The organism is Gammaproteobacteria bacterium (assembly GCA_035546635.1).
Lineage (GTDB): Bacteria > Pseudomonadota > Gammaproteobacteria > JAURND01 > JAURND01 > DASZWJ01.
The window spans coordinates 230,686-274,903 of record DASZWJ010000034.1 but is presented as its reverse complement, the minus strand read 5'-3'; the positions used below and the strand labels follow the sequence as shown (position 1 = coordinate 274,903).

Below are 44,218 nucleotides of genomic sequence, written 5' to 3'. Positions count from 1 at the left end.
GATCAAGAAATGCTCTAAATTGACGCCTTTTTTCATAAATTCACCCCTTTTCCTTAAGTTAGGTGAATTATGAGGCAACGTTGGGGTTTTTACCTTTAAATTGGGGGTCCTTCGGTTAGGTTATTTCTGAGGCAATTCGATGTGCTAGGTAATTTTGGGTTTTAATATTATTTTAATAATTAACCCATAAAATTCAGATATAGGACTATATACTCGAAAAGTATATCTTTAACTGTTCAGACAAAACTAGGTGTCTCTCATGAGCGATGAGAAAATTGCAGACAAAAAGAAAAAAAGCTTATCTTACATAAGAGTAATGGAAGAGTTGCAAAACGAGCACCTATCTCAAGATTTTGATTTGAATATGGATAATCCTCTTGAACCGTTTATGAATCTGCAAAAGTATTTATTTTCCTCGGAAACTCCTCCAGATAATTCAATAGCAAAAAATTTTATAACTGGGGATATTCTGACTCCTCATTTTCCAACCCCTGAGGATGATAACGCAGAGCAAATGGATCTGAATGCATTACAGCAATTTCTAGCTGAGGATGAGGAGGAAATTAATGAGGTTAACAAAAAGTTTAATCAAGAAAATTCTGATCTTTCTCCAGAAATGGAGCTAGAAATGATCGATAAGCAATTAGCCACATTTGGATCTAATTCACCTATATCTAACTATTTCCCAAACTTTAACGATACAGAACAAGAAATAATAACTTCCGAAGACCAAGCGGATTCGGAATTTTTTATTGATAAAGATCCTACAGCCAATCAATAACTTTTATTGATAACCTTCCGTTCCTGAAGGAATGGTATTTTGCATATAACTATTCACCACTGGACTGAAACGGTCATATTTTCCCACCGCCCATCTTACAGCCTACCCCCTTTTTAAAAGGGAGGGAGTTTCAATTTGACTTTAGCGTAGCCACTCCTTAAAGTCCACGCAACACCCAATCCCAAGGACGACCCTCATGCAAAGAGAATCACTCCATTTTGATATTGTCATCGTGGGCGCAGGTCCCGCAGGTCTTGCCTGCGCCATTCGTCTTTCGCAACTGGCAAAAACCACCGGCCGCGAACTCTCTATTGGTATATTAGAAAAAGGTGCTACAGTCGGTGCGCATATCCTCTCCGGCGCAGTACTCGATCCTATAGCTTTGAATGAATTATTACCAGAATGGCAACAGCTTGACGCTCCCTTATATACTCCCGCAACTGACGATCATTTTTTATTATTAACCGCCAAAAATAGCTGGCGGCTCCCTACGCCACCCTTGATGAAAAATCATGGTAATTATGTCATTAGTCTGGATAAACTGTGCCGTTGGTTAGGCGCACAAGCTGAAAACCTCGGGGTACAAATATTCCCCGGCTTTCCGGCAACTGAAATACTTTATACTGATACTGGCGCCGTCTGCGGTGTTCGCACCGGTGATAAAGGCATAGACAACGCGGGTCAACCCACTGACCTCTATCAACCTGGAATTGATTTATATGCCAAACAAACCGTTTTCGCCGAAGGTTGCCGCGGCTCACTCACGAAAACTTTGCTGCAACGCTTTAATCTTACCAAAAATGTCCAAGCGCAAACCTATGGCATAGGCGTCAAAGAGTTATGGGAAGTCGCTCCCAATCACCATCAACCGGGCAAAGTCATGCATACCATCGGTTGGCCGTTGGATACAAAAACTTACGGTGGTTCATTCCTGTATCATCTAGAAAATCATCTGGTAGCCGTGGGTTTTGTCGTGGGACTTGATTATAGCAATCCCTTTTTAGATCCTTATGAAGAATTGCAACGCTTTAAAACGCATCCCGCCATACGTGATACCTTTGAAAACGCTAAAAGAATCGCCTACGGCGCACGTGCGCTCAATGAAGGCGGCTGGCAATCCATTCCCAAGCTCAGTTTTCCAGGTGGATTATTAATCGGTGATAGCGCAGGATTTCTCAATGTCCCACGCATTAAAGGTATACATACCAGCATGAAATCGGGCATGATCGCTGCAGAAGCCATTTTTACCCATATAGATGACCCGCCAAACGGCGAGCTTTCAGAATATCCAACCCAACTAAAGCAATCGTGGATTGCCAGGGAATTATATGCCGCACGCAATATTCGCCCGGCTTTTCGCTGGGGCTTGTGGCCAGGCTTAGCTTATGCTGCCCTCGACACCTATGTGTTGCATGGTAAAGCACCCTGGACTCTGCAGCATCCTAAGCCAGATTACTTATGCTTAAAACCAGCCACAGTCTGCACCCCTATTCAATATCCTAAGCATGATGGTGTATTGACCTTTGACAAGTTAACTTCGGTTTTTTTATCCAATACACTGCATAATGAAAACCAGCCTTGCCACCTGCAACTTAAAGACCCAGAATTAGCCATTGCCGTCAATTTTAAAATCTATGCCTCACCCGAATCACGCTATTGTCCCGCTGCCGTTTATGAAATCCTAGATGTGGATACTAAACCACGCTTACAAATTAATTTTGCTAATTGCATACACTGCAAAACCTGTGATATTAAAGACCCTCGGCAAAATATTAACTGGGTACCACCCGAAGGCGGGGATGGGCCTAACTATACAGAAATGTGAAGAATAGCTACTTGAGGCTAACTACTTTGAGTTTCTTCCCTCCCTCTTGTGGGGAAAGGTGCCATTTAAAAGCCTTGACTTATTTCCTTCTCCCTTGCGGGAGAAGGAAATAAGTCAAGGCTGTTAGAGAAAAGAAAACATATAACCTTATAGGAGAGCCCTATGATCCAACTACAAACCAACCACGGCATTATCACCATCGAACTGGATTTCGAAAACACGCCCAAAACAGCAGAAAATTTTCAAAAGCATGCAAAAAGCGGCTACTACGACAACACCATTTTCCACCGCGTCATTGATGGCTTCATGATCCAAGGCGGCGGTTTTGATACCCGCATGCAAGAAAAAGCCAAACAACCTACTATAGAAAACGAAGCTGACCGCAGCACACCCAATAAGCGCGGCAGCATAGCTATGGCTCGCACCTCTGACCCCCATTCCGCCAGCACCCAATTTTTTATCAACGTCAAAGACAACGATTTTTTAAACTTCAGCGGCAAATCCATCAACGGCTGGGGCTATTGTGTATTTGGAACTGTCACCTCCGGCATGGACGTAGTTGATAAAATAAAAAAAGTCGCTACCACCAACCGCGCTGGTCATCAAGATGTGCCGGTAGAAAATGTCATCATAGAAAAAGTCACGGTCACAGAATAAGCAAGTTAATGGTGAATATATGAATATCAATAACCTCATTGCTACTGAATTAAATATAAAAATAGAACAAGTCGCCAAAGCCATTGAACTCTTAGACGGCGGCGATACCGTCCCGTTTATTTCCCGCTATCGTAAAGAAGTCACCGGCGGTTTAACGGACACCGACCTTCGCACTTTGGAAGAACGCTTGAGCTATTTGCGCGAATTACAAGATAGAAGGCAAACCATTTTAAAAAGCATCAGCGAGCAAGGTAAATTAACGCCTGAACTTGAAGCCAGTATTTTACAAGCAGACAACAAAGCAACCCTCGAAGATCTCTACCTACCTTATAAACCCAAACGCCGCACCAAAGCCCAAATAGCCAAAGAAGCGGGACTCGAACCCTTGGCCTTGCAATTACTTGCAGAACCCAGTCAAATTCCTGAACAACTGGCAGGGCAATTTATCAATACAGAAAAAAATATCAACAACGCTACCGAAGCTTTAGAAGGCGCAAGACACATTTTACTAGAATTATTTTCCGAAAATTCCGATCTCCTTGGCTACTTGCGCGACTACCTCTGGCAACATGGCGTCATCAAAAGCGAAGTCATTAAAGAAAAAGAAACCAGCGGTCATAAATTTGCAGACTATTTTAATTACCAAGAACCAATTAAAAAGATTCCCTCACACCGCGCCTTAGCATTATTACGCGGTCAAAATGAAGGTGTGTTACGCATCGCTTTAACTTTAAATGCATCCGAAGAATCGCATTGCCAACAAAAGATTCAGCAACAATTTGTTATCACCAATCAACAACGCCCAGCCGACGCCTGGTTAATTGACACTGCAGCTTTAGCCTGGCGAGCAAAAATATTTTTAAAACTAGAAGTCGAACTCATCGTCAAATTGCGTGAATTAGCTGAAGAAGAAGCTATCAAAGTCTTTGCTAATAATTTGAAAAATTTGTTGATGACTTCACCGGCTGGATCACGTGTCACATTAGGTTTGGACCCCGGTTTACGCACGGGAGTTAAGGTGGTAGTGATAGATGGCACTGGTAAGCTGCTACACCATACCAATATTTTTCCGCATGCGCCACGCAATGATTGGGACGGCTCTATCGATAGCTTAGCGAAACTCTGCAAGCAATTTAAAGTGGAATTAATCAGCATCGGTAACGGCACTGCTTCACGCGAAACCGATAAACTGGTATTAGAACTCAAAAAACGTCACCCCGAATTAAAGCTGACCAGTATTGTGATTTCTGAAGCCGGTGCTTCAGTTTACTCAGCATCAGAACTTGCCGCGCAAGAATTCCCCTCCTTGGATGTGACTTATCGCGGCGCAGTTTCTATTGCACGACGATTACAAGATCCGCTGGCTGAATTAGTCAAGATTGATCCTAAAGCCATCGGTGTCGGCCAATACCAGCATGATGTTAATCAGGTGAAGCTCTCACGCACCTTACATGCCGTGATGGAAGATTGTGTCAACGGCGTGGGTGTTGATGTGAATACCGCATCTGTGCCCCTGTTATCTTGTGTGGCCGGTCTCAATGAAAGCGTTGCAAAAAACATTGTGCTTTACCGCGATGAAAACGGCCGCTTTAATACTCGCCAACAATTGAAAAAAGTGCCGCGCCTAGGTGAAAAAGCCTTCGAACAAGCGGCTGGATTTTTACGGATTACCAATGGTGATAATCCGCTGGATGCTTCTGCCGTTCATCCTGAAGCCTATTCACTCGTAGAACGCATCTTGGCGCAACAACAAAAAACCTGTAAAGAAATCATGGGTAACCGTGAACTGTTAAAAGCCATTAATGCTAAAGATTTTATTGATGCGCAATTTGGACTACCCACTATCACTGATATTCTACAGGAGCTGGAAAAACCCGGCCGTGATCCGCGACCGGAGTTTAAAATGGCCACTTTTAAAGAAGGTGTGGAAACTCTGACAGATTTAACTGTGGGCATGGTTTTGGAAGGTGTGGTCACCAATGTGGCCAATTTTGGTGCATTTGTAGACATCGGCGTACATCAAGATGGTTTAGTGCATATTTCCATGTTGGCAGATCGCTTTGTTAAAGATCCGCACGATGTGGTGAAAGTTGGCCAGATTGTAACAGTCAAAGTGCTGGAGGTAGATTTAGCACGTAAACGCATTCAATTAAGCATGCGTCTTTCGGAATCTCCTGCCACTTCACAGCCTGCAATTTCTCCGCCTAAAAAAACTTCGACCAATAAAATACCCTCGCGAAAGAAATTGCGCAAACCTGAAAAAGCAGCGGTTAAAGAAACGACTCTCGGTAATGTACTATTGGCTGCACTTGCGAAGCAGAAGGAAAAATAGTCTGCAAACCAGGGGAGTTATTACATAAATATCTATGCCTCCTTCTTCTCTTGTGTGCATATCCTAGCCTTGTGGGAGAGGAGGGGATACAGTGTAAATAGATGAGATAGTGATAGCGATATAGTGCTTGTAACTATTCAGCACATTGCCGCAAGTAGCACAAAACGGCCAGATTTTTCCAAGGTCGCCCCTAAAAATTTAGGAAAAAGCGCAGCATACACAAAGTATGTGAGCATTTTTCCTAAATTTTTAGGGGTGAGATTGGGAAAATATGGCCGTTTCAATCCTGTGGTGAATAGTTACCAGCGCTTAACCTTAAACCAAGGACGATAAGGATATACCATGTCTTCAATAACAAGCAGTTGGAAAGCCCTATCTCTACAACCCCTACGCTGGTTTGGATTAAACGGTATTGCTTCAAATTTCGGCAGTGGTTTGAATTACATCACCATGACCTGGATTCTGCTTAGCGTCAATAATTCAGTCAGTTCGCTTGCACTGCTAATGATGTGTTTTTGGGGGCCTACAGTTTTTCTTGGACCCATCTGCGGCGTTATTGCCGACCGCTATTCACGCAAGGGACTATTGGTGATGAGTAATGCCACACGCGGCGTCTTATTGGTGCTCGTGGCATTAATCATAACACAGCATGTTTTGCCCTGGGAAATCTATGCTACCGCCATCTTATTAAGCATATTTGGTAATTTTTACGGTCCTACAGCATTTGCTTATATTCGCGAAATAGTCCCCGTAAGACAAATGCTGCATGCGAATGCCATTGTGGCTATCTCTTACGAACTCGGCAATATTGCCGGTATGGGCTGTGCTGGATTTTTAATAGCAGCCTTTTCTTCCAGAATCGTTTTGGCTATCAGTGGTCTGTTATTTTTACTGGCTACCTGGTGTTTGATACTGATAAAGCCATTAAGTCTATATACTGAAGAAGCCCCAGATATTGTAAAACCGCGCCAACGTCGCGGTTTCTGGTTTGGCTTGCGTGGAGGATTACGCTACCTGTCGCGCAGAAAATCTCTACGCGTGCTTTATTATGCGCAATTACTCATCATGATAAATTTTTTTACTGCGCCTATCTTATTGGCGCCCTATGCTAAAAATATTTTACATGCCACAGCCAGTGAATTTGGTTTGATAGAAATCTGTTTATCTGTCGGTGTCATATTGGGCGGACTCACTGCACCCCTACTCACTGAGCTATGGAATTTCAAAATCCTAGTATTTACCCAATTAACTGCGCTGACAATTTTATTTGTTTTATTTGGATTTACTTCAACACTTTGGGCAGCTAATGTCATTTATTTTTTGATGGGCGTGACATTGGCAGCATGGACTTTACTAATCACCAAAGCGCAATTGCATACGCATATTAATTTTCAAGCGCGGGTGCAATCAGTATTTAACAGTGCGGCTGCTGTCCTGATTTTACTGGTATACATCTTGTTAGATATTACTGGGGACTTGCTACCATTAAGTTGGTTATATGGATTGGAGGCGATGTTTACTGCAATTGCTGTGCTGTTGCTGTGGCGACATAAAGAGATTTTGTGAGATTTGGTTCAGCTTCAGGGTAGCAGCTATGTCAGGAAGCTCGCCATATCCTATCCGCCTGATGTAATAAATCCGCTACACAACAAGTCAGTTTTTTAGCTGCCGGAATATGCAGGAATTCATTCGGTCCGTGCGCATTGGAGTGGGGGCCTAACACACCCGTAATCACAAATTGTGCTTTAGGAAATTTTTCCCCCAACATATGCATAAACGGAATCGATCCACCCTCACCCCAAAACAGCGCAGGTTTACCAAAATATTGGTGTGAAGCGGTATCGATTGCATCAGCCAACCAAGGTGCTACGGCTGGCGCGTTCCATCCTGGAGACGCTTTAGTAAAATCAAAAACCACTTTAGCCCCATGCGGGGGATCAGCTTCTAAAACTTTCTTCAATGCTAAACCGGCCTGCTTGGGATCAGTGGTAGGTGGCACGCGCATGGAAAGCATCAAAGCTGTTTTAGGACGCAATACATTTCCGGCGTTTTTTAAATCTGGGATGCCATCCACACCAGTAATCGACAACGCGGAACGCCAGGTACGGTTCAATATCAGCTGATGGCTAGCAATTGCGGAGGCTTTTGCACCTTCGATCCACGGATAATCGGTGTGTACTTTTTCTCCCAAAACGGCTGCAACTTGTTTAGCTTCTTCTATACGTTGTAGTGGAATATCGGCTTTAAATTCAGATAATAAAATTTCACCGGTATTTTCATCCTCAATGCGACTTAATAATTGTCGGATCAAACGGAAACTCGATGGCACTACCCCACTTGCTGCACCGGAATGTACGCCTTCGGTTAATATTTCTACGGTGAGGGTACCTGCGACAATGCCACGGAGTGAAGTCGTTGACCAAAACTGCTCATAATTTCCCATACCGGAGTCAAGTCCGATGATTAAGTCTGGCGTACCCACTTGCTCAGCAATATGCTCCATATAATAAGGCAAATCGACACTGCCACTTTCTTCAGAAGCTTCAATTACGATGACGCAACGTGGATGAGTCAGACCTTGTTCTTGTAAGGCTTTAATCGCTGCGATACTGGCAAATACGGCATAACCGTCATCTGCGCCACCACGTCCATACAGCCGACTCTCTTGGATAACCGGTGTCCACGGCCCTAAACCCTCATGCCAACCTGACATTTCCGGCTGTTTGTCCAGGTGCCCATAAAGCAGCACAGTTTGTGGTAAGTCAGAGGGGACTTCTAACACTAAGAGTGGCGTGCGTCCAGGTAAGCGATGCACAGTCAGCTGTAACCCACGAATATTCTGTTGCCGACACCAATCCACCACCAGCCGCATAGCTTTATCTATAAAACCGTTTTTTTCCCATTCTGCATCAAATAACGGCGATTTACAGGGAATTTCTATATATTTAAATAAACCCGGTATGATGGCATTGTCCCAGGTTTGATTAACCAGAGTTTCGATTTGTAGACTCATTTTTATCTTTCCAACAGACGGTTTAATAATGCACCTGCACGACCACCGCCTCCAATGCGTTCTTCAATGCGCGTTTTTATACCTGATTTCAACAGCTCTCGAGCGACTGCTTCAATATCTGGGGTAATAATCGGTTTACTGAAAGTTCCCGTAATCAAAAGCGGCAATGCCGTATTTCCTAAAACTGGATTACCGGGCTGCTCAGCACTTAAATGATAATTCAAAGTCTGTGACACCAGATTAGCCGTGCCATTGCCAGTGATTTTTAATTGCGCAGACTGCATCAGCAGATTTTGATTATTAAATACGCCATTTTGGAATACGCCACTACCACTAAATTGTTGAAAATTGGTTCTTCCTGTACTTGGCTGGGCAGGTCCTGGCTGTTTCTTAATCAGGGCAGCCGCACGGTTCAACTCATAAGGCAAATCCACACCCAACAAGGCACCATTTTGGATGTTAAATTCTGTCGTACCATTCAAACTGCGCAATATTTCCTGCTGGCTGCTACCCATCATGGTCAGGTGTGCGATGATATTTGCGCTTCCTGTTAAGCGTTCTGACTTCATGAGCTGACTTACCTGCACATTGGAGAGTTTTTCATCCACATTCATACGCGGAACGCTGCCACGCAAATCTGCAGTTAATTTGCTGATGGTCGTGCCTTGATACACATTAGCAGTTAATGGATTGATTTCTACTATGCCATTTTTTACTGATATCTGTCCGGCAATTTGAGTTAGCTGGGTTTTGGATACTGTTAACGCATCAATTTTCACAGTACCGCTGATATTGGCTTGTCTTAAAGCCTCAAAGCTTCCCGGATCAGCAGAAGAGGTTTTGTTAACGCTATTACTTGATCGCGTACTGATTGCCGCTGTAGTCGCCGTTACTGGAGCTGATTTGACAGGCATATAGCGATCTAGATTTACTTGATTAACGTACAAAGCAAAATTCAGGGCTTTACCAGCAAAGCTGCTAATATTCACTGAGCCTTGCAAAGTGGAATCATCGAGATGTCCTAATATTGAGCTTAATTTAAGTGCTGAAGTGTCCCCGACAAAGTTGGTGGAAAGGGCGGCTTTCTGCAATGCCTCTGGGTCCTCTGTATTGATGGTCTTGCCAAAAGCTTTTAAAAAATCTTTGAGGTTAAATTGTGCTATATCAATGCGGCCATTAAACTCTGGCTTAGTCAAAATACTGGCAGCTTCCAGATTAGTCTTGGCTGTCAGATTAGCCGCTGATAATAGCGCGTTGGCAATAGATAGTGTCTGTTGCTGCAAATTGACCACAACACTCTCAGCCTCCAGCTGCACCTTAGGCACTGATTTATCTAATAATTGCGCAGAAAAACGCAGTTTACCTAACCGATAAAGATTTTGCGGCGCCAGTGTAGCATCGGTATCTAAAGCAAATTGTGCGGCGATTTGCGGTTTATTGCCCCTGAATTCAAAATTAAGACTTAAGGGGAATGGTTTATTGATCCCAATGTTCTTACTGGATAAATTTAGCTTCGATAATTCTAACGACTGGCCATTTTTTTGATTTACCCAGGTAATATCTGCATTTTTAACTTCAATGCCTTCAACACTGAATTTGGGGGGTGTACTTGGTTCTGCGTTGGTATGCGGCGTTTCTGTCCGTGCTTTCGCCATTGTGGCTATATGGGTATCACTGTGGTGGCTGGAAGCCAACGCTTTTAGATCCTGCCAATTGGTCTGACCCTGTTTGTTTTCAGCCAGATTAAGTTGTAAATCTTTTAGTACTAAATTGCCAATTTCTACCTTGCCAGATAATAGCGACAGCAATTTAACGCTGACATCTGCCTCACCTACAGTAATGAAATTTTCTTCTGGTGTAAAACCGGGGGCATTACTCATACGCACATCATGAATACGAAGACCCAGCCAAGGGAAAAATGACCGTTCAATATCTCCATTAATTACCAATTCCCGACCAGTTTTATCGTGCACGACACTGCTGATTTGCTCTTTAAATTTATTCGGGTCTAAAAATAGTACTAGACAAACACCCGCAATAATGAATAATAAAATTAGGACTACTATGATTGAAATTAGGGTTTTAAGTAGTTTTTTCATAAGTTTCACCCTTGAATATTTGTTTTATCATGTCTGTTAGCTCGTAGGCTATGTGGAGCGGGTGATGGGAATCGAACCCACGCTATCAGCTTGGGAAGCTGAAGTTCTACCATTGAACTACACCCGCTAACACGCGACAAATGGCAACGCGCGATGTTGATACGTATATTGTGACTGCCTGAGGCATCTTTTTTTTTAGGATTGTAATCCTACCTAATTCACCCTTGAGATACCAGCCTTATGACAAATACTCCCATACGCCCCCCGATTAAAAGCTTCGGACGTCAACAAGGGCGCTTGACGGAAGGGCAGCGCAAAGCTCTGGAATCATTATGGGAACAGCATGTATTACCTAATGACTTGGGATTGCTGGATTGGCGTGTGATATTTGGCCGACCCGCCGACACAATACTAGAAATCGGTTTTGGTATGGGACATTCCTTAATTACCACTGCCCAAAACCACCCAGAAATAAATTTTTTGGGGATAGAAGTTTACCGTCCTGGCATCGGCACCCTACTCACCCAACTGCATAATTTGCATTTAACCAATGTGCGCGTGCTGTGTGCTGACGCAAAAGTGGCTCTGGCTGATTGTGTTCATGATGCTTCTTTAGCAGGAATTCATATTTTTTTCCCAGATCCATGGCCTAAAAAACGTCATCATAAACGCCGCCTGATTCAGCCTGACTTTATTGAGCTATTGACCCATAAGCTTAAAAGTGGTGGCTATTTGCACTTGGCAACCGACTGGGAGGATTATGCACAGCATATGTTAGCCGTACTTTCAGCTGCTAATCATTTGATTAATGCAGAAGATAACGGACAACTTGCTATAAGCCATCCTGAACGGCCTGCTACTAAATATGAACAACGTGGAATACGCTTGGGACATGAGGTATGGGATTTTAAATTTTATAAGCAGAACTAGTCGTTGGCGCAAAAACAAAAAAATAGTGCTTTTTTACCTCTCCCCTTGTGGGAGAGGTAGAAAAGCATGTTTTTGAATTTCACGCCAGCGACTAACTAAGCACCTTGTTTCTTAGCGATAAAACGCTGAATAATCAGCTTTAATAAATCAGCCGCTAATTGTGTTTTAGGCCGCAAGGAAAATTCCTCCTCACCGTGAGACCACAACACTAGCAATGCATTTTGATCTGCATGAAATCCAGCATGACTGCTAGAAACATCATTCGCTGCAATCATATCTAAATTTTTCTGCGCTAACTTTTGCAAGGCATTACTGCGTAAATTCTCTGTTTCCGCAGCAAATCCTACGGTAAATGGTGGATTGGGTCGTTGGGCTACTTGGGCTAAAATATCAGGATTAGGCACTAAATTTAGCTGGATTCCCGCTGGATTCTTCTTAATTTTTTGCGTATTAACCTCTGCACAGCGGTAGTCAGCCACTGCAGCAGATGCAATAAAAATTTCACATGTATCGATATGTTGGATGACCACATCCTGCATTTGCTGTGCAGTTTCTACGCATATTCTCTTTACACCTATGGGACATGGCAGATTAACAGGACCACTGATTAAGAGCACTTCTGCCCCCCTAGCCGCTGCAGCAGCTGCTAAAGCATAACCCATTTTCCCAGAGCTGTAATTGCTGATATAACGCACGGCATCAATCGGTTCTTGAGTAGGGCCGGCAGTAATCATGACTTGCACCCCATTGAGATCGGCACAAGAAAACTGCTCACTTAAAAGTGCAGTAATTTCAGCAGGTTCCAGCATTCTTCCTACCCCTTCCTCTCCACAAGCCTGTGACCCAGCGGCGGGTCCTAACAGGCGCACGCCGCGTTCAAGCAGTAAGTTTTTATTAGCCCACGTAGCCGGATTACTCCACATCTGCTGATTCATGGCCGGTGCTATAACAATTGGGGCATTGGCTGCAAGACATAAGGTAGTCAACATATCACCGGCAAAACCATGCGCCAATTTGGCCATAAAATCAGCCGTAGCCGGAGCGACTAAAATAATATCCGCCCAACGCGCCTCAGCAATGTGATCCATAGCAAATGCCGAGGATTGTTGATCCCAATCTGACAATACCTGGTGGCCCGAAAGCGCCTGAAAAGTCAATGGTGTAATAAATTCTTTAGCAGCAGGTGTCATCACTACCCGCACTTCTGCTCCCTGTTCGCGTAGGCGGCGGATTATCTCAGCGCTTTTATACGCAGCAATACCGCCCGTCACACCGAGCAAAATATGTTTTTTATTTAATGTTGGCATATTTATCTCAAAAAATAAGTAAGTTACCAATGATTTAATGTGTATTTAATTTCCTTAAGTATAAGACAGTATAGCAAAAATAGGCTTCCCAACGTATTTTGTATTTACTAGCCCCAACATTAATGTTAGGCTTCGCAGCCTTGAATTTCCCGTCAAACCCAATATCACAAGCTAAACATCTCATAGAAAAATATCTCATGCTAATAAAATACCAAAAAATAATGCATTTCTTTTTAATTATTCTGTGCTTGAGCAGTTTATTCCTCAGTACAAATGCACAAGCCTGGGAGCACGAAATCGCCTTTGGTTTTGGTGATTCAGGTGAACCCGAACAAGATTATACAAATACTCTATTTGTATTGAGCGGCAAATTTCTCAAATACCACGTAGACAAAACTTTAATCGCGACACTCGATGGCACCCTCGGTTTTTGGACTGCGCATACCGATGAACATAAACATGTGGTCAATATTGCCGTTTCACCCGCATTTCGCGCTTATTTTGCTGATCCCGACTATCATCGCGTAAGACCGTATCTGGGAATATCGGTAGGTCCAACTTATATTTCAGACAAACAGTTAGGTAACCGGTTACAGAACACGCATTTCGCATTGCAGTCTACCTTGGAAGCTGGTACGGAAATTGGCAATTCCAAACACAGCGTCGATTTAAACGTGCACTTAACCCATATCTGTAACGCAGGTCTTGCCGATCCTAACCAAAGTTACAATTTACTTTATGTCTTTTCTATAGGTTATCAATTCTAATGAAGCCCATGCTAAAAAAATTATTAATGGTATCTACAGCTACTTTAATCGCAACCTCTAACGCACAAGCCACCAATGGTATTTTCATCGGCTTGGAATCCGGCGTTAGCACTTTTTCTAATCTACCCTCAGCAGAGTCTGTAGGTGCTAACAGCCTTGATACTAATTTAACACCTGCCTTACGTATTGGGGTGGGTTATAACCACGATCTAACTTCCTATCTTGGCCTGGGCATGAACATTGCCGTGGGTCAATATGGTGAAGCGGTCTATCACTTTGACGACGGTGGATCAGATACAGTCAAAGCCCAAACTGTGGAATTTTTTGCCCAAATCACCGCTCATATCAAAAAGTTTGATGTGATTGCAAAAGTTGGCGGAGTACGTCAAAAAACCGAAGTAACCGGCACAAACGCGCCTTCCGAAGACCACTACAATAATCCAGCTGCCGGCATTGAACTGGCTTATAATTTTTCACCACGTTTTGCTATTACCGGTACTTATCAGCATGTAAAAGGCCGCAATCCCGAAAGCATTCAGGATATTCCTGATAAATCGGTGCCTATTAATGAGTATTTGTTAGGTCTGCGTTATACTTTTGCTTCTTCGTAACTATATACTTGAAGCGCTTGCCCGCGAAAGGAAACTATCATGTCTAGTGCATCTCATTCCCGCCGCATTACTCTATCCCATTTGCAGAAAATGAAGCAACGTGGTGAAAAAATTACCTGTCTCACAGTTTATGATGCCACATTCGCTAGATTGCTGGCAGATGCCGGAATAGAATTGTTACTCGTAGGTGATTCCTCAGGCATGGTGGTAGCAGGTCATTCAACTACTGTGCCAGTCACGGTTAAAGACATGTGCTACCACACGCATAATGTCTGCCGCGCCCAACCCATCTCGCTCATCCTATCTGATTTGCCCTTTCTCTCTTACACCCAGACCGAACAAGCTTTACGTAATACTGCCCGATTAATGCAAGCTGGAGCTGAAATGATTAAAATTGAAGGGGGAATGTGGCTGGTACCCATTGTTGAACAACTCAGCGAAAAAGGCGTGCCCGTGTGCGTACACCTGGGACTGACGCCACAATCAGTACATATTTTTGGTGGTTATAAGGTTCAAGGTCGTGATCCAGCTAAAGCAACACAAATGTTAGCGACGGCACTCGCATTGGAAAAAGCCGGTGCACAATTATTGGTTTTAGAATGCATCCCTTATAACCTCGCCCAGGAAATCACTCAAGCTGTCAGCATACCAACCATTGGCATAGGTGCAGGACCTTATTGCGATGGTCAAGTATTGGTTACGCAAGATATGCTAGGACTCACGGCAGGCAAGCCGCTGGTTTTTGTAAAGAATTTTTTAGACGGACAAACCGCTGGCGTTCTAGGCGCAGTGAAAGAATATATCCGCCAAGTCAAAGCCAGTGAGTTTCCAACTTTAGAACAAAGTTTTGCCTAATGAATGATTTAATCCTCACTCAGATCGCGTCTTTACGTGAACGAATCAAGCATTGGCAGATCCGCAATGAAAGTACGGCATTCGTACCAACTATGGGCAATTTGCACGCGGGTCACTTAGCCTTGGTAACAACGGCCAAACAGCGAGCACAACACGTCGTAGTCAGTATTTTTGTTAATCCACTACAATTTGGCCCCAATGAAGATTTTGCGACTTATCCAAGAACCCAAGAAGCCGATATTGAAAAATTAACTGCTTTAAATGTCGACGCCATTTTTATCCCTGAAACTTCTGAGTTATTTCCTCAAGGGCAATCTTTGACAGCGGTGAGTGTTTCTCAATTATCTGATTCACTTTGTGGAAAAACCCGACCTGGGCATTTTACCGGTGTCGCAACCATCGTTGCGAAATTATTTAATATCGTCCAACCTCAAGTTGCAGTTTTTGGTGAGAAAGATTATCAGCAGCTCACTATTATTCGAAAAATGGTAGCAGACCTTAATTTTCCCATAGAAATAATAGGACAACCTACGCTGCGAGAAGCGGATGGATTGGCACTGAGTTCGCGCAATCAATATTTATCGGTCGAGGAACGTATGATTGCCCCCAAACTTTATGCTATTTTGTGCTGGATGCAGCAAGAAATTAAAAACGGCAATTCTGCATTTGCTGAACTGTGTGCCTATGCAAAAGCTCAATTGACACAATATAATTTTAAAGTTGACTATATAGACATCCGCACTGAAACAACATTAGAAATTCCCACTGCAATAGATACTAATTTAATTATTTTAGCCGCAGCTTTTTTAGGCAAAACCCGTTTGATAGACAATATCAGCGCAGCAATTCCCGCCAAAAAGAGCGAAGCAGAAACCGCCCGCTGATATATCCGCGATTTTATAAACGTGTAATTTTTAGCCCCCAAGATAACCCAAAGTCAGCTTCAATGGTGCCTAAAGAAAAAAAGACTATGTTATAATTAAGGACAGTGTTTTACCTTAGATCGCGAGGTTGTATGTTACAAAATTTCCTAAAAGCCAAATTACATCACGCACGCGTAACCCACGTAGAACTAGAATATGAAGGTTCCTGCGCTATAGATCAGGAATTAATGTGGGAAGTTGGCATTTTAGCCAATGAGCAAATTCATATGTATAACCTCAATAATGGCGAACGCTGGGTCACTTACGCCATCCCTGCCCCTACCGGCTCACGCATTATTTCTGTCAACGGCGCTGCTGCCCATAAAGCCAACGTACACGACCGCGTGATTATTTGCAGTTATGCCTGGCTGCAAGAACAAGAAATAGCGAATCATAAACCACGCGTCTTACGGTTGGATAACAAGAATAATCCGCTAAGTAATGCGCAGGAACAGGTGTTTGTGGCTGTTTAAGAGACTCCTCTTTTTTCTTCCCTGCAGGCACAGATGTCAGGGTAAGTAGATGAGGGGTAAGTTTGGGTTGGCTTTACTGTAGTAAATGCTACTGCAAGCTTACCCCTCATCCGGCCTGCGGGCACCTTCTCCCACAAGGGGAGAAGGGAAAAAGTCATGGCTGTAAGAGGGGGAGAGAGTCTGCCCATTTAAACTTTATGCAAAACATGAAACCCAAATATTTAAATATCATCGGCGCTGGGCAAGTCGGTAGTGTGCTAGGTTATTTACTGACCCATAAAACCCAACTCCGACTCAACTGTGTCTTAAACACTTCTCTGGCTAGCGCCACCCAAGCGTGTCATTTTATCGGCCAGGGGAAAGCCATAACCCATTTTAACGAATTAACGCCTGCCAATTACTATATCATCACTGCACCCGATCAAAAAATCCGCTACTGTGCTGAACAACTGGCTATTACCAAAATACTGCGCCCAGGCGATTTGGTGCTGCACTGCAGCGGCGCCCTCTCTTCTGAAGTGCTTGAGGCCACCCAAAAACAAGGCGCCATCACCGCCAGCCTGCATCCGATAAAAAGCTTTGTCGACCCACAATTATCCATACAGACCTTCGCAGGCACATTTTGTGGTCTAGAGGGCACACCTGAAGCCTGCCAAATAATCAGCGACTGGGTTAAACAATTAGATGCTGAAGTACTGCTGATTACACCTGAACAGAAATTAATTTATCACGCAGCATTTGTCATCGGTTGTAATTACTTAACCGCCCTGACTGAAACTGCCTTACGCTGCTTGCGACATACCCAAATAACGGAAGAACAAGGCTTAAAAGCACTACAACCCCTCATGCGCCTCACCCTAGAACAGATATTTATCAAAGGCACCGCAGGCGCCCTAACTGGTCCGATTGCACGCGGCGACTGGGAGGTCGTTGCCAAGCAATCCGCTGCCCTCGTACATCTTGATACTGAAATTGCCTCACTATATCAGTCACTGGGCAAGATCGCTCTAGGACTTGCGCGGACTAGAAACCCAAGTAATGAGCAAAATTTCAGCCAGGTAGAAGAAATTTTAAGCAATTCAACTAATTGAATGATAAGGAATTTAATAAGAAAAACTTCACTTATCCTTGATTTACTCAATGTATTGAGTAAAATTACTCAATACGCTGAGTAATTTTACTCAGTACATTGAGTAAATAGGAGAAGCCCGTTTTTATTCGATCCACACTTAATACCATTTTGGCTCGCCTACTTGAACCAAGACATATGATTCAAGTGCTGGCTGGGCCTAGGCAGGTAGGCAAAACTACCTTAGCATTACAGGCCGCCGAAGCTGCAAAACTCCCTACTCACTATATTTCAGCTGATGACCCAGCCGCTCGGGATTATTTCTGGCTGCAACAACAATGGCAAATTGCACGCCTTAATCTGTCAAAATCGAAATCCGCCATACTGATTTTGGATGAAGTACAAAAAATTCCTGATTGGACTACTACGATTAAACAATTATGGGATGAAGACACTCGGCATAAACGCCAATTACAAGTATTATTACTTGGTTCCGCCCCCCTGCTGATTCAAAAAGGCATCAGTGAAAGTTTAGCTGGCCGCTTTGAAATCATACCTGTACGGCACTGGTCGTATGAAGAGATGCAACAAGCCTTCGGCTGGGGTTATCAGCAGTTTGTGTATTTCGGCGGCTACCCAGGCGCGGCACCTTTGATTGCTGATGAAACCCGCTGGAAGCGTTACATAATCGACTCATTAATAGAAACAACAATTTCTCGCGATATCCTATCATTAGCCCCCATCCACAAACCTGCTTTGCTACGCAATCTATTTTATTTAGGCTGTCATTACTCCAGTCAGATTTTGTCATATCAAAAGATGACCGGGCAGCTACAAGATGCCGGTAATACAACTACTTTGGCACATTATTTGGAGTTACTCGCTGGAGCAGGTCTTTTGACAGGACTTAGCAAATATGCCGGCCAAACCGTCAGACAACGCGGTTCTAGCCCTAAATTTCAAGTGTTAAATACTGCACTGATGTCCGCACAATTAACTGATACTTATGACAGCGCCCGAGAAAACCCTGAAAAATGGGGACGACTCGTGGAATCAGCAATTGGAGCCCACCTAATTAATCGTACCGTAGGAACTGATATTTCTGTTTTTTACTGGCGAGAAAAAAATCAAGAAGTTGACTTTATCTTACAACGCGGAGAACAGTTAATCGCATTGGAGGTAAAAAGCGGACGACAAAAAACAGCATTGTCGGGTATTGCCGCATTTGGTAAGGCTTTCAAACCTGAAAAAACACTATTAATTGGGACACAAGGGATAGAAGTAGAAAGTTTTTTAAAGTTAAATCCGCAAGCATTATTTGACTAGGGTCTGTCGTCAATTAACCTCCCACTGCGTCGTCCCGCGGCTTGTCCGCAGGATCCAGGAAGTATGGCAGATTTTTTTTGGCTTCTTACCAAGTTTTATCCTCTTCTGGATTCCGCGGACAAGCCGCGGGACGACGATGAATAACTTCGTATTAGATGCCTCTATAGCTTTATCATGGTGTTTTGAAGATGAAACAACTCCACAATCAATAGCTTTGCTTGAAAAACTGGAACACGCTACTGCATTTGTACCCACCCTATGGCCACTTGAATTAGGAAATATCTTAGTCAATGCTGAACGTAAAAAGCTCATAAAATTCGCAGAAATTATTGAATTTTTGGTGCTACTACAAAACCTTAATATTCAAATAGACCAGGAAACAGCCAATTATGCTTTCCATGAAACGTTCCAGCTGGCTTACACCACAAAGCTAACAATTACGACAGCACTTATTTAGAATTAGCCATGTGCCTAGGAATTCCTATAGCCACCAAAGATAAAGCATTGCAAGCTGCAGCAAAACATTTGGGCATTAAAGTTTTATAACTTATATTGAACCCAAAGATTCTGATTTAAAACGGATTTCTTATCTTAATACAGTATAGAAGGGCACCTCTAGAAATTAGAGATCTTCGCTCAAGACAAGTCGGATTAGATTTTAAAACCGGAGTTTATACGGGAATAAATGAGGATTTTAAAATCTAATCCAGCGCCGTATTGAGCGAAAAGATCAATTTCTAGAGGTGCCCAGAAGTATTCCTTAAGGATAATTCAAGCTACCGGCCGCTCCAATTCCTGGGGTGCAAAATCATCTACCGCAATAATTTGTCTACGCGCCTCTTCCGCGTCTGTTATCAGCTGGATTTCTTCTGCGCTTAAAATACCTGCTGTCAAGGCCGACTGTAAACGTTCTTTTTTATTCTCACCACTGACCTGGCCATCACGCACCGCGACATGGAGTTTTTTCTCGACTGCTTCCGCTTTAATAACTTTACCTAAAGCTACATCGATCAATCCAACCCAATTATTTGGATCTGGGGAGGCATAAATGCCTTGTGTCAGACGCGCCCGAGTCTGTGATTGCGATAAAATTAAACTCGCCACTTGATGGTTTAAACGGTCATCCGGCAGGCGCAAGCAACGTCCCCACGGAAACACCACCATGCGCATGGCGGAAGCTATAAAACGATTAGGTAGATTTTTCAGCACCCCATCCAAGGCGGTTTGCAACTTAAAAAATACCACTTGGCACGACCATTTTAACAAGGGCAAATCCTCAGCCGGACTGCCTTGATTTTCAAAGTGCTTCAACAGTGCCGAACCTAAATACAGCATACTCAAAATATCACCCAAACGCCCTGAAAGACTCTCTCTGCGCTTAAAACTCCCACCGAGTGTAATCAACACCACATCTGCAACCCAAGCAAAAGCAGCACTATAGCGATTGAGTTTCTGGTAATAACGCTTCAGCTGACCTTTGCCTGAAAAACGACTTAAACGACCTTGCGTAATTGCTAAGAAAAAAGCCCGCGCTTTATTGCTCATCAAAAATCCCAGATGTCCAAATATCGCCTTATCAAATGCAATTAATCCTTGTCGCGCATCAGGATTGTGCGCTGCCTGTAACTCAGTAAATAGATAGGGATGACAACGCATCGCACCCTGACCAAAGATCATCATACAACGCGTTAGAATATTCGCGCCTTCAACGGTAATGGAAATGGGTATTTCAATATACGATTGCGCCAAATAATTACGCGGGCCCATGCAAATACCTTTACCGCCATGCACATCCATGGCGTGATTGGCAACTTTTCGACCTAATTCAGTTGTGTGATATTTGCTGATAGCGGAAGGAACCGTCGGTTTTTCTCCCCTATCAATTGCCGCAACAGCAAAGGTACGGGTAGCCTCCATAATATAGGTATACCCCACTATGGACGCTAACGCATCTTCAACACCTTCAAAACGCCCTACCGCCATATTAAATTGCGTGCGAATACGCGCATAAGCTCCTGTGGTGAAAGTAGAAACTTTAGAGCAACCCGTCGTTAATGAAGGTAAAGTAATGGCACGGCCTACAGATAGACACTCCATCAACATATGCCAACCTTGCCCCGCCATTTTAGCGCCCCCGATGATGGCATCGACAGGCACAAATACCTCACGTCCTTGGGTAGGTCCATTAGGAAATGCCGAACTCACAGGACAATGACGTCTGCCTATGGTAATCCCTGGGGTATTCGTAGATATCAAAGCACAGGTTATACCTAAATCGGTTTTGCCACCTAGTAAATGTTCTGGGTCATAAAGTTTAAAAGCCAATCCCAACAGTGTCGCCACCGGCGCCAGCGTGATATATCGCTTATCCCAGTGCAGCTTAATACCCAATACTTCCTCACCCTGCCATAAACCACGACAGACAATACCGTGATCTGGCATGGAACCTGCATCAGAACCCGCATCAGGGCTGGTCAGTGCAAAACAAGGTATTTCTTCGCCTCGCGCCAAACGTGGCAGATAATAATCTTTTTGCTCCTCGGTACCATAATGCAACAACAGCTCTCCCGGTCCTAGAGAATTCGGCACACCCACAACCGTGGCTGCAGCGATACTACGACCAGAAATTTTAGCGATAATGGCGGAATGCGCCAAAGCAGAAAATTCTTTACCACCATATTTTTTAGGAATAATAAAACTGAAAAAACCTTGTTCTTTGAGAAATTGCCAGACTTCCGGCGGCAGATTAAAGCGATTATGGTTAATATCCCAGTTATCCAACATTTGACATAACTGTTCGACAGGCCCAGCTAAAAAGGCTTGTTCTTCAGCGCTTAATTGTGGGGCAGGGAAAGCTGCAAACTTACGCCAATCTGGCATACCGCTAAACAATTCACCTTCCCAACCGACTGTGCCAATTGCTAAGGCTTCTTTTTCAGTATTGGACAAGGTGGGTTTAGTTTTTTGATAGAAAGAAAATAAGGGTTTTGAAAATAGTATTCTACGTAAAGGCAAAATATTGAGCGGTATGACGATGATTAAATAGACTAACCATAAAATAGTTTTACCTGCCGGACTAAGATGACTAAATCCAGTCACTAAAATCAGATAAATCAATAAAGCGATGCTGGCTACAATGAGCGAGGCACGCTGATAAGCCAAAAGGCTACACACAGCAAGAAATAAAATAATCCAGGCAATGGCTAGCATTAAAAACCCTCATTTTTGCTTTAAGAAAAACTATAACTACATTATGAATCCTTACTACTAAAAATACCATCCAGCTATAACACACTCGACAAAATAACATCTGGAACATTACTGAACACAGCATCCACGCCCCAGGAAAAAAGTTCCCGTGCCTGCTCAGGATTATCCACAGTATACGCCAGCACATAGCGCCCTAAATCTTTTATTTGCGCTACTTTTCTCTTCGTTAAGATGCGCCAATTCGCATGCAAAGCCACACAATCCAGTTGCAATAAACTTTCCTGCCAGTCCCCAAACCAATGATCCAACAACAAGCCCAAGCACAAGGATTTATCCAAAGCGCGAGCCGCAGTCAAGCTGACCACGGAAAAACTGGAAACCAGTAAATTTGGTCGCGCGGTAAGCCAATGCGCTTGCAAGGTCTGCACCACAGCCATTGCCGTTTCCTGATCCTTACCCTCACTCGGCTTTATCTCCACATTAACGCTTAAATTTAATTCAGCAGCCTGTTTTAGAAACTCGGCAAAAGTCGGTATGTTTTCACCAGAAAATGCTCTATCAAACCAACTTCCTGCGTCTAACGCTGCGATATCTTTATAGGCAGTTTTTGCAACTTCACCATGGCCGTCAGTAGTACGTTCCAATGTTTCATCATGAATAATAATAGGGACATTATCCTCAGTCAGCATCACATCGAATTCTATCCAGGGTATATGCAATTCATAAGCTTTTTGTAGCGCGGCCAGCGTATTTTCAGGCGCATAATGACTGGCTCCGCGATGCGCTATTACCCTGGATGATAAATCTAATCGCGGTGACGTCAACCTTTCACATCCTTTTTAGGCGCTACTGCTGCCCTCTGGGAAAAAGGTAATATGCTCATGCTGACTTTTTCAAGTGCGGGTGGAGTCGTTGGAGCGGGGGCTGGGGCTGGTTCATGAGTGGGTGCGGGGGTTGAAGCAGGTGCAGCAACCGGCAATTTTTGATCCTGCACCACTGAAGCAATTACTACGATTGCTGATTCAACTATTTTAGTATTAACCGGCGTCGATGATTCAGGTGCGGCCGGAGAGGACACGCTGGCAAACATTGCTCGCGGCTGCGCCATAGTAGTCATCGCGGGCTGTGGTACGGTTGTCACTCCATTAAAATCAATGGCATTTAAAAAGTAATGCTGATCAGGATAAGCCTGGTTCAATCGCGCAATTTCTTGTTTAACATCATTGTATATTGCTGCACGTGCGCCGGCATGTGACCTAGTTAATTCTGCAAGGCTAGGACTGAAATCTATATCAGCTATAGTATATGTTTCACCTGGCTTGGTAATCGCTTTGGCCTTATCTCTGATTGCCGCTAAAGCAGCACCGGGCAAGCGCGCTTGTGCTTCAATATGCAATGTTTCAAGCCCCGATTTATCCTCTGTTCTGCTAAATTGTGTGATATGCCAATCATTAGAAGGCACAATTTTATTGAGATTTTGCAATACCTTGTTATTTATATCAGCTAAACCGATCTTATCTAAACCAGCATCGATATTAACTGTCACATTCGCTGTGGTCGTAGTTGACCACTGCTCAACTGATGTTTGGTAAGTAATCTTATTCAGCACAAGTCCCCTAGGGATTGGTGATTCCTGTGCAAAAGCGCTAAAGACACTCAATAATGCTGTAGAGCTCAATACTATTTTTTTTACAGACAAGGTCATGTAGTATTTCCTATAAGTAGATGATAATGTTTATATCAGTATTTCAGTTTATACTCGCAACCTGTGATTCTCGTCATTCTTAACAAGCCATCACAGAATAGCGGGAATTATAATTCAAATCTGCTACACCCGATACACTTGTGTTTTCGGGTATAGGTGTATCAAAGGCAATGAACCCAGGAAAATCTATGACAACCGTTGCTCAATTTTCCATTGAATATATACAGTTTCTCAATGCTGAAGGAAAACTAACCCAACCCCTGCCTCCTTTTGCTCAAGACCCCCAAGTTTTGTTGGATATGTACCGACACATGGTTTTTACTCGCATCTTTGATGCCAAAGCCGTCACCTTACAACGTACGGGAAAAATGGGTACTTTCCCTTCCTCACTAGGCCAAGAAGCCATTGCTGCAGGCATAGCTCAGGTGATGCACCAAGAAGATTTATTAGTTCCTTATTACCGCGACCAAGGCATTATGATGGCACGTGGGGTTAAGCCTGCAAAAATTTTCGCCTACTGGGGTGGAGACGAACGTGGCAGCGATTTTGAACCGGCTCATGATTTCCCCATTTCAGTACCCATTGCCACCCAGTTACTCCATGCTTGCGGTGCTGCCTATGCCATCTCTCTACGTAAACAGCCACGCGCAGTACTCACTACCTGTGGCGATGGCGGCACTTCTGAAGGAGATTTTTACGAAGCCATCAATTTTGCTGGAGTTTTCAAAGTTCCCCTCGTGTTCGTCGTAAATAATAACCAATGGGCTATTTCTGTCCCCCGCAACCACCAGACGGGCGCTGTCACTATCGCACAAAAAGCTATAGCCGGGGGTTTTGAAGGAATACAAGTCGATGGTAATGACCCCCTAGCCGTAGGCGATGTTGTCGGCAAGGCATTAGACAAAGCACGCAAAGGTTTAGGACCCACCCTAGTCGAAGCGATCACTTACCGGCTCTGTGACCACACCACGGCGGATGACGCCAAACGCTATGTCAATAAAGCTGACCTTGATAATGCCTGGCAATGCGAACCCATTGCCCGTCTACGCCGCTATTTGGAATCACAGCAGCTTTGGACTGAAAACGATGAAGAAAAATTACAGCAACAATGCGCAGAAGAAATTGCCCTGGCGGTGAATGAATATCTCAATTTGCCACCTCAACCAGCCACAGCAATGCTGGATTATCTATATGCAACGCTGCCGGAAGCTTATCGGGAACAGCGTGAAGAGCTTTCTACTCAGGCAGTGCCGGTGGGGCATTAGTTCTTAGCCTCCTTCTACAGCCTTGGCTTTTTTCCTTCTCCCACAAGGGGAGGAGGAAAAAGCCAAGGCTTAAGAAGAAAACTTTTTACAACCTCAGGAACCACAGCATGGCAGAAATCACTCTAGCAGAAGCAGTCACACAAGCACTAGCCTATGAAATGGCTGCGGATAAAAATGTCGTCGTATTGGGTGAAGACATCGGCGTTAATGGCGGCGTGTTCCGTACCACTGTGGGTTTATTAGAAAAATTCGGTCCAGAACGCGTCATTGATACTCCCCTAGCTGAAAGCATGATTGCCGGTGTTTCCATCGGCATGGCAGTAGAAGGACTACGCCCTGTAGCAGAATTCCAATTTATGGGATTTATTTATCCTGCCATCGACCAGATAACTAACCACGCAGCTCGCATGCGCAACCGCACCCGTGGGCGCTTAAGCTGCCCCATCGTGTTCCGCGCACCCTACGGTGGCGGTATCCGCGCACCTGAACACCATGTAGAAAGTTTAGAAGTACTATTTGCACACGCACCAGGCTTACGCGTGGTAGTACCCTCCTCTCCCGCACGGGCCTATGGCTTATTACTTGCTGCTATTCGCGACCCTGATCCCGTTATTTTTATGGAACCTATGCGCATTTATCGCTTAGTTAAACAAAACGTCCCAGATAATGGACAAGCGCTGCCTCTTGATAAATGCTTTGTATTACGCGAAGGCAGTGATGTAACCCTGGTCAGTTGGGGCGCCTCTTTGCACGAAACATTGCAGGCTGCAGATGAGCTTGAGAAACAAGGTATTTCTGCCGAAGTCATTGACGTCGCCACCTTGAAACCTTTAGACATGCCAACTATTTTGCATTCATTGGAAAAAACCGGACGTTGTGTCATTATTCATGAGGCACCGCGCACCGCGGGCCTAGCTGCTGAAATTGCCGCGCAAATTGCCGAACGTGCTTTGACATCCTTGCTGGCGCCTGTGCAGCGCGTCACCGGTTATGATACAGTAATGCCTTATTTAAAAATGGAAAAACTTTACATTCCTAGCGTACCTAAAATCATAAACGCGGTTCAAAACGTAGTGGAGTATGCATGACAATTTTTAAACTACCCGATCTCGGCGAAGGTTTACCGGATGCTGAAATTCGTGAATGGTATGTATCTGAAGGTGATGAAGTCAAATTAGACCAGCCTTTAGTCTCTATGGAAACTGCCAAAGCCGTAGTCGATGTACCCTCCCCCCATGCCGGAAAAATAGTCAAACTCTATGGCAAACCCGGAGATGTCATACAAACCGGCGCCCCCTTAATTGGCTTTGCGGAAACTCATAATCAGCAATCTACCTCCTCAGATAGCGGCACTGTCGTTGGCGTCATTGAAACCAGCGATAAAGTCTTGCAGGAATCTCCAACCGGAATCGATGTAAAAATCCCATCACGCTCATCGATTAAAGCCATACCCGCCGTCAGAGCGCTAGCAAATAGACTGAATATCGATTTAACCACTGTTATCGGCACCGGAGCGGGTGGAGCGATCACTGCCGAAGATGTAAATCAAGCGGCTTCTGGCACAAAAACTGTTCTAGGAGAACCGCTGCACGGCGTAAGACGTATCATGGCATTACAAATGGCCAAATCTCATGCCGAAGTAGTTCCTGCCACCTTGGTAGAAGACGCCGATATACATAATTGGCCGGAAAAAACCGATGTCAGTCTCCGTCTTATCCAAGCGCTGATTAAAGCCTGCCAAGTAGAACCCAATTTAAACGCACATTTTTATGGTCAATCTGTGAGCCGTGAATTATGTCCAGAAATTAATATTGGCATTGCCGTGGATACACCCACTGGCCTCTATGTGCCAGTGATTAAAAACGCAGAACAACAAACCCCAGAAATGTTACGCACAACCCTTAACTCTTTTAAATCAAAAGCCGCTCAACAATCTTTCACCCCCGAAGATTTGCAAAATCCTACGATAACCCTTTCCAACTTTGGCACCATTGCCGGCCGTTATGCCAGCCCAATAGTCATGCCACCCACAGTCGCCATTATCGCCATTGGCAAAACCCGCCAACAGGTCGTACCCGTCAATGGTGAACTCTCTATTCACAACATACTGCCTATCAGTTTAACTTTCGATCATCGCGCAGTGACGGGTGGAGAGGCCGCTCGGTTTTTGGCAACATTTATAAAGGATTTAGAATAACTTCAGTGTTGCTACTGATTCCTCGTACTCACCCCTTCGGTTACGACAGCGGATACTCATTTTTGGCTTTAAAGCAAGGCGAAAGCAGTGGGGAAGGGTTTATCAGACCGTCGGGTTCATGGATGAACCCGTCGAGCTTACATGGACGTATTCACAGCGTGTCTGATAAGCCCTTCCCCACTGCTTTCGCCGATGGATGGCAACTGCTCAAAAGCTGGAACAAAGAAGCAAAGGTTGTATAGACAAAGAACTAGCAATAGAGGAAAATGCCAAAGGGTCAGGATGACAGCTAAAACCAAGACCGAACCACTACACAGATATTTGACCCAAGGCCAGTAATGAACGAAACCCCAACCTCGCAACCCCAGCAATCCCGCATGAAAAAGCCCATGATTAAAATGTTAATCATCGTCGGCTGCATCTTCGGTTTAATCTTCCTATTCGATATCGTCCGCGACATCTTAATGAAACGGTTTTTTGCCCATTTTGCCCTGCCCACTGTCACCATCTCCACCAGCATCGCCAAAGCTGAAGACTGGACACCGACCATCTCCGCTGTTGGCACCCTAGTAGCCACTAGTGGCGTCGAAGTCAGTCCGCAAGTTGCCGGCATGGTCACCGCCATTAATTTTCAATCAGGGCAAATGGTCAAACAAGGCGATCCGCTAGTGCAACTAGATGACCGCACCGATCAACAAGATCTCAAAAATTTCAATGCACAGTTAACACTGGCGCAGGTTGAGTACCAGCGTCAAGTGAATCTGGCCAAAACCAATTCCACTTCCAAATCCAGCATAGATCAAGCTGCCGCGACCCTACAAGAAGCCCAAGCAGCCGTCGCCAAAACTCAAATTTTAATTGACCAAAAACTTATCAAAGCGCCTTTCAGCGGCAAGTTGGGTATCCGTAATGTCAACATCGGCCAATATGTCTCCCCAGGCACCGGATTGGTCAATCTACAAACCATGGACCCTTTGTTAATACAGTTTTCATTACCTGAACAGAATTTAAAATATTTATACCCAGGCCAACTGATAGACTTTAGCGTGGATACCTACCCTGAACAAAAATTTCGCGGCCAAATCACTGCCACAGAAGCCTCAGTCAATACCCAAACCCGCAATATCCTGGTAGAGGCTACCGTACCTAACAAAGATATGCGCCTCTACCCCGGACTTTTTGCCAATATCGAAGTTTTATTACCTACCAAACAAAACCTAGTCACCGTACCGCAGACCGCCGTTTCCTATAGCTTGTTTGGTGACTCGGTCTTTGTGGTCAAACAGGAAGGCAAAGATGCTGACGGCAAACCCAACTTGGTTGTGCACCTGCGCTACGTCACAACAGGTGACCGCCGCGGCAATGAAGTCGCCATTATAAAAAATCTTAAAGCCGGCGAAGAAGTCGTCAACTCAGGACAACTCAAACTCGATGATGGCGTCAAAGTACAGGTCAACAACAGCGTACAATTACCAGGACTCTCCCCTTCCGAACTAAAACAAAATCGGTCTTAATCATGCAATTTACAGATCTGTTCATTAAACGTCCGGTTTTGGCAACGGTTGTCAGCTTACTGATATTTATTTTTGGATTACGCGCTATTCACGATTTACCCTTGCGTGAATACCCTGCCATGAAAAATACCGTCATCACGGTAACTACTTCCTATCCAGGCGCCAGCGCTGAAGTTGTGCAAGGTTTTGTCACATCCATCCTGGAAAAATCCATTGCCGGCGCTGACGGCATCGACTATATGACCGCCACCAGCAATCAAGGCGTTAGCACAATCCAGGTCTATATCAAGCTCAACTATGACCCCAATGCCGCCTTCACCGACATTATGAGCAAAGTCTCTGAAGTGCAAGGCCAACTCCCCACAGAAAGCAAACAGCCTACAATTACTAAAGCGACGGGCTCTACCATTGCCTTGATGTATATCAGTTATTTCAGCAAAGAAATGAGTCCGCAGCAAATTACTGAATTTATCAGTCGCGTAGTACGCCCCAAATTACAGACTGTTTCCGGCGTATCCAGCATCGATATTCTAGGCGGCAACACTTTCGCCATGCGTATCTGGTTAAATCCGCAACGCATGGCTGCATTGCAAATCTCTCCTGATGATATCGCCACTGCGCTAAAACAAAATAATTTTCAATCCGCAGCCGGTAAAACCAAAGGTGAATATGTGGCTTTCAACATTAACGCCATTACCGATATCCATGATGTCGATACCTTCAAAGACATGGTCGTCAAAAATAATGGATCTACCTTAATCCGCATACGCGATGTCGCTGAAGTAGAACTAGGATCAGAAAGCTATGACTCCCTTGTCACTTTTAATGGCCAAAAAGCCATTTTTATCGGCATCAATGCCACACCCGACGCCAATCCATTGACTGTGATAAAAGACGTCAGAAAACTGCTGCCAGATTTAAGAAAAATTTCACCGCCAGCATTACAATCTGAAGTGGTCTACGACTCCACTCGATACATCAGCGCTTCTATTCATGATGTGATTAAAACCATCATAGAGGCCACCATCATCGTGATTGTCGTGATCTTTTTATTTCTAGGTTCGCTACGCTCAGTCGCTATTCCTGTAGTCACTATACCCTTGTCACTGGTTGGTGTTTGCACATTAATGCTGGGACTAGGTTATTCTTTGAATTTGCTGACGTTACTAGCGATGGTATTAGCGATTGGATTAGTGGTCGATGATGCCATTGTCGTAGTTGAAAATATTCATCGCCACATCGAAGAAGGATTAACACCATTTGCTGCTGCCCTGCAAGGCGCGCGCGAAATTGCCGGACCGGTTATTGCCATGACCATCACCTTGGCAGCCGTGTATGCACCGATTGGATTTATGAGTGGATTGACAGGTGCATTATTTAAAGAATTCGCTTTTACCTTAGCCTCTGCTGTTATTATCTCAGGCATTATTGCATTGACGCTGTCGCCGATGATGTGTTCGAAAGTGCTCAGATCAGAATTGGCGGAAACCCGTTTTGCCCGTTTTCTCGATCAGAAGTTTGATCGGTTGAAATTATTTTATCAACGACGTTTAAATAGCACACTGAATTTTCGGCCTGTAGTGGTGGTATTTGCGATTATTGTGTTGACTAGTTGTTATTTTCTCTATCGCAATACGAAACAAGAGCTCGCACCCACTGAAGATCAAAGCGTACTGTTTGCACAAGCCACAGCACCCCAATATGCTAACCTCGATTACTTATCGACTTATACCAATGAATTCAACAAAATCTATGCCAGCTTTCCAGAAACCGCTGGTTATTTCGTCATTAATGGTGGTGACGATCCCACTGTGGCATTTTCCGGCATTATTCTAAAACCCTGGGCAGAGCGCTCACGTTCACAACAAAAGATAAATCCGTTATTGCAAGCTAAAATTAAGGATGTACCTGGAGTACAAGCTGCCGTTTTTCCTCTGCCGTCATTACCTACCGGAGGAAATCCATTACCAATTCAATTCGTCATCAACTCGACAGAAAGTTATGAGCTGGTCTATCAAATTTCGCAAAAAATTGTCGAAGCGGCGCGCAAAAGCGGCAACTTTATCTTTATCGATAATTCTCTGAAATTTAATAAACCGGAGTTGCAAGTCAATATTGACCGCAATAAAGCGGGGCAACTTGGCATTAGTATGCAGGATATCGGTCAAGCATTGGCCACTTCCTTGGGCGGCAATTATATCAACGTATTTAGCATGCAAGGACAAAGCTATGAAGTGATTCCCCAAATACTGCGTGAACTACGCTTAAATCCAGATCAAATCGCAAACATCTATGTAAAAGCCGGTAATGGGCAAATGGTGCCACTGTCTACTGTCGTCAATATCACTTCAGCCACCCGCCCCAATAACCTGACAGAATTCCAGCAGCAAAACTCCTCGACGATTCAAGGGATGTTGATACCCGGCAAAACCATTGGAGACGGGTTGAAATATTTAAAAGATCAGGCTGAAAAATTTATGCCTAAGGGTATGAGTTATGATTATGCAGGACAATCGCGCCAATACATACAGGAAAGTAGCGCACTGATTTACACTTTCTTCTTCGCGCTGATCGTGATTTTTCTAGTCCTCGCCGCACAGTTTGAAAGTTTCCGCGATCCGCTTATTATTTTAATCAGTGTGCCAATGTCAATTTGCGGCGCATTAATTCCTTTAAATCTAGGATTAGCCAGTATCAATATTTACACGCAAGTCGGGTTGATTACTCTCATCGGTTTAATCAGTAAACATGGTATTTTAATGGTGGATTTTGCCAATCATCTACAGGAAACCGAAGGCCTAAGCAAACGCGAAGCGATAGAAAAAGCTGCCGGCATCCGCCTACGTCCTATTTTGATGACTACCGGCGCCATGATATTAGGTGTAGTACCCTTAATTATTGCTACCGGTGCAGGCGCAGTCAGCCGCTTTGATATTGGTTTGGTCATTGCTACTGGTATGCTGATTGGAACCCTGTTTACGTTATTTGTAGTACCCACTATGTATACGTTTTTTGCTAAAAATCGCAATAAGAATACCTAAGTACTGCTCTCCTTTGAAAAAGGAGGTGAGCAGTTACCATTTTTTTATTCTCTTAAATAATCTGAATAAAAATCTAATAGACTAGCTTTAATAACCGGATCAATAATGTAATATTTTTCTGCTACATTCTTTTCAATTAAATCTTCCACCTCAAACCTGCAACACTAAAGCTATAACTACAGCTAGCAACTAGAATTGTGGTCATACACTACTCTTCCCCCTTCAAAGAGGAATCGAGAGAATTCGAGAATTTTTCTTAATTCATACCCACCTACCTTTCTACAAAAGCATCTTTCTCCAGCCAATAATAAAAAATTCGCTGTAATATTTTGCATTTTTACAATTATAGTGACATAATGTGGGTCAAAGTGGGTGAAAGTGGAGGAATGTGTGTTTCGCGGGATTAATCTAATACAACTGGATGCCAAAGGACGTATGGCCATGCCAGCCCGTTATCGCACACGGCTGCAAGACCTTGCGCAAGGGCGTTTGATTGTAACGATAGATACCCAGGAAGCTTGTCTTTTACTTTACCCTTTACCCGAGTGGGAATTGATTGAACAAAAAATTGAAGCCCTACCCAGCTTCCACAAAGCCGCACGACGCATACAGCGCTTGCTGATTGGTCATGCCACTGAGCTGGAGTTGGACAGTAACGGACGCATCTTATTACCACCGTTATTACGTGAATATGCTGCTTTAGACAAACAAGTGATGTTAGTCGGCCAAGGCAAAAAATTTGAGATTTGGAGTGAAACTGGTTGGCAGCAAGAACGTGAAGAATGGCTGACTGAAGAAACAACGGATGAGTCATTGCCGCCAGAATTGCAAACATTATCATTGTAACTTAGTAACTTTTAGAATCTGAAGCTCTTGACCCTAGCCCTGCCTCCCTTGCATGACCGGAGGATTGTGAGGGAGGAAGCGGTTAGGGTGAAGGGCGTCGGATTAGGGCTTGCGCAAAACCTTAATACAAGAAAAAGCCTGATACCATGCCACACCAACCGGTTTTATTAGCCGAAGTCATAGAACAGTTAAACATTCGGCCAGATGGTATTTATGTAGATGGTACTTTCGGGCGCGGTGGACATGCTAAAGCCATATTGCAGCTTCTGGGAGCTGATGGGCATTTATTTGCTATGGATAAAGACCAAGAGGCTATAGCCACTGCCCAGAAAGAATTTAACGACCCGCGCTTCTCCATCGCGCAAGGCTCTTTCACCAGCCTTTATGCACAAATGGAACAACGCGGCTGGTTAGGAAAAGTCAATGGCATCCTATTGGATTTAGGGGTGTCATCGCCGCAACTGGATGATGCGGCACGCGGTTTTAGTTTTTTACGGGATGGACCCTTGGATATGCGCATGGACAGCGCACAAGCCCTCGACGCCAAACAATGGATCAATACGGCACCTGAGCACGAAATCAGTAAAGTACTCAGAGAATACGGTGAAGAACGTTACAGCACACGTATTGCCAGAGCGATTGTTATGGCGCGCGCACAATTGCCCTTAACCACAACAGGGCAATTAGCGGCTGTCGTCTCCAAAGCGCATCCCCGCTGGGAACACCACAAACACCCTGCAACCCGAACTTTTCAGGCCATACGGATTTTTATCAACCGTGAATTAACTGATTTACGCGAGATATTAACCCAATCCCTGGAAATATTGGCGATTGGCGGGCGTTTAGCCGTCATAAGTTTTCATTCTTTAGAAGATCGGATTGTTAAAGAGTTTATAAAAACTCATAGCACGACTGAACACTGGCCTCGGGAGCTTCCTCTCACGCATGCTGCAATTGCAGCGAGCTTACGGTTGAAGCGAATTAATGGACCCATCCGGCCAGGCGAAAGGGAACAGGCGCAAAATATTCGCGCCCGCAGCGCAACACTACGCATTATGGAGAAAATCAAATGACCACTATGACCAGGGCTTTACCGGAAAAAAGTCCTATTGCAGTAAAACCAGCCGGCCTATTGCTGGCTAAACCGAGTTTTGGCACGTTGCTTCTAGCTGTAATCGTACTGATTTCTGGGCTTAGTGTAATCTATGTTGCCGACTTGAATCGCCGTCTATTTATGGATTTACAAGCAACCGAAGGCACACAAAACCAGTTACGCATTGAATGGGGCAAACTGTTGCTAGAACAAAGCACCTGGTCAACTCAAGCCAGAGTACAAAGTATTGCGCAACAACGTTTGGGAATGCAGGCTCCAACAAGTACGCAAATCATCAAAAATTCTTGAAGTAAAAGTAACGGCACTTTCCTATTACAGCCCCAGCTTCTTCCCTTCTCCCCTTGTGGGAGAAGGGAAGAAGCTGGGGCTATATAGCTAGTAACAATGATTAGATTTTGCTTAAATTTAGGTTTTACATTTCAATATGCAGTACTCCTGGCGCTTTCTCACCATAGCAGGACTCATCGTTCTAGGAATGCTAGTCTTAGTCGGGCGCATGTTAGATTTAAGTGTTTTAAACCGTAACTTTTTGCTAAAACAAAGCGAAGCTCGGATTATCCGCACTGAAGATATACCCGCCTACCGCGGCATGATGACAGATCGCAATGAAGTCCCCCTGGCTATCAGCGCTCCGGTTGACTCTATCTGGGTCAACCCCCAAATCTTTAAACCCAACAACACACAACTGACACAGCTAGCTGCCATTTTGAAACAAAATCCACAGGAAATTTCTCAACATATCAATGCCGATAGTGATCGTGAATTTGCCTATCTAGCCCGCAGTCTACCACCTGAAACAGCCGCAGAAGTGAAAGCATTAGACATCAACGGCGTGTTTTTTCAACGCGAATACCGGCGCTTTTATCCATCGAGTGAAGTCATGGCGCAAGTACTGGGATTTACCAATATAGATGACAATGGGCAGGAAGGTTTGGAACTGGCATTTAATGACTGGCTACGCGGAATTCCTGGCAAAAGGCAAGTGGTCAAAGACCGCCTAGGCCATATTGTGTCCAGCCTAGGCGTAGTCAAACCGCCCCAAGAAGGACGCGATCTTAATTTAAGCCTGGATTCTCGCCTGCAGTACCTGGCTTATACCGCCTTAGAAAATGCCGTACCTAAATTTCATGCTGACTCCGGTTCTATTATCGTCCTCGATGTCACCACCGGTGAAATTCTAGCCATGGCCAACTTCCCTTCCTACAATCCTAATGCCCGCTCAGTTCACGATAGCCGCAACCGTAATCGTGCCGCCACTGATTTATTTGAACCTGGCTCAACCATGAAAGCCTTTAGCATAGCCAGCGCCTTAAGCAGTGGCAAATATAAACCGACCTCGATTATCGATACCCGCCCTGGCTGGCTAGATATCAATGGCCGCGTTATTCATGATGATGATAATTACGGTGTGATTAATGTCACCCAAGTATTGGTAAAATCCAGCAACGTCGGTGTATCTAAAATGACCCTATCCTTACCCCCGGAAAATTTATGGAATATGCTGGTAAAAATGGGCTTTGGTCAACACACGGATTCAGGTTTTCCAGGTGAAGCCAGCGGCATCTTGGTGAAAGACCGGATTAAACGGCCTACTGACCTTGCAACTATGGCCTATGGCTACGGTTTATCAGTCACTGCTTTGCAGTTGGTGCAAGCTTATTCTATTCTTGCAAATCATGGCCTTAAACGACCGATAACCTTCGTGAAAGCTGCCCAACCCTCATCGGGCAAACAAGTGTTAGACTCTAACGTTGCAACACAAATGCTGGCTATGTTAAAAGCCGTTGCTGAAAATAATGGCGGACAAGCGAAGATTCCCGGATATCAGGTAGGAGGTAAAACCGGTACTTCCTATATCATGGGGCCGCATGGTTATATAAAGAACCGCTATAATTCCTCATTTATCGGCATTGCGCCTTTGAGCAGCCCACGCTTGATCGTGGCGGTGATTTTACATGGTGTACAAGGCAATATTCACTTTGGCGCACAGGTTTCCGCTCCAGTATTTGCTACTATCATGGGCAGTGCGTTACGCTTTATGAATATTCCACCCGATGATATGAAACCTGTACTTGAGGCAACTAATTAATTAGGCCGAGAGCCTTCAAAGAAAGTAAAACCTATGACGACAACATTAGAGACTTCTCAAATCAACAGTTCTGCCCTATTAAGCGATTTTACACCGTGGGCAAATATCCATACGCCCAATATCACCGGTTTATCTTCCGATAGCCGCGAAACCAAGCCGGGTGATTTATTTATCGCTTGCGCCGGTCCAATTAACGAAAGATGGCATTACATCGAACAGGCTATCAGTCGCGGCGCCATTGCTGCCCTGATAGATACAGAGATGGTTGATCCTTCACAAAAACCCGCCAGCATTCCCATCATTCCCGTGCCTGATCTAATTGATAAAGTCGGATTCATTGCCGCACGTTTCTATGGTGAGCCTTCAGAGGACATGCAAATCATCGGCATTACCGGTACCAATGGTAAGACCTCATGCAGCCAGTTTATTGCCAGAGCATTGCAACAAGCGGGTATGCAGTGTGGTGTAATGGGCACACTGGGCTCGGGATTTCCAGATGATCTTACGCCTGGCAGTTTAACTACACCTGACCCCATTACTTTACAACGCCAATTAGCTCACTTAAAACAGCGTGGCGCTAAAGCGGTCGCTATGGAAGTCTCCTCGCATAGCCTGGCACAAAAAAGAGTCGCCGGTGTACAATTTAAATACGCCGTGTTTACCAATTTAAGCCAGGATCATTTGGACTATCATAAAGATATGGAACACTACGGCGCAGCCAAGCGCGAGCTGTTTCTACAACCCGATCTCGAATATGCCATATTTAATACCGATGACAATTTTGGTGGACAATTACTGCGCGAATTCACTACACGCTTACCTTGTTATAGTTATGGCCTGGAAACTTCAGCTATCGTCAATAAACGTATCCAAGCCAGTCAAATCCGCTTAACTAGCCACGGTATGAGTGCCCAAATTACCAGTCCTTGGGGCAAAGGTGCACTACATACACATTTACTAGGCCGTTTTAACCTAAGTAACTTATTGGCTGTGCTCAGCACTTTAGGCGTGATGGGAATACCTTTGCCTGATATCCTGCATTATTTAGCTACCTTGCCTGGCGTTCCAGGAAGAATGCAAACCTTTGGCGGCGGCAAACTACCCTTAGTCGTCGTCGATTATTCCCACACCCCTGACGCATTGGAAAAAGCCCTACTAGCATTGCGAGAACATTGCCACGGCACATTATGGTGTGTATTCGGCTGCGGCGGTAATCGTGACCCTAGTAAACGTAAATTAATGGGACAAATCGCAGAACGTTTCAGCGATCAGATTATTATCACCGACGATAACCCACGCTTTGAAGACCCAGCAGCGATTACAGAAAACATCATAGAAGGTTTATTATGCCCCTGGGCAGCAGAAATAGAGCACGACCGCCACACGGCAATTGCCCACGCCATTGACTGTGCGCACACTGGCGATGTTATATTAATCGCCGGCAAAGGCCATGAAACTTATCAGCAAGTCGGCGCGATTAAAATTCCTTTCAATGATGCAGAGCAAGTACAAATGCAACTGCAATTGAAGCAGATTTGATTTATTAACATTTTGGTTTAAAACCTATGAAACTATCCCAAACCGCCTCTCTCATACAAGGCCGACTCACAGGATCTGATGTTGATTTTAATGGCGTCAGCACCGATACCCGCACACTGCAGCCTGGTGAATTGTTTATTGCCATTAAAGGCGCTAACTTTGATGGCCATGATTTCATAGCAAGAGCAGAAGAACAGAAAGCGGCAGCATTACTAGTACAACACCCCGTCAAATCACAGCTGCCCTATGTTCTGGTTAACAATACCATTACCGCTTTAGGGCAACTCGCCACCCATCACCGCCAACAGTTTTCCATTCCGTTAATCGGCGTCACTGGCAGCTGTGGAAAAACTACCGTGAAAGCGATGATTGCCAGCATTCTTTCTCACTGTGGCGAAGTGCTATTCAGCGAAAGCAGCTTTAATAATGATATTGGACTGCCGTTAACTTTGATGCGACTTAATCCTAGCCACCAATATGCTGTGATCGAAATGGGAACTAACCATTTTGGCGAAATCGCTGCCTTAACCCAAATAGCTCGACCCACCGTAGCCTTGATTAATAATGCCGCTGCTGCGCATTTGGAAGGATTAGGCGATGTCAAAGGCGTATCACGCGCCAAAGGTGAAATTTTTCAAGGGCTCACAGCGGATGGTGTTGGCATTATCAATGCAGATGATACTTATGCATCCTATTGGGAAACCCTGGTCACTCCACGAAAAATGCTGCATTTCAGCATAGCTAAAAACGCCGACATCATGGCGAAAAATATACAACTAGACGCCAACGGCAAAGCCCATTTCACGTTAATCACCCCGCAAGGTGAAACTGTTATCAAACTCCCTCTGCTAGGCCGCCATAATGTCGCTAACGCCCTAGCCGCTGCCAGTGCCGCCTGCGCAGTACATGCTCCCCTATCAGCGATAAAGGCCGGCCTTGAAGGTGTTATTGCCGTTAAAAAACGTTTGAATGAATATTCCGCCTACAATGGTGCACGCTTAATAGATGACACATACAATGCTAATCCCCTGTCGTTTAAAGCTGCTATTGAAATCTTAGCTAACCTACCTGGCGAGAGAATTTTAGTATTAGGCGATATGCGCGAACTGGGTAATCAAGAACAGCATTATCATCAAGAATTAGGCCTAGAAGCACGCCGCCTGGGTATTGAACGGGTTTTTGCTTTTGGTGAATTAAGCAAGGCAACAACACAAGCCTTCGGCGCACAAGGTCAACATTTTCAGGATCATGAGACATTAATCCAAACTTTAAAAACGAATCTCAATGATAATACGACAGTTTTAGTTAAAGGTTCACGTTCTATGCATATGGAGCGGGTTGTAGAAGCTTTAATTGTCAACTAGGTTTGAATATTTTTTCATACCTAAACTCAATCAACACTTAATGGTCTTTAACTTCATGCTATTTTGGCTCACTCAATTATTGCAACACTTCTACGAAGGTTTTCGCGTTTTTCAATACCTGACTTTTCGTTCCATTCTAGGAGCACTCACTGCGCTTAGCATCGCGTTATGGTTAGGCCCCTGGATGATAGCCAGACTCACTCGCTATCAAATAGGTCAAGTTGTGCGTAATGATGGACCGCAAACACATCTTTCCAAGGCTGGCACTCCAACCATGGGCGGCACGCTGATTTTAGTTGCCATAGCCACCAGCATATTATTATGGGGTAATCTTGCCAATCGTTATGTTTGGTTGTTACTACTCGGGATGCTAGGTTTTGGTACCATTGGTTGGTTAGATGACTATCTTAAACTGCGAGTAAAAAGCTCAACAGGTCTCAGAGCACGCTGGAAATACCTAGCGCAATCGGTATTGGGTTTGGCCATTGCATTAATATTATTTTTTACCGCAAAAACGCCAGCAGATACTTCCTTACTAATTCCTTTCTTTAAAAATGCCAGCATACAGCTTGGCATTTTTTATATTTTTTTCAGCTATTTTGTGATCGTTGGCAGCAGTAATGCCGTGAATTTGACCGATGGCCTCGATGGCCTCGCTATACTCCCTACTGTTTTAGTGGGCGGAGCACTTGGGGTGTTTGCCTATCTCAGCGGTAATGTTGAGTTCTCCAAATATTTAACCATTCCTTACATCCCTGGCGCAGGTGAAGCCGCTATATTTTGTGCTAGCCTGGTAGGCGCTGGTTTAGGTTTCCTCTGGTTTAATACTTATCCTGCACAAGTTTTTATGGGCGATGTCGGCGCACTAGGGTTAGGCGCTTCCTTAGGCATTGTCTCAGTCATCGTCAGACAGGAATTGGTCTTGTTTATTATGGGCGGAATATTTGTAGTAGAAACTTTGTCCGTAGTCATTCAAGTCACTTCTTTTAAACTTACAGGCAGACGCATTTTTAAAATGGCGCCACTGCACCATCATTTTGAACTCAAAGGCTGGCCTGAACCTCGAGTAATAGTACGCTTTTGGATTATCACGTTTGTGTTGGTATTGTGCGGGCTCGCTTCGCTGAAACTGCGTTGAATTTTTTCTCTGTAGGGGATAAAAATTTACAAATGGTTATATCAAGTGCTAATTCACGCTCTCAATCAGTCTGCCAGCCCGCTAAAACAAACACGCTGTAAATACGTCCCTGTACGCTCCTCTTTTTTCATCCATGAAAAAAAGGCTTTGTTTTAGCAGGCTGGGCTGGCAGACTGGTTGAGAGCTAACTTGAGTGCGTGCTAAAGTTTATCCCACACAGTTAGGGAATCGAGCCAGACTAAGCCTCATGCCTACAGCACTCCCCCAAATTAACAGTACGCATATAAAGAAAAGACTTGTCGTCCTGGCAGGATGCAGGGATCCAGATCATAAGACGAGAAAGATTCGCTTCCTCCACCCTTCCTTTCCTCACCGCATCTTGCCGAAACGACGATTAAATAAGATATGTGTATCGGATAGGTTCTATAGAGCTTTGCCTGATAAATACAACTTTTGTATAGCATTCGTAAGATAAAAGTGGACAGTATTTAACTTTAATTCTAAATTTATTCCAATGTCGGATAAAGAATTATTTTGCATATATCGCAAAATGCATTGAATCTCATGTTCAGTAAAAATAATTTTTTTGTCATATCTTGCTTCGATGAGTTTTGATTTTTTGTTGGTGTCTTTATTCATTTGATTTCCTTTTATTTAGATTAGATTTTGATAACAAGATTTCCTTTTTTAGATATCATTAGTCTATTCATCAAACAAATTGAAATATTTTAGCGGACATCATGCGTTTTTCTTTCTCTGGGTTAAAATGATAAGAATTTCAACTTGCCAAAAAATAGGTATAATTGGCTAAAAGGCCTATACTGTCATTCTATTTATATCTAAAGTATGATCGCACTCATTTTTTTAGTAAATTTATCAATATTGGAAAATTTACTATTTTTTGTAGTAAAGCGCAACATTTATTATGAATCTTGTATTATTGTATTGGGGTTAACATTATTTAAGGCTTTGATACCATGGCCATTAAGCATCAACCTGAAATTGATCGAGAAAATCTACCCACTGATTCTCCGAAAATGCGTGCCAAAAGGGTGAAGCGCGTGCGTAATATGGCAAATTTAAGTCGAGACGAAATGTGTAAAGACGGCGAAATTAACCTTTATACCTTAATTGGCTGGGAAAATGGCCGTTTCGGTGGGTTGACTACTAGTGGGGCTGAAAAAATTGTCGCAAAAGTTAAAAAAGAAGGCGTTCATTGTACTGTAGAATGGCTTATGGAGAATCAAGGTCCTGCTCCTTCAGTTAACCCTATTACTTTTGACGACACAGCAGCAACCGACTTAAGTGATGAAGTAGTTATCGATTATGAGTTAGCTTTTTTTAAGGCGAAAAACGTAAATGCGGTCAGTTTAACTGTCGATGACGAAGGTATGTTGCCTCAGTTTCGCGAGGGTGATGTAGTGGCCGGCAAGAAAAGAACAGGTCAAGATATAGACGTCACTATTGGTCATGATTGTATTGTAGAAACCGAAAATGGTGAAGTTTTATTACGTAATGTGCGTGAGGGTAAATTTCGCCACACATATACTTTAGTCTGTAACAACCCTACCCTCAAAAAAAAGCCATCCATTGTAACAGATATAAAGCTAATTTATTCTGCACCTGTTATTTGGCATCGTAAAAAAGATATCTTGTAATTTTAGTACCACTACAAACTATTTAATAACTAATAGGATAAGTCTGCATTTTTCTCCAATTTAACTCGTTGTTCAATTCGCATAAACCACATCATAGCAGTACATGCAACAATCAAAGTAATAATAATGGGCAGGTTGAAATGGTAATCTCCGGTTATTACCTGTAATACATAAGTAGCTATTGGGGTAAATGGTTCTAGCAAGGAAACAATTAAAGTACCTAATTCACGGATCGCTGCTTGATACATAATCAAAGGAAAAAATACAATAACTAAAGAAGCAAGGAAATAATATTTCCAACTCATTACGATATCACCGATAGCATGTGGCACGAAAAAAAGAGCTAATCCGCTCATAATGGTCAAGAAATAGAATCGAGTTGCCAAAATTTGCGTGATAGAAAATCCAGCTTTTCCCATGGCCTCAGAACATAAGCCAATAAATGCTCCAGTCACGCCACCTACTAGACACCAAAATACACCAAATAACACATTTTGAATGTGAGTTTGAACTGAAGCATTAATATATTGCTTAATAATAAATACCATCGTCGCTAAGACCAATAGCACTGCAAATCCTAGGTGTTTATTAGTTTTTAATTGATGTAATGGCGTTGATATAAAAAAAATTGTAACTGAAAGGACAGCAAGAATTATGCAGATCGTAGTTGCTGGATCTAAATAGCGTAATGCCATAAAAGTGCTTAACCAATTGAATAATGTAAAAAAATTCATCTGTAATAACACTTTAATATTGCGAGCGGCAGACTGGTATAGCCCAGTAATTTTTTTGTAGTTAATGATATTAAAGATAACAATGGCATAGCCAAAGGTGAGAAAAATACTCAGCATTTCATTATGAGATTTATTCAAATGTTCGATAAAAACAAATGAGATTGCGTTACTCAGGCAGCATAGCAAAATATAACAATAACCCCAACGAAAATTGATAGTAGTTTTAGGCATTTGTTGTTTCCATTTAAGTGCTGTTTAAGGAGGTTTCATAGTTATTCATAAAAATCTATTGGTCAAGAGAATAAATTACCAGAACCATAACTTATAAGATATTATTTTATTCTTGTAGATGCACAAGTTAACATTCAATTATTCTTTTCGTTAAGATAATATTTCTCACATAGCCTTTTAGACCAACTAGTCGTCCAAACAAACGAGGCCGCTGCTGAGATGATGCATCTCTTTGAGCCTTAAATAAGATGTGTGCATCGAATAGGATCTATAAAGCCTTGCTTGATAAATGCAACTTTTGTATAGCATTCATAAGATAAAACCGGACAGTATTTGGCTCTAATTCTAAATTTATTTCAGTATCAGATAAAGAATTATTTTGCATATATTGCAAAATGCATTGAATCTCAAGTTCAGTAAAAATAATTTTTTTGTCATATCTTGCTTGGAGGAATTTTGATTTTTTTTGAGTAGCATCTTTATTCATTTGATTTCCTTTTAATTTAGACTAGATTTTGATAACAAGTTTCTCAACTGCAGTTTAGCGAACTTCTAACCGCCCCGGATTCCGTAAAGTCTCCACTGCTGTCATCCTGAGCATAGCGAAGGATCTTCTTATAGTGGCATACCCGAGCATGAGACATCCATAAAAAGATCCTTTGCCACACTCAGGATAACAGCAGCGGGGAGGAGCTCAGGATGACAGCTTAGAAGTAAAATGACAATCAGTTACCAAACAATATTTATTTTTTCATTTTTTTCATTGATATTGAATCCACAAATATTGGGAATTTACCTGAATTTAAGGGTGAATATTTTCAGATAAATTTTCAAATTCTGCGGGAATTGAAGAATTTGCCTGAGAAAAATAGGGCAATTGCTTATAGAAATTACTTATATGCGATAGGTAAAAAGGGCTTGAACAATGATAGTTTTATAGTATGATTTTGAGGGTCAATTGGCAAAGAAAATTTATAATACTAATTCAGATCCAAATAAGGCTTCTTGAATTTGCTGGGTTGTTTTTACGTTAAGTTTTTTCATCCCACGAAATTTTATATTAGAAACAGTTTTAGGACTAATGAAAAGCTCCTCAGCAATTTTTTCTTGAGTCTTACCCTGAGTTATCAAAGCAAGCACCTTTTGTTCCTTGTCGGTAAGATTATGTAACGCATGCTTATTATTTTTCATAATATAGGTGACTAATTCATAACCCAAATCTGGCTGGATATAAGGCATGCCTTTATAAACCGTTTTTACCGCTTCAACACCCGAAAAATGTGAATCTTTATTAAGCAGACCTTTAGCTGGAGTACTTAGTAATCTACAAAGTGTTAATAAATGCTGACTTGCAGTTATAAAAATAATTCTACACAGCGGATTTTTTTCAGAAATTAACTGACATACTTGAATCCCATGAATATCCGGTAGATGAAGGTCCAGAATAACGATATCAGGTTGCAACTCCTGAACAAGATTAATTCCACTTTTACCATCAGATGCTTCTCCTATGATGTCAATTTCATCATCAGCTAAAAGACTTTTAATGCCCAATCGTGCAATTTTATTGTCATCAATTATTACTACTTTTATCAATGGTGGTCT

37 protein-coding genes and 1 tRNA gene are annotated in these 44,218 nt (G+C 43.5%); 27 read left to right on the top strand and 11 right to left on the bottom strand.

Going from position 1 to position 44,218, the window contains the following annotated elements; translation table 11 throughout:
• Window positions 1-259: 259 nt before the first annotated feature.
• The 5 genes from VHE99_10535 (at window position 260) to VHE99_10515 (ending at window position 7,161) form a co-directional block, all read left to right on the top strand.
• Complete coding sequence (locus tag VHE99_10535; protein ID HVV69448.1) at window positions 260-781, top strand: hypothetical protein; 522 nt, start codon at window positions 260-262, stop codon at window positions 779-781.
• Window positions 782-977: 196 nt separating this feature from the next.
• Window positions 978-2,606 carry an electron transfer flavoprotein-ubiquinone oxidoreductase gene (locus VHE99_10530; GenBank protein ID HVV69447.1) on the top strand — a complete coding sequence of 543 codons (1,629 nt, stop codon included), beginning with the start codon at window positions 978-980 and terminating at the stop codon, window positions 2,604-2,606.
• Window positions 2,607-2,768: 162 nt separating this feature from the next.
• A complete protein-coding gene (locus VHE99_10525) occupies window positions 2,769-3,263 on the top strand; it encodes a peptidylprolyl isomerase (GenBank protein HVV69446.1) in 495 nt (164 codons plus the stop codon).
• A 19-nt stretch (window positions 3,264-3,282) separates the two neighbouring features.
• Window positions 3,283-5,595, top strand: a complete 2,313-nt coding sequence (locus tag VHE99_10520) for a Tex family protein (GenBank protein ID HVV69445.1) — start codon at window positions 3,283-3,285, stop codon at window positions 5,593-5,595.
• A 342-nt stretch (window positions 5,596-5,937) separates the two neighbouring features.
• Window positions 5,938-7,161 (top strand): MFS transporter, encoded by a 1,224-nt coding sequence (locus tag VHE99_10515; GenBank protein HVV69444.1) that lies wholly within the window; start codon window positions 5,938-5,940, stop codon window positions 7,159-7,161.
• A gap of 31 nt (window positions 7,162-7,192) precedes the next feature.
• Here VHE99_10515 and VHE99_10510 read toward each other — a convergent pair whose 3' ends face one another.
• The 3 genes from VHE99_10510 to VHE99_10500 form a co-directional block, all read right to left on the bottom strand.
• Window positions 7,193-8,608, bottom strand: coding sequence for a M20 family metallopeptidase (locus tag VHE99_10510; GenBank protein ID HVV69443.1), 1,416 nt, complete (start codon window positions 8,606-8,608; stop codon window positions 7,193-7,195).
• 2 nt (window positions 8,609-8,610) lie between these two features.
• Window positions 8,611-10,707, bottom strand: a complete 2,097-nt coding sequence (locus VHE99_10505; protein ID HVV69442.1) for an AsmA family protein — start codon at window positions 10,705-10,707, stop codon at window positions 8,611-8,613.
• A 53-nt stretch (window positions 10,708-10,760) separates the two neighbouring features.
• Window positions 10,761-10,834: transfer RNA gene (locus tag VHE99_10500), tRNA-Gly, on the bottom strand.
• Between the two features lie 113 nt (window positions 10,835-10,947).
• Here VHE99_10500 and trmB point away from each other — a divergent pair.
• Window positions 10,948-11,637, top strand: coding sequence for a tRNA (guanosine(46)-N7)-methyltransferase TrmB (gene trmB / locus VHE99_10495; protein ID HVV69441.1), 690 nt, complete (start codon window positions 10,948-10,950; stop codon window positions 11,635-11,637).
• Window positions 11,638-11,732: 95 nt separating this feature from the next.
• Here the strand turns inward: trmB and coaBC are convergent, their stop codons facing one another.
• Window positions 11,733-12,944 carry a bifunctional phosphopantothenoylcysteine decarboxylase/phosphopantothenate--cysteine ligase CoaBC gene (gene coaBC / locus VHE99_10490; protein ID HVV69440.1) on the bottom strand — a complete coding sequence of 404 codons (1,212 nt, stop codon included), beginning with the start codon at window positions 12,942-12,944 and terminating at the stop codon, window positions 11,733-11,735.
• A gap of 197 nt (window positions 12,945-13,141) precedes the next feature.
• Between coaBC and VHE99_10485 the strand changes: the two genes are divergently transcribed.
• The 8 genes from VHE99_10485 to VHE99_10450 all read left to right on the top strand — a co-directional run bounded on the left by VHE99_10485 (window position 13,142) and on the right by VHE99_10450 (window position 19,425).
• On the top strand, window positions 13,142-13,711 hold the full coding sequence (locus tag VHE99_10485; GenBank protein HVV69439.1) for an acyloxyacyl hydrolase: 570 nt from the start codon (window positions 13,142-13,144) through the stop codon (window positions 13,709-13,711).
• 8 nt (window positions 13,712-13,719) lie between these two features.
• A complete protein-coding gene (locus VHE99_10480) occupies window positions 13,720-14,322 on the top strand; it encodes an outer membrane beta-barrel protein (protein HVV69438.1) in 603 nt (200 codons plus the stop codon).
• A gap of 39 nt (window positions 14,323-14,361) precedes the next feature.
• On the top strand, window positions 14,362-15,177 hold the full coding sequence (gene panB, locus VHE99_10475; GenBank protein ID HVV69437.1) for a 3-methyl-2-oxobutanoate hydroxymethyltransferase: 816 nt from the start codon (window positions 14,362-14,364) through the stop codon (window positions 15,175-15,177).
• Window positions 15,177-16,061 (top strand): pantoate--beta-alanine ligase, encoded by an 885-nt coding sequence (gene panC / locus VHE99_10470; GenBank protein ID HVV69436.1) that lies wholly within the window; start codon window positions 15,177-15,179, stop codon window positions 16,059-16,061. Before panB ends, panC begins: the two co-directional genes overlap by 1 nt.
• A gap of 131 nt (window positions 16,062-16,192) precedes the next feature.
• Window positions 16,193-16,573: an aspartate 1-decarboxylase gene (panD, locus tag VHE99_10465; protein ID HVV69435.1), complete on the top strand. Its 381-nt coding sequence runs from the start codon at window positions 16,193-16,195 to the stop codon at window positions 16,571-16,573.
• 206 nt (window positions 16,574-16,779) lie between these two features.
• A complete protein-coding gene (locus VHE99_10460; GenBank protein HVV69434.1) occupies window positions 16,780-17,664 on the top strand; it encodes a DUF2520 domain-containing protein in 885 nt (294 codons plus the stop codon).
• 176 nt (window positions 17,665-17,840) lie between these two features.
• Window positions 17,841-18,968: an ATP-binding protein gene (locus tag VHE99_10455; protein HVV69433.1), complete on the top strand. Its 1,128-nt coding sequence runs from the start codon at window positions 17,841-17,843 to the stop codon at window positions 18,966-18,968.
• A gap of 136 nt (window positions 18,969-19,104) precedes the next feature.
• Window positions 19,105-19,425 (top strand): type II toxin-antitoxin system VapC family toxin, encoded by a 321-nt coding sequence (locus VHE99_10450; protein HVV69432.1) that lies wholly within the window; start codon window positions 19,105-19,107, stop codon window positions 19,423-19,425.
• A gap of 314 nt (window positions 19,426-19,739) precedes the next feature.
• On the opposite strand, the gene VHE99_10445 is transcribed toward VHE99_10450, so the two are convergent.
• The 3 genes from VHE99_10445 to VHE99_10435 form a co-directional block, all read right to left on the bottom strand.
• Window positions 19,740-22,178 carry an acyl-CoA dehydrogenase gene (locus VHE99_10445; protein HVV69431.1) on the bottom strand — a complete coding sequence of 813 codons (2,439 nt, stop codon included), beginning with the start codon at window positions 22,176-22,178 and terminating at the stop codon, window positions 19,740-19,742.
• A gap of 74 nt (window positions 22,179-22,252) precedes the next feature.
• Window positions 22,253-23,002 carry a glycerophosphodiester phosphodiesterase gene (ugpQ, locus tag VHE99_10440; GenBank protein HVV69430.1) on the bottom strand — a complete coding sequence of 250 codons (750 nt, stop codon included), beginning with the start codon at window positions 23,000-23,002 and terminating at the stop codon, window positions 22,253-22,255.
• The gene (locus VHE99_10435) at window positions 22,999-23,883 is read right to left on the bottom strand and encodes a hypothetical protein (GenBank protein HVV69429.1); all 885 of its coding nucleotides are present in this window, start codon (window positions 23,881-23,883) and stop codon (window positions 22,999-23,001) included. The genes ugpQ and VHE99_10435 overlap by 4 nt, the downstream gene beginning before the upstream one ends.
• A gap of 188 nt (window positions 23,884-24,071) precedes the next feature.
• Here VHE99_10435 and pdhA point away from each other — a divergent pair, with 188 nt between their 5' ends.
• The 12 genes from pdhA (at window position 24,072) to mraY (ending at window position 39,990) form a co-directional block, all read left to right on the top strand.
• Window positions 24,072-25,148: a pyruvate dehydrogenase (acetyl-transferring) E1 component subunit alpha gene (pdhA, locus tag VHE99_10430; GenBank protein ID HVV69428.1), complete on the top strand. Its 1,077-nt coding sequence runs from the start codon at window positions 24,072-24,074 to the stop codon at window positions 25,146-25,148.
• A 107-nt stretch (window positions 25,149-25,255) separates the two neighbouring features.
• A complete protein-coding gene (locus tag VHE99_10425; GenBank protein ID HVV69427.1) occupies window positions 25,256-26,236 on the top strand; it encodes an alpha-ketoacid dehydrogenase subunit beta in 981 nt (326 codons plus the stop codon).
• Window positions 26,233-27,345, top strand: a complete 1,113-nt coding sequence (locus VHE99_10420; GenBank protein ID HVV69426.1) for a dihydrolipoamide acetyltransferase family protein — start codon at window positions 26,233-26,235, stop codon at window positions 27,343-27,345. The genes VHE99_10425 and VHE99_10420 overlap by 4 nt, the downstream gene beginning before the upstream one ends.
• 389 nt (window positions 27,346-27,734) lie before the next feature.
• Window positions 27,735-28,859 carry an efflux RND transporter periplasmic adaptor subunit gene (locus tag VHE99_10415; protein HVV69425.1) on the top strand — a complete coding sequence of 375 codons (1,125 nt, stop codon included), beginning with the start codon at window positions 27,735-27,737 and terminating at the stop codon, window positions 28,857-28,859.
• Window positions 28,860-28,861: 2 nt separating this feature from the next.
• On the top strand, window positions 28,862-31,900 hold the full coding sequence (locus VHE99_10410; protein ID HVV69424.1) for a multidrug efflux RND transporter permease subunit: 3,039 nt from the start codon (window positions 28,862-28,864) through the stop codon (window positions 31,898-31,900).
• A 390-nt stretch (window positions 31,901-32,290) separates the two neighbouring features.
• Complete coding sequence (mraZ, locus tag VHE99_10405) at window positions 32,291-32,746, top strand: division/cell wall cluster transcriptional repressor MraZ (protein HVV69423.1); 456 nt, start codon at window positions 32,291-32,293, stop codon at window positions 32,744-32,746.
• Between the two features lie 146 nt (window positions 32,747-32,892).
• Complete coding sequence (rsmH, locus tag VHE99_10400) at window positions 32,893-33,819, top strand: 16S rRNA (cytosine(1402)-N(4))-methyltransferase RsmH (protein HVV69422.1); 927 nt, start codon at window positions 32,893-32,895, stop codon at window positions 33,817-33,819.
• The gene (gene ftsL, locus VHE99_10395; protein HVV69421.1) at window positions 33,816-34,148 is read left to right on the top strand and encodes a cell division protein FtsL; all 333 of its coding nucleotides are present in this window, start codon (window positions 33,816-33,818) and stop codon (window positions 34,146-34,148) included. Before rsmH ends, ftsL begins: the two co-directional genes overlap by 4 nt.
• 136 nt (window positions 34,149-34,284) lie before the next feature.
• The gene (locus VHE99_10390; GenBank protein HVV69420.1) at window positions 34,285-35,949 is read left to right on the top strand and encodes a penicillin-binding protein 2; all 1,665 of its coding nucleotides are present in this window, start codon (window positions 34,285-34,287) and stop codon (window positions 35,947-35,949) included.
• A gap of 33 nt (window positions 35,950-35,982) precedes the next feature.
• Window positions 35,983-37,488, top strand: a complete 1,506-nt coding sequence (locus tag VHE99_10385) for a UDP-N-acetylmuramoyl-L-alanyl-D-glutamate--2,6-diaminopimelate ligase (GenBank protein HVV69419.1) — start codon at window positions 35,983-35,985, stop codon at window positions 37,486-37,488.
• A 26-nt stretch (window positions 37,489-37,514) separates the two neighbouring features.
• On the top strand, window positions 37,515-38,852 hold the full coding sequence (gene murF / locus VHE99_10380; GenBank protein ID HVV69418.1) for a UDP-N-acetylmuramoyl-tripeptide--D-alanyl-D-alanine ligase: 1,338 nt from the start codon (window positions 37,515-37,517) through the stop codon (window positions 38,850-38,852).
• Between the two features lie 55 nt (window positions 38,853-38,907).
• Entirely contained in the window at window positions 38,908-39,990 is a 1,083-nt protein-coding gene (mraY, locus tag VHE99_10375) for a phospho-N-acetylmuramoyl-pentapeptide-transferase (GenBank protein HVV69417.1), read from the top strand.
• 423 nt (window positions 39,991-40,413) lie between these two features.
• Here mraY and VHE99_10370 read toward each other — a convergent pair whose 3' ends face one another.
• Window positions 40,414-40,629 (bottom strand): LuxR C-terminal-related transcriptional regulator, encoded by a 216-nt coding sequence (locus VHE99_10370; GenBank protein ID HVV69416.1) that lies wholly within the window; start codon window positions 40,627-40,629, stop codon window positions 40,414-40,416.
• Between the two features lie 338 nt (window positions 40,630-40,967).
• Between VHE99_10370 and VHE99_10365 the strand changes: the two genes are divergently transcribed.
• Window positions 40,968-41,648, top strand: a complete 681-nt coding sequence (locus tag VHE99_10365; protein ID HVV69415.1) for a hypothetical protein — start codon at window positions 40,968-40,970, stop codon at window positions 41,646-41,648.
• Between the two features lie 29 nt (window positions 41,649-41,677).
• Here the strand turns inward: VHE99_10365 and VHE99_10360 are convergent, their stop codons facing one another.
• The 3 genes from VHE99_10360 to VHE99_10350 all read right to left on the bottom strand — a co-directional run bounded on the left by VHE99_10360 (window position 41,678) and on the right by VHE99_10350 (window position 44,209).
• Window positions 41,678-42,613, bottom strand: a complete 936-nt coding sequence (locus VHE99_10360; GenBank protein ID HVV69414.1) for a DMT family transporter — start codon at window positions 42,611-42,613, stop codon at window positions 41,678-41,680.
• Window positions 42,614-42,881: 268 nt separating this feature from the next.
• Window positions 42,882-43,100 (bottom strand): hypothetical protein, encoded by a 219-nt coding sequence (locus VHE99_10355; protein ID HVV69413.1) that lies wholly within the window; start codon window positions 43,098-43,100, stop codon window positions 42,882-42,884.
• A gap of 485 nt (window positions 43,101-43,585) precedes the next feature.
• The gene (locus VHE99_10350) at window positions 43,586-44,209 is read right to left on the bottom strand and encodes a response regulator transcription factor (GenBank protein HVV69412.1); all 624 of its coding nucleotides are present in this window, start codon (window positions 44,207-44,209) and stop codon (window positions 43,586-43,588) included.
• Between the last annotated feature and the right edge of the window lie 9 nt (window positions 44,210-44,218).

Coding starts and splice junctions, on each gene's coding strand:
- murF (HVV69418.1), top strand. CDS start 37,515: ATGAAACTATCCCAAACCGCCTCTCTCATACAAGGCCGACTCACAGGA.
- VHE99_10370 (HVV69416.1), bottom strand. CDS start 40,629: ATGAATAAAGACACCAACAAAAAATCAAAACTCATCGAAGCAAGATAT.
- VHE99_10480 (HVV69438.1), top strand. CDS start 13,720: ATGCTAAAAAAATTATTAATGGTATCTACAGCTACTTTAATCGCAACC.
- mraY (HVV69417.1), top strand. CDS start 38,908: ATGCTATTTTGGCTCACTCAATTATTGCAACACTTCTACGAAGGTTTT.
- VHE99_10415 (HVV69425.1), top strand. CDS start 27,735: ATGATTAAAATGTTAATCATCGTCGGCTGCATCTTCGGTTTAATCTTC.
- VHE99_10525 (HVV69446.1), top strand. CDS start 2,769: ATGATCCAACTACAAACCAACCACGGCATTATCACCATCGAACTGGAT.
- VHE99_10460 (HVV69434.1), top strand. CDS start 16,780: ATGAAACCCAAATATTTAAATATCATCGGCGCTGGGCAAGTCGGTAGT.
- VHE99_10520 (HVV69445.1), top strand. CDS start 3,283: ATGAATATCAATAACCTCATTGCTACTGAATTAAATATAAAAATAGAA.
- VHE99_10455 (HVV69433.1), top strand. CDS start 17,841: ATGATTCAAGTGCTGGCTGGGCCTAGGCAGGTAGGCAAAACTACCTTA.
- VHE99_10485 (HVV69439.1), top strand. CDS start 13,142: ATGCTAATAAAATACCAAAAAATAATGCATTTCTTTTTAATTATTCTG.
- VHE99_10435 (HVV69429.1), bottom strand. CDS start 23,883: ATGACCTTGTCTGTAAAAAAAATAGTATTGAGCTCTACAGCATTATTG.
- VHE99_10390 (HVV69420.1), top strand. CDS start 34,285: ATGCAGTACTCCTGGCGCTTTCTCACCATAGCAGGACTCATCGTTCTA.
- VHE99_10510 (HVV69443.1), bottom strand. CDS start 8,608: ATGAGTCTACAAATCGAAACTCTGGTTAATCAAACCTGGGACAATGCC.
- VHE99_10425 (HVV69427.1), top strand. CDS start 25,256: ATGGCAGAAATCACTCTAGCAGAAGCAGTCACACAAGCACTAGCCTAT.
- VHE99_10385 (HVV69419.1), top strand. CDS start 35,983: ATGACGACAACATTAGAGACTTCTCAAATCAACAGTTCTGCCCTATTA.
- VHE99_10420 (HVV69426.1), top strand. CDS start 26,233: ATGACAATTTTTAAACTACCCGATCTCGGCGAAGGTTTACCGGATGCT.
- coaBC (HVV69440.1), bottom strand. CDS start 12,944: ATGCCAACATTAAATAAAAAACATATTTTGCTCGGTGTGACGGGCGGT.
- ftsL (HVV69421.1), top strand. CDS start 33,816: ATGACCACTATGACCAGGGCTTTACCGGAAAAAAGTCCTATTGCAGTA.
- VHE99_10355 (HVV69413.1), bottom strand. CDS start 43,100: ATGAATAAAGATGCTACTCAAAAAAAATCAAAATTCCTCCAAGCAAGA.
- trmB (HVV69441.1), top strand. CDS start 10,948: ATGACAAATACTCCCATACGCCCCCCGATTAAAAGCTTCGGACGTCAA.
- VHE99_10365 (HVV69415.1), top strand. CDS start 40,968: ATGGCCATTAAGCATCAACCTGAAATTGATCGAGAAAATCTACCCACT.
- panB (HVV69437.1), top strand. CDS start 14,362: ATGTCTAGTGCATCTCATTCCCGCCGCATTACTCTATCCCATTTGCAG.
- VHE99_10410 (HVV69424.1), top strand. CDS start 28,862: ATGCAATTTACAGATCTGTTCATTAAACGTCCGGTTTTGGCAACGGTT.
- VHE99_10505 (HVV69442.1), bottom strand. CDS start 10,707: ATGAAAAAACTACTTAAAACCCTAATTTCAATCATAGTAGTCCTAATT.
- VHE99_10450 (HVV69432.1), top strand. CDS start 19,105: ATGAATAACTTCGTATTAGATGCCTCTATAGCTTTATCATGGTGTTTT.
- rsmH (HVV69422.1), top strand. CDS start 32,893: ATGCCACACCAACCGGTTTTATTAGCCGAAGTCATAGAACAGTTAAAC.
- VHE99_10445 (HVV69431.1), bottom strand. CDS start 22,178: ATGCTAGCCATTGCCTGGATTATTTTATTTCTTGCTGTGTGTAGCCTT.
- VHE99_10535 (HVV69448.1), top strand. CDS start 260: ATGAGCGATGAGAAAATTGCAGACAAAAAGAAAAAAAGCTTATCTTAC.
- VHE99_10360 (HVV69414.1), bottom strand. CDS start 42,613: ATGCCTAAAACTACTATCAATTTTCGTTGGGGTTATTGTTATATTTTG.
- VHE99_10515 (HVV69444.1), top strand. CDS start 5,938: ATGTCTTCAATAACAAGCAGTTGGAAAGCCCTATCTCTACAACCCCTA.
- pdhA (HVV69428.1), top strand. CDS start 24,072: ATGACAACCGTTGCTCAATTTTCCATTGAATATATACAGTTTCTCAAT.
- panC (HVV69436.1), top strand. CDS start 15,177: ATGAATGATTTAATCCTCACTCAGATCGCGTCTTTACGTGAACGAATC.
- panD (HVV69435.1), top strand. CDS start 16,193: ATGTTACAAAATTTCCTAAAAGCCAAATTACATCACGCACGCGTAACC.
- VHE99_10530 (HVV69447.1), top strand. CDS start 978: ATGCAAAGAGAATCACTCCATTTTGATATTGTCATCGTGGGCGCAGGT.